The organism is Acetobacter persici, from assembly GCF_018256955.1.
GTDB classification, from domain to species: Bacteria; Pseudomonadota; Alphaproteobacteria; order Acetobacterales; family Acetobacteraceae; genus Acetobacter; species Acetobacter persici.
This window is the reverse complement of sequence record NZ_JAERKU010000003.1, coordinates 285037-342248: the sequence shown is the minus strand read 5'-3', so window position 1 is coordinate 342248 and position 57212 is coordinate 285037. Positions and strand designations below refer to the sequence as shown.

Here is a 57212-nt window from a genome sequence, read left to right as displayed (position 1 = left end):
TTAGGAAAAAACCATGCAACAGCGTTGCTTTCTGGGGTCGCTGGCTTTCGGGCCGGCGGCCTCCCGCACGACCACCTATCTGTCTGATACCGGGTATGTGGATACCACGGCGCATATTCCGTATCCGCCGTATTTATCGGCGTGTCCGGACATGGACCGGGAGCTGGATATCACCCTGTCCGGCACTGGCCTGACCCAGACATTCGGGCAACTGACCGTTAATCTGGCGCCGGGGGTAGCGGATGCGTGTAATGTCAAAAACCACACGGCCGACATTGCACTGCGTACGGGCCTGCGCACGTATGATCCGGGCCGGGGCTGGTGGATGGACCCGGATGCCTCTGCCTGTGTGCCGCTGTTTTCCGGCAGCGCCGCCTCATGGCGGACAGGGGCAACACAGGGCACCCTGACGCTCTCCGGCCCGGCAGCGCTGAGCCGGGCACTGCCTCTGAAAACCTATGCCGGCACAGGCGGGGTGGAAGGGGGCACAACGCTAACGGGGAAGGCCAAGCCAAAGCTGCGGGGCTTTGCCGCCGGCATGACGCCGGTCTGTGTGGATAGCGTCAACCAGATCTATCAGATTTCTGATGCGCCTGTTCAGATTTCCAATGTTTCCGGTACCTCAATCCCCAATCTAACCGTATTTGAAGGCGGCGTGCCGGGGGCGTGGTCCGGCAGTTCCACGGCAGGCAGCTGGTCCTATGGCGGGATGGTCTCGGACATCACCAGCACAGATCCGGCGGCCGGGCATTATGTGGTCGAGACGGGGAGCCGGGGCACGTTCATCCGGCTGGGTGGCACGCCGGTCTATACCATAACCATCAGCGCCACCGGGCTGTTTCCGGATGGCACGCATGTTTCCCGCCTGCATGATCTGGTGCGGCAGATGCTGGTGCAGGATATCGGCATCCCGGCCGCCACAATCGCCTCGGACTGGGCAGACCCATTTGATGCAGCGGCAGGCAGCGCCGTGGCGAGTGATGCCGGGGCCTACTGGGATGGCAGCAGCAGCTACACCGGGGCCGATATGATCACGACGCTGTTGCAGGGCACCCTGCGCAAGCTGACCTATGACCGGGACGGCACGCTGCGGCTGATTGGCATCACGCCAACCTTCCTGACGCTGGTTCCCTCGCTCTGGGGCAAGCTGGCTGTGCGGCCGGATGAGGTGATTGAGATCCGGCAGACGGATCTGCCATCTGAACTGGCTCTGCCATTTACCTGCGGGCGCTGCACCTATGCCCGCAATTATACCGTGCTGAGCGGCAACAATGTGAGCCCCAAAGCTATCAGCGCGACGCTCGGATCTGAACGGTCTGCCGTTACGGTCGGTACGGATGCGCCGACACTGGAGGTTGTCAGCCCACCGGATGTGCTGACGGCCTTCCAGACTGCTGCAGCGGCGCAGGTGGTCGCGGATGCCATCAATAAGCTCTGGACGTATCCGGACAGGCGGCTGTTTTACGTGACCATCCCGTTCGCCCGGATCTCTGATTACAGGATAGGCTCCGAGATGATGCTGTTTGCCAATGTGGATGGTCTGCGCAACGGCATCGGCGGACTGGTGGTAGGCGAATCCTATCGCGGCTCAAGCCCGGGTGAAATTACCTTTACGGTGCTGGTCTGATGGCAAACTGTGCATTTGGCCTGAGCAACCTGCTCAAAACGGCCAGCCTGACAGGATCTGCATCCTACTATGGGCTGCCACAGTTTGCTGTCAGTCAGGTGGCGACAGATCAGGGCAACAACACGGCCGCGTTCTGGTCCGTGGGGGATACCAATAAAACCGCGTGGTTTCAGGCGACGTGGTCAGCCCCCCAGTCTGTGCAGGCGTTTTTTGTTGGCCGCACCAATATGGGTCAGGGCGCAACCGTACAGATCTCGGCCAAACTGGCAGGCAATACCGTTCACTGGTGGGAGGGGAGCCTGACCACCCTGAGCGGGATTGGTCCCGCGCAGGCGGTGCATGTGGCTCCGGCTCCAGTCATGGCGGATACGGTGCTGATTGCGGTCAACGCAAACGGCACAGTGGCGGAGAGCTATATTGCCATTGCACTGGCCTATGTCGGTCCGATCTGGCAGCCGGTGCGCAATATGAGCACCAAATCCACCACCGGGATGGACACCGGGCAGACGGTCAATACCGGCATGGCCGGGGCTGAGTTTGTCTCCCCCGGCTGGATGCGACGCAAGGCTGTGGTGGATCATGAGTCTCTGGATCTGGCTGACATCCCGGTTCTGGAGCAGATCGCCTATATGGCCGCTACCGGCACCAACGTCCTGTTTATCCCGGACCCGGATGCGGACCCACCCACGCTGAACATGCGGACCCTGTATGGCCGCATCCAGCGCGGAGACCTCAGCAATCCCTACGGGGCTGCGCTGCGGCAGCAGACAACGTTCACAATCACCGAGCGGCTCTGAGCCGCTTTTTTATGCCGAAGGACAGCGAGTATGTCTGACTCTAACATGATCACCCGCCCGGAATTTCTCGCCTATCAGGCGGATGTTGATGGGCAGTTTGACGGGCTGCGGAAAGGGATTTCTGACCTGACTGCGCTGGTCAGACGGCTCAGCACCACACGGGCCGTCGTCAATGGGGGCCTGACCATTCTGGGGAGCGCGCTTGGCAGCGGGATTGTGACGGCCCTGCATAGTCTGGGACACTGACAACCTGAAAAACTCGTCCACCCACGGCCGCGCATGACGCGGCCTTTTTTGTATCTGGAAAACTGAATGGATGATCCGATCCTTATCGCCGCCAGTCTGGCCCGGCGGTTTGAAGGGCTGTGCCTTCGGCCTTACGTATGCCCGGCCGGTTACTGGACCATCGGCTATGGCAGCCGCTGGCTGGCCAACGGGGCCGCCGTATGTGGCCGCACAGCCCCCATTACGGCGGCTGAGGCAGACAATCTGCTTCTGACGGCACTCCGGGGGCTCCAGCCTGAAATACGCAAGCTGGCGCGTGTGAGCCTGACCACCGGACAGGAAGCGGCATTGCTGGATTTTGCTTTCAATCTGGGGTTGTCGGCGCTGGCCGAGTCCACCCTGCTGGTGAAGCTGAATGCAGGGCAGGGGGCTGTGGCCCGGAACCAGCTCCTGCTCTGGAACCACATGCACAAAGACGGCGAACTGGTCACCTCTCCGGGCCTGACCAAGAGGCGACATGCTGAATGGCTGGTGTGGGCCGGTCTGCCTGTGCCCTGACGCCATCAACTCTCTACTGAAAAAGGAAATGCCATGGACTGGCAATCTCTTCTGGCATCGGTTCTGCCGATGCTGCCCGCGCAGTATGCGGGCGACCTTGTGACTGTTGGCACCTTTCTGGTGGCGCTGTGCGCTCTGCTGGCCCGGTTCTGGCCGCGTCCGGCTGAAGGTTCCCGCTGGATGAAGCTGTATGCGCTGGTCAACAGCGTGGCGCAGAACAAGGGCCACGCGACCAACGCTTCCGATGCTGACGGCAAGCCCGCCTGATTTTTCAGCTTTTAGGGGGGCGGAATAGTAGTCCGCTCCTTTCTCTTGCCGCCCTCTGAGGCGGCTTTTTTATTGGGATATGACCATGAAGCTTTCTTTCCTGCGGCACAAAGCCGCTGCCCTGATGCTTGCCCTGCTCCTGCCGCTGGCCCTGACCGCCTGTGGCACAGGCCAGACCGTGCAACGCCAGCAGGCTGTTTATGGCCTCAGCCTTTCCTTTGCCGCGGCAGCCCAGCTTGCAGCGGCCTATGAAAAGAACCCGGCAGCAGACCCGGCTGTGGTGGCGAAGCTGAAGCCCGCCTTCCAGAAGGCCTATGAGCAAATCAAACCGCTGGATGAAGCCGCCCGCAAAGGTGACCCTCTAGGGGAGGCCGCTGTGGAAGCGGCGCAGGACGCACTGAACGCGGCGCGGACGCTGGTACCTGCATCCTGACCCCACCCATCACCCAAACTGCAACACACTGAGGAAAACTGACCGATGAACTATACCCAGATTGCCATTTCCGCCGTGGAAGCGCTGATCCAGAATGGCCCGATGATTGTGGCCGATATTAAAGCGCTGCTGGCCCCGATTAAGGAGAGGCGCGCTCCGACAGATGCTGAGTGGACGTTCGCGGAGCGGCAGTTGGATGCCGCGAATGCCGCAATTAAGGCTGACTAATTTTTTGGGCTGCTACTGCGCGGCCCGCACCATGCAATATTGGACTGATGACAATTTCTCTCGTACGCTCACTTCTGCTCAAATAATTTTGGGATGATGTAGCTTCTTCCAAGCCTCTGCTTCTGAAGCAAGTTTTGGAAGAAGGCAAAAATTAGCATTGGGAGCCCGTTTCAATAGCCAATCAGTGTCGTTGGGACTCGAGTAACAAAGCAGGATATTGCCAGTGAAGCTTTTTGCCGGAAGAGAACCACAGGCTTCCGCTCCATTTCCAAAACAAAGATTCATAGTCGTTTTTCTATAAGTATATGTATTTGTTTTTAGCATAGCTTTAAGCAAAGTGGCAGACGGCAAAACATCTTTTGCCATATTTTCAGCGATTTCTCTGGTTGGCGTGTAAATATACAAACTCGATGATTGAAGTGCCCATGAAAAACCTCGTTCACGAGCGTCATATTCTGCGCCGTCATAAACTTTCACAATGATAAATTTTGCCATGCTATCTTTCCAGTAAGTAATTAAGTCAGGAGTTATTCCTAAAAATTGCAGTCCATTCCCGGAACGACAAGAGAGTATGTCCAAATTGTGAAAAAATCCGGGACCCGTTTTTATATTTTTTGCAGGCAGCATATACAAGAAGAGAAAACTTTTAATCTCAATCTCCCAAAATCATAACCTCAAATAAAATAATCTACGCTCTATTGGGAATTAATAATGTATATAATTTATATATTATTTGTATGTTTTCATTAATTTCTGTATCATAACGCAAACAAAGCGATCTAATTTCTGAGTAATTTTCGCTCCTTGGATTCTTAGCTTCGTTATTTAAAAAACTTTCTATAGACGTGTATAATTCAATATTTTGATCCACGGCCAACTTAGCGCCAACTGCGTTTATTATGGCAGTATCGGGTAGTTTCGAAAGGTCGTCTGACCGATTCAAAGCGAGAGCATCACGCATAGCTCTGTGGAAGCGTAGATCTAAAAAAGTCTGATTAATTAAAACTCCGTTTGTATCTCTTAATTCTCCTTGCTGAGACAATTCCTGAAGAAATCTGACAAGCCCTTTGGCTTCTTCTAGAACATTAAAAATTAAAGCATGTAGTGCGATAACATATGCTTTGCTTATGATTGCGCGATTTTTTTCGACCCGTTTCGACTCTGCGCTAGCGATTTTGTAGGTTAACAACGTGGCTACTATAGAAGCTAAAAAAGCGAGAGTGCCGGCGAACAGAGTTTCGAGGCCCGCACTCCTAGCGGCTTTTGCTTGAATTTCTGCCGCCCGTATGGTCGCACGTGCTGCTGTACATGCATCTACGCTAACTACTTGCATCTGAGGCATATGGATCACCGAGAAGCAGTTTATAAGATCATTCATAGTATTATTTTCATAATAAATACTCTTCTCCGAGTTTTCAGTCGGTTCAAAGGTAAATATCAAAATATTATAAACTATCATAAAAATACAGAAAAAATTTTCAAATATTTCTAGAAGTTCAAGATATTCCGCTATAGAAAAAATAATATTAAGAAATATTATTTTTTTCTATATTCCTGCTCCAACCCCAACTTAATAAGCCGCCGGATAGCTTCAGATTCCGTCTTAATACGGTTCTCGAAGCGATAATCTTCAATCTCTTTTGCTACCTCTTTGGGCAACGAGACTAATTTACGCACGGTGGTTTCTGGGTTCACTGCCATGCAGATCACATACACCAAAAATAGCATTGCAGACAATAGTGATGCAGTGATACACCATTGCGACCGAGGCTGAAGATTTGGCCCTTCTTCCTCGGTCTAACCTCAAGCAGGGAGTGAACCCCATGCCCAAGGCTAATGCCTTATCTACCACACAACGCCGTTGTGTGCTTACCGGAATCATGGCTGCACCTTTGCTGGCTGTCACGCCAGCCGTAGCCGCTGCCCAGCTGGATGATGCGCGGCTGTTTGCCAGTCATCAGCGGTTTCAGGCTGCGTATTCGGCTGTGCGCACAATGAGCAACCAGCCTGAGCCAGCCTGCAACACGCCGGAAGCCGATGCTTACGAGGCCTGCTTTGATGCGTTGGTGCTGGAAGAATGTGACCGTCTGGAAGAACTGGCGGCCATTCCCGCCCTCACTCCACAAGGTCAGCGCCTGAAGGCCGAAATCATACTCGCACTTTTGCCTGAGCATCTGCGCCATAGCGAAATGGACGGAGAGACGCAGCTTGTCCTCTCGTTAGCCCGAGACCTGGTGCGGGAGAAAGCAGCATGAGCACCGTAATCCCATTCAGCTTTGAAGAGCACGCCGTGCGGGTGCTGACCCGTGAGGGAGAGCCGTGGTTTGTGCTGGCCGATGTGTGTGACGTGTTGGAAATTGGAAATCCGACGATGGCGGCCAGACGGCTCGATAATGATGAAAAGGGGGTCAATACTATTGAGACCCTTGGCGGTCAGCAGGATGCAAGCATCATCAACGAAAGCGGCCTTTACACCCTCATTCTCACCAGCCGAAAGGCCGAGGCTAAACGCTTCCGCAAGTGGGTTACAGCGGAAGTCCTGCCCTCCATCCGCAAAACGGGCAGCTATGCACTGCCCACCAGCAAGGCAGAATGGTTCAGCCGCTTCGCCCGCGTGCTGTGCCTGTGGGATGCAGTAGGGGAGGCCGCAGCGTATCAGGAATGGCAGAACTGCGGCCTGCCATTCCCCATGCCCCGCAAGCAGGGCGTGCGGATTCTGATGGAAGCCACGCTGGACATGCCGGTTCTGGACCCCGGCCCAGACCGGCCACCCTCAACAGCCAAAATCATCGCCTCCCGGCATAATGGCGCGTTGGGAGGCCGCCCACGCAAAGGGGAAACCCCGATAGAGGCCCGCCGCCGCAAACTGCATATGGTGGATTCAGAGGTCATCCCGGCCCCGGACGGGCAGAACGCCACCGTTATCACCTACGCCACACACCCGGAGCAACAGGAGCGATTCTCCGGCGTGTGAGAGCAGGGCAGGGCAGGGCAGGGGGCAAACTGGCTGATTTTGCCCCCTGCAAGGCAGCCCATAGCGCGACCTTCTATACTGAGAGCAAAAAGGCAGGGCCTCCTTCCGCTAGTCAAACCTGTCTTTTGGCGGAATGCTCCAATCCAGATGGCCCGCAATAAAATCCAGCGCAGATGATATTTCTGATAGCAACGAATCTAAATATTCGTTTAGGAAGGAACTCTCGTCGCTTCGCTTTATCACAATGCTTCTCGGTTGCTCTGGCAGAACAACGGTGCCGTACCAAAACCCATTGCAGTAAACCACGGAAAGAGGTCGTTCTAAAATTATTGGCTCCTTCATTTTGAAAGAAATCTTTAAGTTTCCAGCACGGGAAAGGGGAGTTTCTTCCTGATCCAGAGACAGGCTTATATGTAAATTTTCAATATCGTAATGGTCTTTGACGTGATTTTTTATGAGGCTCTCTAAACCGGCAACAAAACCATCCAAGCTCCGGGTATCGCTCTGTGGAATAATATGGACGCTTCTGGAACGCATTTTATGCCTCAGCCCTGATGAATAATTTACCGAAAATTAACACTTAATGGGCCGGCCACACAAATTTATATCAATTTCAATATAGCAATCCTCATAGGGTGCGCCCGCTGCCATGTGCAGATACATTTTTCGTTCCAGGAAAGGTGTGTGCTCATGGAAAACATAGATGTAATTATTAGCAAACAAATAATAAGAATAGCTGTAATAATTAAGTCTATTTTGGGGGATGATATCGATAATAACCTCGGAAAAATATACAATACAGAGGCCGCCATCTGTCGTGATAGAGAACGATACAGATGCTATCTGATTGAGGAGTTAAGCTATAACTCTCATTACGCTGCACTCCTCGGAAACGATGCAACAAAAACCTTGTTAAAGATCCTGAGGACTGAAGAGCGTCTGCATTTTTCAGATCTGTTCAGAGTGCTGGCATACTGTGCGGGAATGGCAGGCTTAAAAAAGACCGAGACGACTATAGCGCCCGCGCTACCCAGCATGCCCACGCTGGAAAATGGACCAGAAGCCTGCCTTGGTTATGCGCTGGCAGGCCTGATTTACGATACAGGGGTAGGGGCGGCCCTGCTCGATATCTATGATCCGGAGCCGCATATCTGTGGTGTGAAAATCCTCAATATAGGCAGTTTTCTGGAGTTTTCTCACACAACCGGCGGACTGAACATCGTGGAGATAAAGGAGCGCATGCTTGATTATCTGAACGAGAACATCGAGCGGCTTGCCCTATATAACACCCAGCCTTATGGCCCGGGCGACGGCACCGCACGTCGTTTGCGTCTGTAACTTAAAGCGTGCTGAAGTCAGATACAGGCGCACAGCCGCCTCAGATACGCCCAGCTTTTCCGCCACCTTCACTCCCATATGTCCGTCAGCATAAAGCGCCAGACACTGCTTTTCCCGGAACGACAGACTGGGAGCGGAGATCTCGTCACGCAAACCGGCCTGTCTGGAAAACCATTCGTGAATGTAGGTACCTACCTGAGAAAACAGCCGGGAGTAGTTTGCCTTGTTCTCTATCAGATGAGCCTCCTGAGCCGTGATCGTCAGGATTCCCAACTCTCCCCTCAAACCTCTCAATGGCAATGTGATGCCGGAACTGGAAGGCTCGTATTCCCGAAAGAGGTTCATCACCTGCTTTTCTTTAGCAGATTTGCATTCCAGGTCTTTCCAGTTCACCGGCAGGATACTGTTGAAAGCGGCCTTCACCGCCGGGTCATGCTGCACAAAATTCTGCTCATAGTAAAATTTTTGCCATGCAGTACTATGAGTGCTGATAAATGAATCTTCTGCTTTGATATTTGGATGCGCCGAAAGAAATACGTATGAAATATTCCGTATAGGGAACACTTCCCTGATCTTGTCGAACGTGGATAAGAAACTTTCTTTTCGGGAAAAAGTCTCTATTTCTTGTAGGATAGCGCTATCCATCGAATATGGCCTGTTTTCTTCATAGTCCATACTCAAGGCCTCCGTTCCGGTGCTTGCCCAGCCATAACAGGCGAGAAGCACCTTAACCGTGTTGAAAATATTTTACGCGAACGGAGAGGTTAGATTAGAAAATACAATTCGGAAACCCATTCAGGCACGTGCAGCGTTCTCCAGAGCATAGCGCCGCGCTATGTCATGCATCCGGCGTTCAGAGATCTCAGAGGTTCCGAGCGTAATCGGCGCACCCTCATATTCTGAGGTCATAACAGGTGTCGGCGCCCAGCCGGATTTATTGAGCACACGCAGCATTGGATTGAAAAAAACGCCGGTCACGATATCGATACCTGACCCAAGGCAGATTTCTGAGAGCCTGACAAAAAGCTCACCCGTGTATGCCAGGCTATCGCCTTTTTTGAACGTCGCGCAGTAGCGCGTCGCTTCCCAAATGTTGGAGGCGTAGATATCCGGACAGCCGGGAAAAAATTTGTAAAATATGTCTCTGAGCATTGTCGGCCCGGTAGTGGGCAGCAGCCTCATTGACGTAACGTGTGACCCATCCGGCCTTTCGGCCACGATGTAGAGCGGATTGTGCTCCCTGTCATAATCGTCTTCCTCCCGCTCACGCTCGACCACCACATCCCAGTTCATGCGCTTATGGAAAATATTTGCACGAGCATGCACCATATTTTCATAAGAACGATAATTCCTCATTTTTTCTGAGTAAGTGAATACTTTCAACATGCTGGCTCTCCCTAAGTTGGCAGAGCTAGAAATCTTATTTTTTTAAGATTTTATAAATATATCGAAATCAATATAGAATCTTATGGTTGTGCTTCGTCACTTCGCGACAAATACTTAAAAATTTAGACTGTGTGCATCAGGCAAGCGATTACGACCGCACTCTGTCATGGCACGCAATGCAGCCACGTAGCCTCCACCAATACCTTCACCAACAACATGAGACACCGGAAGCCATGAAGGCTCTTCAGCTCGGCAAAAACGTCTCAGCAACGGCAAAATCATTGCACGGATTTTGCACGTGCAAGACAGCCCAAAGGGGGTGCAATCCGTACAATTTTGACGAAATCTGAAAAAGGGGAAAGAACCGGAAACCACGCAAAACCCGCAGAAAACTGCTGTTTATCGTGGTGGGTGCGACAGGGATTGAACCTGTGACCCCCGCCGTGTGAAGGCGATGCTCTACCGCTGAGCTACGCACCCGGTTTGTGGGTTCCTATTAGCCGAGCCCTGCGGGCTTGGCAAGACGGGAAAAGAATTAATTTTCTCCGGCTGCCAGACTTTCCCGCTTCATCTCCAGCTCAAGCCATTTTTCTTCAGATTCAACGAGTTTCTCCTCAATCTTCTGAAGGTCAGCACTGTATTTCTGGAACAGTTTTGGATCGCGGCTGTAGAGACCGGAATCTGCCAGTCTGGTGCGCAGGGTTTCAGCCTCACGCTCCAGCTTTTCCATCTCTTTTGGAAGATTATCCAGTGCAAACTGGTCTTTATAACTCAGCTTTTTCGCGTTTGAGCGGTTCGTACCCGCTGTTTCCTTGGACGGTGAAACACGCACAACGGGCTTTTCGGAAGACAGGGCTTCTTCCACTGCGCCGTTCTTCTGGATCAGCATGTCACTGTAGCCACCGGCATAATCGGTCCAGATGCCGTCGCCGTCCGTGGTCAGGACAGAGGTCGCAACACGGTCCAGAAAATCACGATCATGGCTAACCAGAAGCACTGTGCCATCATAGCTTGCCAGCATTTCCTGAAGCAGGTCGAGCGTTTCCAGATCCAGATCGTTTGTTGGTTCATCCAGAACCAGAAGGTTGGAGGGCTGCGCCAGCGCACAGGCCAGCATCAGCCGTCCGCGCTCTCCACCAGACAGAACACCAACAGGGGTCCGAGCCTGTTCCGGCTTGAAAAGGAAATCCTTCATATAGCCGATGACATGGCGCTTCTCAGTGCCAACCTGAACCATGTCACCACCACCGCCGGTCAGGGTGTCGGCAAGCGTTTTATCAGGGTCCAGGGTACGGCGCTGCTGGTCCAGTGTGACCATTGAAAGGGATGGCCCAAGAGCAATTGTGCCACTGTCCGGCTGATCCTGCCCGACCAGAAGACGCAGCAAGGTAGTTTTGCCTGCGCCATTCGCGCCGACAATGGCAAGCCTGTCTCCCCGGAGCACACGCAGGTCCAGATCCCGGACAATGCAGCGCTCCCCCCATGATTTGCTGATATTTTCTGCAACAGCAACAAGCCGGCTGGAGGTCGAGGCACTCTGTGCCGTAAGCGTGACGCTCCCCTGTACACGCACGGCGTCTCGTCGGGCTGCCCGCAGCGCCGCCAGTTCCCCTACACGGCGCACATTCCGCTTCCGGCGGGCTGTTACGCCATACCGCATCCAGTCTTCTTCCCGCGCGATCTGGCGGTCGAGTTTATGGGCGTCGCGCTCTTCCTGCTCGAGCACTTCTTCTCGCCATGCTTCAAAACGACTGAAGCCCTGATCAAGACGCCGGGTCATGCCGCGATCTAGCCAGACAACTGAGCGGGAGAGGGTGGAAAGCAGCCGCCTGTCATGGCTGATAATAACCATGGCACAGTTCAGGCTGAGAAGTTCGCGCTCCAGCCACTCAATGGTGGGCATGTCCAGATGGTTGGTCGGCTCATCCAGCAGCAGAATATCTGGCGCAGAGGCCAGTGCTCCGGCAATCGCACAACGCCGCGCTTCCCCACCGGAGACTGTGGCCGGATTTTCTTTTCCGGTCAGCCCAAGCGCATCCAGCATGGCCGCAGCGCGCCATTCTGAAGATGGGTCCGTAATCTGCGCCAGTACATAGTCTGCCGTTGTAGCATAGCCGGAAAGATCCGGCTCCTGCGGCAGATAACGCAGACTGGCACCGGGCTGTAGAAACAGTGTCCCGGAATCAGGCTGAATAACGCCTGCTGCAATTTTCAGAAGGGTTGATTTGCCGGACCCGTTACGGCCGACCAGACAAAGCCTCTCTCCGGCTGATACGGAAAAACCTGCCTTATCAAGCAGAGGATTTCCACCAAGCGTGAGAGTAATGTCCTGAAGGAGAAGGAGAGGGGGAGCCATTCCCTGTTTCTGTGGCAGAGTGGGTGCGGGCGCAAGAGGCTATCTTACGCAACAGTTCCCTTTGCGCGGGAAAGAGCCTGATTGCTGACAGCCTGATAGGTCGCAACAGCGAGTGTGAGGGGTTCAAAAGGCTTGGTAATGACGAAGCTCGGCTCGGACGTCTCTCCCGTCAGCAGGCGCTCAGGATACGCCGTAACGTAAATAACCGGCGCGGAATGGGTTTTGGTGATTTCCGCCACGGCGCGCATGCCATCCCCACCTGCACCAAGATTGATATCCGCCAGAATCAGACCGGGGCGTGTTTCCTGCGCCAGACGAATGGCATCAGCCTGTGTATGGGCCACTCCGGCAATCCTGTGCCCGCATTGCAGAACAAGATCTTCAATATCCATGGCGATAATCGGCTCGTCCTCAATAATCAGCACGGATGTCTGAATACCGGTCTTGAGGTAGGCGTGGGCCTTTTCAAGCTCTTCAGAGGCATCCTGAGCCGGGAGTTCGACAATTCTGGCCGCCATATCGAGTGAGACTTCTTCCAGCGTCGTCAGCAGAAGAAGCTGGCGCTGCTTTACAGAAAGTCCGTGCTCCGGGCCATCATTCTCAGGCTGCGCCGCGAAATGTCTGGAAATCGCCTGATAAAGCCTGCAAAGAGAAGGCAGGTCATCTGTGGGGCGGCTTGTTGTGAGCGTCCGCAGACTTTCCGCGACAAGAAGATCTCCACGGGGCTGGCTCCCTGTCAGTGCGCGGGCATAACGCCTGCCGTAGGGTAACGCCTGAATTAAAGCGCTGCGCAGCGACTCTGGCATGACAAGGCTCCTTCGCATGGAGTAGGGCTTAGATAAAGCACGACCGTAACGATGACATGTGTCATTGTTTGCAGAAAAGGGGAAGTGTTCTGATTGGCAACCGACAACATTCTGACAATGTTGCCACGACATCGTTCTCTCGCACAGAGCTGTTAGCGTTAGTTCCGTCGCTGCGTGCATTTTCTCGTTTTCTGGCAAGAGATACCGCTCTGGCGGATGATCTGGTGCAAGAAACCCTCGTGCGTGCGCTTAGCAAGGCCGAGCAGTTTGAGCCCGGCACCAACCTGAGGGCGTGGCTTTTCTCCATTCTGAGAAATTTTTTTCTGGAGCAGACACGCCGGAACACGCGGGAAAAAGAAATCCTGAATGATTATGCCTCCAGCCCCGACAGAGTAACACAAAGCCGCTCCCCCACGCAGGAACGCGAGACCATCCGGGAGCTGGATCATTTTTTGTGGACACTCTCCCCCTTGCTACGTGAAGCGCTGGTGCTGATTGGCGCACAGGAAATGTCCTACGAGGATGCGGCCATGGTGTGCGGCGTGACGGTTGGCACGATGAAAGTACGCGTCTCCCGCGCACGGGCACAGCTTCAGGTCCTGCTGGAAGCCCCGGATGCGCCTGAAGAGCCTTCCGCCGCCTGCTAAAAAACGATTGACGAAATTTTTTTCAAAAAAACATGTAACCTTTTCCTGCTGCCGTTCATTCACCCTGCAAGATAAGCAAAAAGGCAGGGACAAAGATCATGACACAGTCATTCCACGATCAGGTTATCGCTATCCTCCCTAAACTGCGCGTTCAGGCTCTCGCACTCACGCGCAATCGCGCAGCAGCGGAAGATCTGGTGCAGGACGCCGTTTGCAACGCTCTGGCCGCTCAGAACAGCTTTGCGCCGGGTACTAATTTTGCCGCATGGATGCATCGTATTCTGCGGAACCGCTTTATTTCCGATCTCCGCAAAAAGCGTGACACGACAGATATTGATGATATGCCCGCATCCTTTCTGGCGACCAACGCGCCTCATGAGGACCGGATTGTTCTGAAAGATCTGGATGCAGCCCTTGCACGGCTGCCAGACGACCAGCGGGAAGCTCTTGTTCTGGGTGTGCTCGAAGGAATGAGCTATCAGGAACTGGCTGAGGTTGCGGGATGCGCTGTCGGGACCGCCAAAAGTCGTGTATTCCGTGCAAGACGCCAGCTTGAAGCCTGGATGCTGGGTGAAGAGCATGTGGGGAATGAACGCCTTAAAGCGCAGGCCGCGACATTGCGCCGCAAGCTGAGCCAGCAGGACAGCCAGGACTCTTCCAGAGCTGTCTGACAACAGGATAATGTGGGTCTGACCCCACAGAGAGAAGTGGAAGAGACTGAGCGGGCTTGGGCATGTCAGATGATGATTTACGCGGACGATGTGACCTTACCATCCGGCCGGGTGTTACAATGCCGCCAGATGGGCAAGACCATGGATAAAAAGCCACGAGAAAAACCAGAGAAAACGTCTGATCAGGCGTTTGATCTCTGGTTGAAACGCGGGCTGCATCAGCTTTTTGATGACGTGGCGAATGAGCCCATCCCTGAAGAATTGCTGAGGCTGATTGAAGAAGATCGCGGAGAATAACTCTGAGCAGCAGCGCAGGGGAGGGCGACGATGGCACTCACTCCGTTACGCCTTTCTCTCGCTGCTCTCAGGGTTCGGCCATATTTTCGCAACCACCAGCGCGCGGATGCGCGTACTGATCTGCCTTTCGGGTATCCCGGTTCTGGCGGTCAGCACCATTCTGGCCCTTCATAATTATAACGAGCTGATGGTTGGCAGCGCACAGCGCGCCGCTATAGCCATTGCACGTCTTGATCTCCAGTTTCGCCATGATACGGACCGTCTGCGCAGCGCGCTTGAAACAATCGGCGGGATGGGACTGACCCCTGAGCAGATTGGTCACGCTCTCCGACTGGCGGAGACCATGAGCGGCCAGCGCTATTGTTTTATGGGCGTGCTTGATAGTGACGGACGGGTGATCCAGACCATCACACCGCCGGGCAGCAGTTGCCAGAATATGGGTATTACAGAGCCGCCCCCCTCTTTTCAGGGAACGCTTCTGGAAGCAGTGCAGGAAGATGGAAACCCGGATTCCAAAGGATCCTTCCTCCGCATTACCGTTCCGGCCATCTTTCTTTCAATTCCCGAAACCCGAGGCTATCTGGTTGGCATATTACAGCTTTCCCGAAAAGCCGCTTATCTGGCCAACAGTGCCGGGTGGCAGGCTTTCTCCGATGAAAGCAACCCCTTACAGGCCTGGCTGATCAATCAGGACGGATCGCTGTCTTCTGTCTGCACGGACTGCCGATGGGCTCCACCGGCACCGGCTATGGTGCATCAGCTACAACGGAAACTTGATGCCAGCGAAGGGTCAATAGTTTCCATGCCCACGTCTGAGGGGGGATATGCTTTAGGGGCCATTGCGGGCGGAGCGGACATCCTGGTTGTCACGCAGCGAACACCGCGGGAGGCAGATGCCCTGCGGACTATGGTGCTGGAAATCTCGGCGCTGATGATTCTTCTGGTGGCTGGCCTGATCGGGGTCACACTGGCTGCAAATATTGTTCTGGTTATGCCCCTGCGCCGCCTGACCTATTCCGTGCAGAAATGGCAGATGGAAGGGGTCTTTGACGCCCGCATTACCCGCTCCATGCCGCTGGAACTGCAACGCCTCGGGCAGGCTTTTACCCGCGCGACACGCAGACTGAGCCGACACGAGGCACGCCTGAACAAGGCCATGGCACATCAGGAACTTCTGATGCGCGAAATTCATCATCGTGTGAAAAACAACCTCCAGATTGTGGCCTCGTTGCTCAATTTGCAGGCCAGCCGGATTTCTCACCCCGAAGTGCGGGCGGAATTTGCTCTTGCGCGAGACAGGGTCCGGGCTTTGGCGACCCTGCATAAAACACTCTACGCGGAAGACCGGCTTGATAGTCTGGATATGGCCAGCTTTCTGAGAGAACTGTGTGAACAGACGCTGCATGTGGCCGGAGAGGGAGAGACTGACCGGATTACCCTCAGAGTTGAATCGGATGATTTCCGGATGAACCCGGATCAGGCCGTGCCTCTGGCGCTGATCATGACCGAAATTGTCACAAACTCCATAAAATATGCTTTCCCGGACGGGCGACGCGGGACCATTTCGGTTGAACTCCGCCTGATGGACGGCATTGTCACCCTCACAATCGCGGATAATGGAATCGGATGTGATTTTGAGGATGAGACACCGGGCGAACGGCAGGGGATTGGCAGAAAACTGATCCGCGGCTTTGCAAGGCAGCTTAACGCCCAGCTCTTCAGAAACGGGGAAAACGGGACCATCTATAGATTTGTGTTTCCGTTGATCAGCGAGTGAAAAAATCAATTTTCAACGAAAAAACAGAGCAGGTCCCTACACCCCGGTATGGGCGCTATGCTCTGCCCGCAGTAGGGAGCGGCGTCGTTAGGTGTTTGCGTGATCGCCCGTCCGGTATAAATGCCTGTCTATGAGTGGTGACAAAGCAGCGATACGCGGCTGGACGCGGACACAGTCGCGTCTGGGGCGTCAGGCAGCGCGGCCTGTGATAATTTTTGGGCTGCTATCCAGTCTGCTGGGTGTCGGGCAGGCATGGTGTGTGGCAACCGTTCTCGGGCACGCCCTCATGGGTCTTGTTCCGGGGGTGCCTGCGTCAAACCTGCCTGTATGGCCTGTTTTCGCCTTTGCCGGGCTAGCGCTCCTTCGTGCCCTTATTATGGCATTGAGTGACACATCTGCCGCAAAAGCCGGAATAGACGCCCGCCGCAGATTGCGCGGGGAGGTTCTGACCTCAATCCTGACAGGAGGTCCGGCGCTGCTCCGTAAGACTCATAGCGGAGAACTGGCGACGATCGCCGTGGATCGTGTGGAAGCACTGGATGGTTTTTTTGCCCGCTGGGTTCCGGCGTCCGCCCTCTGGATTGCTGCGCCTATCCTGATTTTGCTGCCTGTCGCGTTTATTCAGCCGCGCGCCGCTCTGGTGCTCGGGCTGTGTGGCGCAACAGTCCCGTTTGGGCAGGCTGTGTTTGGCATTGGGGCCGCCGTTGCGTCCCGCAATCAGTTTCTGGCTATGACGCGCCTTCAGGCCCGCTTTCTGGACCGCGTGAAGGGCATTGCCACCATTGTTCTGGCAGGCCGTGCCGAGGATGAAACGCAACGACTGGGGCAGGCCGCCGAAGAGCTTCGACAGCGCACCATGAAGATTCTTCGCGTCGCATTTCTGTCCTCCGCCTCCATTGACTGCGCCATGGTCGTCGCTCTGGTTCTGGTCGCTGTCATGGATGGCAGGCAGGCGCTGCTGCTTGCTAACGGAGCGTCTCCTGCTCTGACATACACGCTGACAAGCGGCCTGTTTGTTTTGCTGCTCATTCCGGAATTTTTTGCGCCTCTGCGTGCGCTGGCTCTGGCGTATCAGGACCGTGCGCATGCGCAGGGGGCTGCAACGGCCATTCTGGACCTGCCTGAAGCTCTGCCGCGCCCCTCACCAGACGGTGCCCGGACGGTCAATGCCTCAGGTGTCATGATTTCTCTCGAAGACGTCAGCTTCACCTGGGACCCGGCACGCGGGCCTGCGCTGGACCATGTGAGCTTTACCGTGCCCGCCGGAGAAACGCTTATTCTCGCTGGTCCGTCTGGTTCCGGCAAATCGACGATCATGGAACTCCTGCTGGGCTTTATTCAGCCTGATAGCGGAAGCGTGCGCCTGAACGGAGCGCCGCTGGACAGCATTGTTCCGGATGCCTTGTCCCGGATGATTTCATGGATCGGTCAGAAACCTGTTCTGTTTGCAGGCACGCTGAAAGAGAACATTCTGTTCGCCCGCCCTGATGCGGATGACGCTGATCTTATGGCTGCGGTCAAAGCCGCGGCGGTTGACCAGTTCCTGCCGTCTCTGCCGGATGGTCTGGAAACGCGGATTGGAGAAGGGGGCTTTGGTCTGTCCGGTGGGCAGGCGCAGCGGATTGCAATTGCACGCGCCTATCTGAAAAACGCCCCCATCCTGCTGCTGGATGAACCAACGGCCCATCTGGACCCCGCAACAGAAAAAAGCGTTTTTGAAAGCCTGCAACGTCTGGCCTTGCGCCGGACTGTTGTACTCGCCACACATTCCGCTGCTGTGCATATGTTTAACGGTCGGCGTGTGGACCTTAATCTGGGGCGGGTTGTGACACGGCAGGGAGCTGCGTGAGATGAACATATCCGACCAGAAAGAAGCCAGCACGCCCGCTCTGACTGATTGTCAGGCCGTTCTGCGTATTCTGGGCCTCTGGCGCAGACAGGCTCCACGGCTAATTATTGGCGTCATGCTGGCTCTGATTGCCCTTTGTCTGGGCCTTGTGCTGATGCAGGCTTCGGGGCTCCGTCTGGCCAGCAGCGTTCTGGGTGAGGTGGTGATCACTACTGCTCTGTTGCGCTGGGTCGGCGGTGGCCGGGTTGTTCTGCGCTATGCAGAACGGCTTTTTGCGCATGATGCCATGTTCCGTGCGCTGGCGGACCTGCGTGTCTGGTTTTTCCATTCTCTGGCACAGGGCGCGGCAGCGGGTCTCGGGTTCCGGCGGGCAGGCGATATGCTCTCACGCCTTGTGTCGGACATTGGTACGCTGGATGGGCTGTATCTGCGTATTTTTGTTCCCTTTGCCTGTGCGTGCCTGACGCTGCCCATTCTGGTCGTTCAACTGGGCCGCCAGAACATTGTGCTGGGCGTGGCGGTAGGTGTGCTCTTTGCCTGTTCGGCGTTTGGGGTACCTTACCTGATTGCCCGCTCCGGCCGGGCAGAAGGGGAGCGTCTGGGGAAAAACCTCGCGGCCCTGCGTATTGGCGTACTGGATCTGGTAGGTGGCTTACGGGAAATCCGTGCTTTTGGTGCAGAAGGGCGTATTCTCTCGCATGTGCAGGCTGATGACGCCGCTCTGCTCGCTGGCCAGATGCGACTTGCGCGACGGGCCGCGTATGCCAACGCCTCCGCTTTTCTGTGCGGGCAGGCAGCAATCTTTCTGGTGCTTCTTGCTGCTGCCGGTGTGTTTGCTCTCCATCTTTCCCCGCTGGCCGTAGTCGGCAGTCTCTTCCTGACGGTTGCGTCTTTTGAGAGTGCCGCAACACTGACGCGGGCAGGCTTGCAGGCAGGCGTGATGGGGGCTGCGGCGCAGCGCGTGGTGGAAGTCGCTGCCCATACCCCGGACAGCAAACAGAGCGAGGCGCAGACTGAGGCTCCGGCGGGAACCGATATTCGTCTTGACGGTGTAAAGTTTCGCTGGGCGCCCGATCGTCCGCTCGTGTTTGATGGGTTAACGCTAGATATTCCCGCGGGCGCACGTATTGCCATCCTTGGCCCGTCAGGGGTTGGCAAATCCAGCCTTGCGGCTCTCCTGCTCAAGGCTGCCACGCCGGAAGCAGGCAGTATCACGCTTGGCGGAGAAGATATTTCCCATATCCGCGCGGACTCCCTGCGGCGGCGCATGGCGTGGTTATCTCAGGCTACGCATCTGTTTGACGACAGCATCCGGGCCAATCTGCTTCTTGGTCGCCCCGATGCGACAGAAGACGATCTGTGGAAAGCACTTGAAGACGCTGCTGTAGCGGACGTGGTGAAGACGCTGCCGGACGGGCTGGACACGTGGCTTGGTGAAGGCGGCATCAAGCTGTCTGGCGGGCAGGGGCGACGCATCGCACTCGCCCGCACCCTTCTGACGCAGGCTCCGATTCTGATTCTGGACGAGCCAGCTACCGGACTGGATGCGCAGACAGAGCAGGAGTTCCTTCGTACGCTCAATACCGTCACAGAAGGCCGCACAGTCATTCTGATCGCGCACCGGCTGACCGGCGTGGAAACTCTGGACCGGATCTGGCGTCTTTCGGGCGGTCTCGCGACAGCTGCTGCCGCCTGAGCCATAGATTATGCGGCCATAGCCTGAGCGGGGCGCGAAAAAAGTTGGCGTCCGCACTGTTTTGCAGGCAGATTTAAAAAATTACTGTGAGCATTTTTTTGCTCTATTGGAGATACATCTATGCGCCGTCTGCTGCCTCTTCTCGGCCTTTCCGTCCTTGCTGCGTGCGCGTCCCAGCCTGCACGCAAATATGTTGTCTTCTTTTCCAATCAGTCCGTGGAACTGAATGACACAGCCCGCAACGTCATTGCGGAAGCCGCGCGCAAAGCCCAGAACCATCCCGGCAGCATTGTGCAGGTTGAAGGCTACGCGGCCGCTGGCGGGGACCTGTCCGCCGATGCCCTGATTGCTATCCAGCGCGCGAAGCTGGTGGCGGAAACCCTGCATGAAGACGGTGTCTCTGGTGACCGCATTCGCCAGACCCCGCGCGCACCAAGCAGCGGAGAAGGCATGACAGTGGGCGCGCGTCGCGTGGAAATTGAGCTGGTCAGCCCCTGATTTTCTATGAGTGAAACGCAGACCGACAGAATACCTCCGGCTCCTGCTCTGTTGCGGGATACCGGGGGGCGTGACCGGTTTGTAGGAACCAGCCCGAAAGACGTCCTGCACGCCGTTTTTGGTTTTCCTGATTTTCGGAGCTTGCAGGGGCAGGCCGTCGCGTGCGTCATGAAGGGCCGTGACGCACTGGTCCTGATGCCCACAGGCGGCGGTAAAAGCATTTGTTATCAGGTGCCAGCTCTGTGCCGACCGGGGATGGGGCTGGTCATTTCTCCGCTGATTGCCCTGATGGATGATCAGGTCGCGGGCTTGCGGCAGGTCGGCATCAACGCCGCCGCCCTTCATTCTGAACTGGAAGGCGATGAAGCCGCAAAAATCCGGTCTGATCTGGCTGCCGGGCGCGTTGATCTGTTATATGTGTCGCCCGAACGGCTGCTTTCCCCCGGCACGCTGGAACGGCTGACACGGCAGCCTGTTTCTATTATTGCAATTGATGAAGCGCATTGTATTTCTGCGTGGGGCCATGAGTTCCGCCCGGAATATCGTGCGCTGGCGTCTCTCCCCAAACACTTTCCGAACGTCCCCCGGATCGCTCTGACCGCCACAGCGGATGAGCGCACCCGCGAAGATATTCTTACCGCACTGGACATGCCGGACGCTGAAGTTCTGGTCTCCAGCTTCCACCGTTCCAACCTCAATATCGCGGCTTTGCCCAAAGCCTCGGAAATGCGGCAACTCACATCCGTTCTTGAACGGCACAGAGACGAAGCCTGCATTGTCTATTGTGGTAGCCGCGCCCGGACAGAGCGGATTGCTGCGGCGCTGCGGGATAAAGGCTGGACAGCTCTGGCATTTCACGCAGGGCTTTCCCCGATTGAAAAACGAGCAGCTTTGCTGCGGTTCCGGTCCGGGGAGCCAATCGTTATTGTCGCCACCGTCGCGTTCGGGATGGGGATTGACCGCCCCGACGTTCGCGCAGTCATTCACCTTGATATGCCGGGCTCACCAGAGGCCTATTATCAGCAGATCGGGCGGGCAGGGCGGGATGGCCTGCCGTCTGAAACAGTGCTGCTCTATGGCGGGGAAGATATGGCGCGGGCGCGTTACTGGCTTGATCAGTCCAGCGCGCCGGACAGCGAAAAACGTATTATGCGTAGCCGTCTGGAAGCAATGATCGCGCTAACCGAGACAACTGGCTGCCGCACACGCGCTCTGCTGCACTGTTTTGGGGAAACGCTGGAAGGGCCGTGTGGCCATTGCGATAACTGCCGTTATCCCGTCGTGACGTTTGATGGCACGGATGCAGCCAGAAAATTTCTCTCCACAGTTTATCGCACAGGACAGAAATTCGGCGCACTGCATATCATTGCCGTTTTGCGTGGCAAAACGAACGAGGCTGTTGAGCGTAATCATCACGAGACCCTCTCTGTCTGGGGGATCGGGAAAGACAAGAGCGAACAGTTCTGGCGTGGGGTCGGACGGCAGCTTATTGCGCGCGGCGCTTTGCGGAGTGAAGGGCAGTATAGCGGGCTTGCGCTTAATCAGGACGTCGCGCGGCCCATTCTGCGCGGGGAAGAGACTGTCAGTCTGCGGGCGGATGCCACGCAGGAGCTGGAAAAAGCGGCTGGCCGGGCACGGCCCCCGGAAACGCTGGCTGATTTACCGGAAGAGAAGCAGGCTTTGTTTGCGGCTCTGCGCCGCTGGCGACTGGAAGAAGCACGGGAACAGGAAATTCCGCCTTATGTGATTTTCCATGATTCTGCCCTGCGCGACATCGCTCAGCAAACACCGGCATCTCTTGCGGAACTCGGAGAAGTAAAAGGCGTTGGGCGCTCGAAGCTGGAACGTTATGGAGAAGCGGTTCTGGCGGTGCTGAAAACCGCGCAGGGAGTCTGACATGGCCTCCGTAGAGGAAAGACGCGCCCTGATTCTGCAATTTGTGCAGCAGCAGGGGTATGTCGCCAATGAGGATCTGGCAAAAACCCTGCATGTGACCGTGCAGACCGTCCGGCGCGACGTCAACAGCATGGCGGCCGAAGGGATTGTGGCACGGCATCATGGGGGGGCCAGTGCCCTCACATTTGCAGAAAATATTGCCTATTCAGACCGCCAGATTCTGAACCTCTCCCAGAAAGACGCCATTGGGGAACGGGCTGCGGCGGCCATTCCGGATGGCGCATCTCTGTTTATCAATATCGGCACGACGACTGAAGCCTTTGCCCGCTCTCTGAGGACGCACAGAGCGTTGCGGGTCATTACCAATAATATTCACGTCGCGACTTTGCTGACCCCGGCACCGGAATGTAGCCTTGTGATTACAGGCGGCACCGTCAGACTGCGGGATGGCGGGATTGTGGGGCCAGCCGCTGCCGCGATGATTGAGCAGTACCGCGCTGATTTTGGGGTAATCGGCATCAGCGGCATTGATGAAGACGGCACATTGCTTGATTTTGATGCGGATGAAATTGCCGCGGCGCAGGCGATTATCAGGAACTCACGCACCGTATTCCTGCTGGCTGATCATACAAAATTTATGCGCAGACCCATGGCGCGGGTAGGGCATATTTCTGAAGTCAGCGCGTTCTATACAGATCAGGCTCCTCCTTCAGGCATCCGTACTATTCTGAAAGACGCAGGGGTTAGTTTGCACATCGCAAACGAAACAGGATTTTCGGAAAGGAAAACGAAAAAGAGCTTATGAGGCTGTTTCCGTCACATTAAAGCCATTGTTTTTGGTTTACGTTTTCGGATACGAATAAGGTCAGTATTCCTTCTTGGTGTCATTGGAAGAAAAAATGTCAGATTCCGCTCCCTCTTCTGCACAGCCCTATGATCTCCTGATCGTCGGTGGTGGCGTTAACGGCGCAGGGATCGCGCGTGACGCGGTTGGCCGGGGCGCGTCGGTTCTGCTTGTCGAGCAGGATGATCTGGCAAGCTATACGTCCTCTTCCAGCACCAAGCTGATTCACGGCGGGTTGCGCTATCTGGAATATTATGAATTCCGGCTGGTGCGCGAGGCGCTGACGGAACGGGAGCGCCTTCTGGCCATGGCGCCGCATATTATGTGGCCCATGCGTTTTGTGCTGCCTCATTCCAAGCTGGTGCGTCCGGCATGGATGCTGCGCGCAGGCCTGTTCCTGTATGACCACCTTGCCTCCAACATGACGCTCCCCAAATCCCGCGCTGTTGATTTCCGCACCCATTCTTCCGGTCGCCCGCTTAAACCGGAATATACGAAAGGCTTCGTCTATTCAGACGGCTGGGTGCAGGATAGCCGCCTTGTCGTGCTGAATGCGCTTGATGCGGCGGAGCGGGGCGCTGAAATCCGCACCCGGACGCGCCTGATCAAAGCGAACCGGGTCAATGGCCTGTGGGAGGCTGTTCTGGAAGACCGCGTCACCGGCAAAACCAGTTCGGTGCGTGCGCGTGCGCTGGTCAACGCAGCCGGACCGTGGGTGGCCAGACTGTTGTCTGAAACCCTGAATATTCCCAATTCCAAATCCGTCCGTCTGGTGAAGGGCAGCCACATTATTGTCCCGCGCGTGTTTGAGGGGCCGCAGGCGTATATCTTCCAGAACCCCGACAAACGTATTGTGTTCGCCATCCCGTATGAACAGAATTACACGCTGATCGGCACCACGGATATTCCGTGGAAGGAAGCGCCCGGCACCGTTGGCATCGCCCCGGATGAGGTGAGCTATCTGTGTGAAAGCGTAAACCGCTACTTCCAGACGCAGGTGCGGGAAAGCGATGTGGTCTGGAGCTATGCTGGCCTCCGTCCGCTTTATGACGATGCGTCGGCTAACGCCTCGGCCGTCACCCGTGATTATGTGCTTGATCTGGACACCACTGACGGCGCACCTCTGCTCTCCATCTTCGGCGGCAAGATCACTACGTACCGCAAGCTCGCAGAGCACGCTCTGGAAAAACTGGCCCCTGTGCTGCCCGCGGTTGCAGGCGCAAGCTGGACCGCCAGCGAAGTTCTGCCCGGTGGTGACATCGGTGAGGGTGGTTTTGAAGGGGCACTGGCACGCCTGCGTCGCGCAGCGCCCTGGCTTTCAGAACAGCTTGCATGGCGCCTGATGCGCAACTATGGCAGTCGGGCTTACGAGATTCTTGGTGAATCCGGCTCCATGCAGGACATGGGCGAAATTCTGGGAGGCGATCTGACAACGCGTGAAGTTGATTACCTGATCACCAGAGAATGGGCCCGCGCACCAGAAGATGTCTTGTGGCGGCGTAGCAAGCTCGGCCTGCATCTGAACGAGGTCGAAAAAAGTGCAGTTGCCGACTATGTCAGGAAGAAGGTAGGCTGATTTTTTAACTCCCAGAAAACTCTTTCCAAATAAAAAAATAAAAAGAGGAAAGTATGACAACCACACAACGCGCCTTTCTTGGCGAGCTGATCGCTGAATGCATCGCGGTCTTTATCATTATCGTTTTCGGGGATTCCGTAGCAGCGATGTATTCGCTCTACGACCCCAGCCCCTATAAAATGGCATACTGGGGCGTGTGCATTGTCTGGGGGCTGGGCGTTACCGTGGCGATTTACGTCACCGGCGCTGTCTCCGGCACGCATGCCAACCCCGCAGTCACGCTGGCGCTGGCCTGTTACCGCGGATTTTCATGGAAAAAAGTAGTGCCTTACTGGGTCGCTCAGGTTCTGGGTGGTTTTCTGGGGGCCGTGATTGTTTACACGCTTTTTTCACCCGTTATCGAACATTATGCCGCCGTCAATCATCTGGACTGGCGGCATGACGGCGCAGCTGCTGGCGTCTTCTTCACCCATCCGGGCGATTTTGTAACCCCGATGCATGCGTTTGTTGATGAAGTTATTCTGACAGCAATGCTGCTGCTCGGGATTTTTGCGATAACGTGTGAATATAATACGCAGGCCCCGCAGGCCAATTCAGGCGCTCTGATTATTGGTCTGCTTGTGGCAACGATCGGCGCATCTGCCGGTTATCTGGAGGCGTGGGCCATTAATCCGGCGCGCGATTTCGGCCCTCGCCTGTTTTGTTTCCTTGCCGGGTGGGGGGAAGCAGCCCTTCCGTCTCCCGGAAATTACTGGTGGGTGCCGGTTGCCGGGCCGCTTGTTGGCGGTGTCGTGGGAGCCGGGTTCTATCAGTGGGTTGTAAAACCCTTCATGCCAGCGATCGTCCGGGCACGGCAGCCTGACATTGCTCAAGATTAATTACTCCAGCAATAAGGATTCCGTGCGATGAGCAAGCAAGATTACGTATTGGCGATTGATCAGGGCACAACCTCTACACGCAGTATTGTGTTCGATCGAAATGCTCAGGAAATTTCAAGCGCTCGTCAGGAGTTCGCTCAACATTACCCTCAGGCGGGCTGGGTAGAACATTGTCCGGAAGATATCTGGAATGATGCCAAGGCCACCGCAACGGCCGCACTGGAAAAAGCCGGTGGCACCAGCCGTATTGCCGGTATTGGCATCACGAACCAGCGCGAAACCATTGTGGTCTGGGACCGTGCGACCGGTAAGCCTATCCACCGCGCTATTGTCTGGCAGGATCGTCGCACGGCTTCTGTCTGCCAGAAACTGCGCGAAGAAGGCGCGGAAGCCCTTGTGCGGGAGCGTACCGGCCTCCTGCTTGACCCGTATTTTTCTGCAACGAAGCTGGCCTGGCTGCTGGATAATGTTGCAGATGCACGGTCACGGGCAGAAAACGGTGAACTCGCGTTCGGAACGATTGACTCCTTCCTGCTCTGGCGCCTGACCGGCGGCAAAGTGCACGCGACGGACATCACCAACGCCGCCCGCACGCTTCTGTTTGATATCCATAAGCAGAAATGGGATGAGGACCTGCTGCGTCTGTTCCGTATCCCTGAGGCTCTGCTTCCTGAAGTGAAAGATAACAGCACAATCTTTGGTGAGACGGACCCGGCTCTGTTTGGTCGCGCCATCCCGATCGCCGGTATGGCCGGGGACCAGCAGGCAGCCGTTGTCGGGCAGGCCTGCTTTTCTCAGGGCATGGCGAAAGCGACCTATGGCACAGGCTGCTTCGTGCTGCTGAACACCGGGGAAAAACCGGTTGCGTCCAAAAACCGGATGCTGACGACAATTGCCTATCGCATTAACGGGAAAACATCTTACGCGCTGGAAGGCTCCATCTTCGTTGCGGGGGCGGCCATCAAGTGGCTGCGGGATGGGCTGCATCTGATCACGCATGCTTCTCAGACTGATGATATGGCAACCCGCGTACCGCACAGCCACGGCGTGTATATGGTGCCGGGATTTGTTGGGCTCGGCGCTCCGCACTGGGACCCGGATGCACGCGGCCTGATCTGCGGTCTGACGCTGGACGCAACAGCGGCACATATCGCCCGCGCCGCTCTGGAATCCGTTGCCTATCAGACGCTGGATCTGGTGACAGCCATGACGCAGGATGGGGCAGGGACGACAGAAGCTCTGCGCGTTGATGGCGGGATGGCTGCTAATGACTGGTTCTGTCAGTTTCTGGCAGATATGTTGCAGGTTAATGTTGAGCGTCCCCGCAACATTGAAACAACAGCTCTGGGCGCAGGCTTCCTCGCCGGGCTGGCAACAGGTGTCTGGGAAGATGAGAAGACGCTGGCATCCGAATGGGCCAGAGGCGCGCTCTTCAAGCCCTCCATGGCCAATGAGCAGCGCAAGACAATGATTGCTGGCTGGCACAACGCCGTGAAGCGGACTCTAACCAACCCGACCGCGGCCTAAAGGCCGGGGCGCTTTTCTCGCCCGGTCTGGCCTTTCTAAAACGGGAGGTCAGCCCGGGGAGAAAAATCCTTTTCTCAGTGCGTTGCCTGCGGCTGAGACAGCTTGATTTTTATGGTTTTGGACGAACCACCAAGGAAGCTGAAGGTAAAAGACACGTCCTGCCCCGGCTGAAGTGAGCTGTCCGGGTCCAGACAGAGAAGATGATACCCTCCGTACGGAAAGACCAGCGTCGTGCGTGCGGGCAGGGAGAGATGCGTAAACAGGGACAAAGTGCCCGGTGTGCTTTCCTGATCAGAATGGTGCCCCACCAGCGTGCGGCAGGCAGAAGAGCGGACATCGGTAATCAGATGCGCGTTGGCCCCATCGTTTCTTATGGTAAAATAAACACCGGCCATGCGGTTTTCTGCGTTGATGAGTTGCATGCTGGTGTCTGTAATGGTGATGTCTTTCTGGGCATCGTCCTGCCCCGGCAGAGATTTGTCAGGGTCCCTGTCTTCCGCAACAGCAGGGCCTGCAAGCATCAGGCCAGCCACCATGACAGCGACATAACCGGCACCAAAACGCATTTTCATCGCAACTCCAGTTTTTAATAACCCGTGACCGGTATAAGCTGGCCGGACAGAAGAACTTTGTTGCGGGCACTATACCGCATTATCGCACCAGAAGGCCAAGCTTGAAGAAAGCCCGGGCTCTTTCTGTGCCAGAGCGAGAAAGGCTCACGTCACGATGCGCTGCCCTTTTTGTGGGAACCCTGATAGTCAGGTCAAGGATAGCCGACCCAACGAGGAAGGCTCCGCCATCCGGCGGCGCCGGGCCTGCCTTTCCTGCGGCCAGCGTTTTACGACCGTTGAGCGTGTGCAGCTGCGCGACCTGATTGTTGTAAAGGCTGACGGACGCCGTGCACCGTTTGAGCGCGAGAAGATTACGCGCTCAATCCGGATCGCCCTGCGCAAACGGCCCGTGCCTGAAAGCAGAATCGAGCAGATTGTCACGGGTCTGGTGCGTCAGCTTGAAGCCGCAGGAGAGACGGAAGTACCCTCCGCGCGGATTGGAGAGCTGGCGATGGATGGGCTGCGGGAAGTGGATACTGTGGGCTATGTGCGCTTTGCCAGCGTCTACAGAGACTTCACGGAAGCGAGGGATTTTTCGGAAATTCTGACGTCCATGGATTCGTCTGAGCCTGATTCGCAGGAAAAGACTGGACCTCGTGGCATAAAAAAGTCATGAAACCCCGCTCCCTCATACGGGCAGGCAGGAGATAGGGATGACAGAGCTGCAGGATCACTCAGAACTTAAAGGCGCGCAACGGCCACGCACGGCGGCGCGCGTTGCAGCCATTCAGGCTCTTTTTCAGATTGAGCAGAACGAAGACAAGTCAGAAAGCGTTATTCAGCAGTTTCTGGTGCATCGTTTTGGCACCACGCTGGAGAATGACTCGTATGAGGAAGGCTACATCCCGGAGGCTGATACGCGCCTGTTCTGCGCTATTGTCAGGCAGGCCGTGGCAGAACGTGGCCCCATCCTCGAACAGCTGACGCAGACGCTGCCGGCCACATGGCCCGTAGCGCGTCTGGACCCTGTGCTGCGCGCTCTGTTTCTCGCAGCGCTTGGCGAAGCTCTTGAAGCCGAAGTACCCGCACGTGTTCTGATTAACGAATATATGGATATCGCACACGGCTTCTTCTCAGGCGACGAACCCAAGCTGGTAAACGGCGTGCTGGATACCATCATGAAGCGCCTTACAAACGCTCCGGCTGATGATGAAAAAGAAGGTGGCACCGCTGACTGACCTGCCGCAGGAATTCAGCTTCATCCATCGGCATTTTGCCGGGCTTGCAGGCCCGGCAGCGCTGGGACTGAAGGATGACGCGGCGGTGTTCACGCCTCCGGCAGGCAAAGAGCTTGTAATCGCTGCGGATGCCATGGTGGAAAATGTTCATTTTCTGCCAGACGACCCCCCGGAAACAATCGGGCGCAAGCTTCTGCGCTGCAATCTGTCCGACCTTGCTGCCATGGGAGCAACCCCTGAAGGATGGCTGCTCACGCTGGCCCGCCCTCCGGGCCTTGATGACGACTGGTTTGAAGCCTTTTGCGGCGGCCTGAAGGCTGATCAGGAATATTTTGGCCTCAGTCTGCTGGGCGGAGACACAACCTCCACCCGCGGGCCTCTGGTGCTCTCTCTGACCATTCTTGGGTCTGTTATGCAGGGGCAGGCCATCAGGCGCAGCGGAGCGCGGGCAGGGGACGGGCTCTGGGTCACAGGAACAATTGGTGACGGTGCGCTGGGTCTGCGCGCCCTGCAAGGCACACTCAACGACCCGTCAGGCTATCTGGCAAGCCGCTACAGGCTCCCTCAGCCCCGTATAGGGCTGTCTCTCTACGGGCTTGCCTCGGCCGCCATGGATGTTTCAGACGGCCTCCTGCAGGACGCCGGGCACCTTGCGCGTGAGAACGGGCTGACCGTAACAATCACCGCCAGCATGGTACCACGCTCTGAGGCTGCTATGGCCTGCGGGCCGGAATGGCTGGAAACATGCCTCACGGGCGGCGATGATTACGAAATTTTGTTTGCTGTTCCGCCAACACATGAAGAAACACTGGAACGGGCAGGGATTCTCGAAACGCCTCATGGCGCGGTTCCGGTCTCCCGGATTGGCCGCTTTGAGGAAGGCAATGCAGGTGTGACAGTGCTTGATGGTCAGGGAGAACGTCTGTCATTCGCGAAAGGCGGCTGGAGCCACCTTTAAGCGCCTGACTGTCAGGAAAGCAGCTTTTCATACATACGATGCCGCTTGTAGGGCACAGGCACAATCCGTTCAATCAGATTGCGGATGGCCATATTGGTCTCCAGAACCCAGCCGAGCTCAATCGTACGATAGGGAAGTTCCCGGCCACGCTTCATCAGTTCATCAATCAGCAGACCGGGGATAATGGCGCTCAGAGCAGTCCCAGCCAGCTTTTTCTTCACACCCAGCAAAATCACACGGGCAGAATAAAAATCGTGCATGACCAGACGCGACGCCAGCTTGACCCAACCGACCGGGGAGGGAGCGCCACCAAGGTCGCCATTCAGGTCAAAAATATTCGGGATCACCAATGCAATCGCAACAGGTTCACCCTTAAATTCAACCAGAACATATTGTTCTGGTCTCAGCACAGGTTTGAGCGCCTTGAGCAGGGATCGCATTTCAATTTCCGTGATAGGGACGTTGCCCCATGTGCCTTCCCATGCGTCGTTATAAATCGAACGCAGGATATCCGTATCTTCATCAAGATGGTCTCTGCGTAGCCCCCGGACTGTAATACCGCCCAGCCTTTCCCGCAGATTGGTGGGAATCCGGTTCGCCTGCTCTGCAGCCAGACTGGTTTCCATCCGGTAAGACAACAGATCCATCGCTTTGGAAAAGCCAGCCTCTTCAATAGATGGCCCCAGCGTGGCCGGATGCCAGCCCGTCCCAATCATGGGCGGCTCCATCTGCCCTTCGATCATGGTGCCCGACTCACCATGAGGATTCAGAGTCCAGGGTCCTCTTATCCGTTCAATTCCCTGCGCCTTCAGCCAAGCGGTGGCAGCCTCCAGCAGAGGTTTGACGCAGTCTGTCTCCAGAGCATCCAGCGCGCCGAAAAAGCCCGTTCTGGGGCCCGGTTGCTCAAGGGCAAGTGTATCAATCTGAGCGGATATTCGCCCGATGGGCTTCCCATCACGCCAGGCCAGAAAGTAACATGCGGTCCCATGACTGAAGAACGGCGACCGGCGCGGATGGAGCATATCTCTCTGCTCCATATCCAGCGGCGGAACATAGCTGGGCTGGTCGTTGTAAAGAAGGCGCGGAAGCTTGATAAAGAGCGAAAGCTGACGAGCGCCCGAGACGGCGGAAACGACGATCTGGTTCGGGGTAGTCATCGGTACTCCATCAAACTGGGCCTTGGAAACCGCAAGGTGATGCATCATTCCGACGGAATGGAAAAGGGGGAAGTGTGAACAAGGTCTCAACCAGCAGGCAGGAACTAAGGTCTATACTGATTACAGGTGCGACCGGCGGCATCGGAATGGAGCTTGCAAAACGCTATGCCAGACCGGGCCGGGTTCTCATACTCTGGGGGCGCAACAAGCAACGGCTGGATGAGATTGCAAAGCTGTGCTGCGCCCGTGGCGCTCAGGTTTCCCCGAGGCAGATTGATCTTTCCGATGGTGAGACCGCTCTCGCCGCCCTGAGGGAAGATCAGGCAAAACATGGTCTTGACCTTATTATTCTTGGGGCAGGACTCTCCGATATCAAATCCCCGGATCGGCAGACAGAGGACCCTGCCGCCGTTCTGAAGCTTGCGCTGGTCAATTATGCAACACCGGTAACGCTTGCCACGGCTGCCGCACAGAGCATGGTGACGCAGGGATACGGTAAGATTGTGCTCATTGGATCGGTGGCCGGGTTTTATGAACTGCCGTTTGCGGCGTCCTATAGCAGTTCCAAGGCAGGACTTGCCTGTTTTGCTCAGGCGGCCAATCTGGCCTGGCGGCCCAAAAATATTCAGTTAACTCTTGTGGTGCCGGGTTTTGTGGACACCCCAATGAGCCAGAGACTGGAAGGGCCACGTCCGTTTCTGGTTTCAGCCGGAAGCGCTGCCCGCAAAATCATGAAAGCGGTTAAGATGGGGCAGGCGGAGCTTGTTTTCCCATGGCAGTTCCGGGTTTTGCGGATTGCCGAACGTCTGCTCCCATCCGTCCTGCGTCAATATATTCTGCAAAGTCTGGATGTTGGGCAAAAAAAACATGCGGGGGAACAAGGCTGAGCGCATAGGTACACGCTCAGCCAGACGCGATGTCAGAAGCAATTTTTTCCTAAACTATTTCTGGAACTGAAAAACGCGACATGAGAGACCGACTGGCAAAACAGCTTTAAAAATCATGCAGACAATGACTTGACCAGAGCCGCGTTAAGAGAGATAAGACCTACACACCACACCGGGGTCCGGTGGCAGAATGGTGATGTAGCGGACTGCAAATCCGCGTACGTGGGTTCGATTCCCGCCCGGACCTCCAATTTAATCCCATCAAATTAAAATAGCGCGTATTATAACGCGACAATAAGATTTGTGGTGAATCGATTTTTAGAAACCCCCTCCCACTTATATTTATTGTGCCATAAAAAAGATTGTCGGAATTAAAATCAGGCAATCCTTGAAAGCAACCAGAAGAACTTATCTTTGTAAGTGCATGGTCGCGTGCAGAGAGTAAGTCCATCAAACGCGGTGAACCGAGTTTTTAATTGATATAAAGAGTAGGAATGCGTCCTTCATCGTGGCATGAAGTGGCAACTACTTATTTGTGCTCTAAATTCAGGCAGGAGAAACAAATGCGGCGTATTTACGGGGTTGGGATAGGCATGGCGGCCATGCTTTGCAGTTCCACTGCCTGGGCCCAGAAATATGACGGGAGTGGTTCGCCGACCTTCATCCCGCATACGCTGCAGGAAGCTCTTGCCTCTGCCTATTTGACAAACCCTACTCTGCAACAGGCACGAGCGACATTACGGGCGACAGATGAGCAGGTTCCAACGGCTCTTGCTGGCTGGCGTCCTACCGTGACCGGCACCGTCGGGCTTAGTTATTATAAGGGAGCAAACGATTATCAAGGCACGGCGGACCAGCCAGGCTATCTGCGTGTCTATGATACACCAGGATACACGGCTGGTGTCACCATCCAACAACCAATTTATAGCGGCGGAAAAACGACCGCGTCCACGCATCAGGCTGTCAACAAGGTCATGGCGGCACGCGCCAATCTGATTTCAGTGGAGCAGCAGGTTTTTAAAAACGTCGTGAACGCTTATGTCAGCGTAATTGAAGACGAGCAGCTTCTACAACTCAACATCAATAATGAACGTGTTCTGCAACAACAGTTGCGCGCGACAAATGAGCGCTTCAAAGTCGGTGAAATTACGCGGACCGACGTAGCACAGGCTGAGTCGGCTTACGCTTCCGCTAAGGCAACAAGACAGCAATCTGAAGGGACGCTTCAGACTGCGCAGGCAACCTACATGCAGATCGTAGGTATGGCTCCCCCGCCTAACCTTGTCCCGCCCCAGCCGCTAGTTCTTCCTGTTAAAAACGAGCAAACGGCAGCAGCTATGGCCGTCAAAAATAACCCTGACGTCATTAATGCACTTTTTACTGAATCCTCCCAAAAAGATGCCGTTGCCGTCGCAATGGCAGCGATCATGCCAAAAATTTCAGCGACCGCAGCATATAGCCGGCAGGTTAACCAGAGTCTGAACCATCAGCTTGATGAAAATAAGTATGCTATGCTGAACTTCAATATTCCAGTCTATCAGGGTGGCTCAGAATATGCCGCTGTCCGGCAGGCAAAACAGCAGGCGCAGGTGGCACATCGTGCTGTCGATATTCAGCGCAGGACAGTCGCGCAGGATGCTGTTTCAAACTGGCAGAAACTTGTTTCCTATCAGGCAGCGATTTCCAGTAACCGTGCTGCGATTAAAGCCGGGACGGTTGCTCTTGATGGTGTCGAACGGCAGGCCATTGTGGGGACCAGCACAACACTAGAAGTTTTGCAGCAGCAGGAAACATTGCTTCAGGCACAGGTGGCACTCGTGCAAAGCCTGAGCAATATGGTGCTTGCATCCTATAATGTGGCCTCTGCCATTGGACGCCTGACTGCTGCAGATCTGCAACTGAATGTGCCACTCTATGACGACAAAGCCTACTACAAAGCCGTGAAAGACCGGCTGTGGGGGCTGAATGACTATGCTGTGAATCAGCCTGGGCGTTAGCCGCTGAGATCTATTTTTTAGCAAACCCAGCCCTCATGAGGCTGGCATCTACTCTGAATGGCTGTTTTTTCCGCGCCCGGTAAAAACAGGAATCTAAGATGTTTCCTGCAACGGACACCGGGACTATAACCTGTCAAAGGCGGGGGCTGCACAGGCCTTCCGCCTTTTTACGTTTTCTGGTTGGATATCATGCTGAACAAGACTTTTGAGCCTGCTGAGACAGAGAAGAAACTTTACGAACTGTGGGAAAGTGAAAAGGCATTTTCGGCTGACCCGCAGAGCGGAAAAAAGTCATTCACCATCATGATTCCACCACCAAATGTGACGGGCACCCTGCATATGGGCCACGCTCTGACCATGACGTTGCAGGATACCCTGATCCGCTGGAAACGCATGCAGGGATTTGACACGCTATGGCAGCCCGGCACCGACCACGCCGGCATTGCGACCCAGATGGTTGTGGAGCGCGCTCTGGCTGCTGAAAAGACGACGCGTCAGGAATTGGGGCGTGAGGCTTTTGTGCAGCGCGTCTGGCAATGGAAAGAAGAATCTGGCGGCGAAATTACTCGTCAGCTTCGTCGGCTGGGAGCCTCTCTGGACTGGCCGCGTGAGCGCTTCACGATGGATGAAGGCCTCTCCCGTGCCGTAAAAGAAGTCTTTGTCACCCTTTACAACGAAGGACTGATTTACCGTGACAGACGTCTGGTCAACTGGGACCCCGTCTTCCGTTCCGCGATTTCTGATCTTGAAGTCGAAAGCAAGGATGTTGCGGGTAAACTTTGGTACATCCGATATCCTGTTGAAGGCAAATCGGGGGAAACCATTACCGTTGCGACCACCCGCCCAGAAACACTACTGGGGGATGCCGCCGTTGCCGTGCATCCGGATGATGAGCGCTATGCTGGTCTGGTCGGCCAGTCTGTCCGTCTGCCGCTAACAGGCCGCCTGATCCCTATTGTGGCTGATCTGCATTCTGACCCGGAAAAGGGAACGGGTGCAGTCAAAATCACCCCGGCTCATGACTTTAACGATTTTGAAGTCGGTCGCCGCCATAATCTGCCAATGCTTTCTGTTCTTGATGATCAGGCCCGGGTGGTGCTGGACGAGATTGAAGAGGAACTTACCACTGTCGATGGTCTTGCGGACCCGGCCTTTGTGAAGAGCCTTTCGGGCCTCTCCCGTGAAGACGCACGGAAAGCAATTGTCGAAGAACTGGAAAGGCTTGAGTGGCTTGAAAAAATCGAGCCACACCGTAACCAGGTGCCGCATGCGGAGCGGGGAGGGGCCGTGATTGAGCCACGCCTGACAACGCAATGGTACTGCGATGCCGGGAAGCTGGCTGGTCCTGCGATTGATGCCGTCACCAGTGGCAAAATCTCTTTTGTCCCCAAACAGTGGGAAAACACATTCTTTGCCTGGATGCGCGATATTCAGCCATGGTGCATTTCGCGGCAACTCTGGTGGGGGCACCGTATTCCCGCATGGTACGGCCCCGACGGGCATGTTTTTGTGGCGCGCGATGAAGCCGATGCGCGGACGCAGGCTGATGCCCATTATGGCCAGACCGAAGCCCTGACGCAGGACGCAGACGTTCTGGACACATGGTTCTCATCCGGGCTGTGGCCGTTTTCCACTCTGGGCTGGCCGGACAAAACGCCGGAACTGGCGCATTATTATCCGACGGATGTGCTGGTCACGGGTTTTGATATTATTTTCTTCTGGGTTGCCCGGATGATTATGATGGGCCAGCATTTTATGCATGACGTACCCTTCCGCGATATTTTCATTCATGGTCTGGTCCGGGATGAACGCGGCCAGAAAATGTCTAAAAGCAAGGGCAACGGGATTGATCCGCTTGAGCTGATTGATGCTTACGGGGCCGATGCGCTGCGCTTTACCATCTGTGCGCTGACCGGTATTGGGCGCGACGTCAAACTCGGCCGGAAAAAGGTCGAGGACTACCGCGCTTTTGTTACCAAAATCTGGAATGCCGCTCGCTTCTGCGAAATGAACGGGGTTAAAGCGCAGGACGGGTTTGATCCGCATAGCGTGACGTCTCCTCTTGGCAAATGGATTATCGCAGAAGCCTCACTCGCCATTCAGGACGCCACAAAAGCTCTGGAAGCCTATCGCTTTGATGACTATGCGCTGAGTTGCTACCGCTTTGTCTGGAACCGTTTCTGTGACTGGTTCCTTGAATTTGCCAAACCCGTTTTTGCTTCCGATGATGCCGCGGAAGCAGCCGAAATCCGTGCCGTTGCCGCTTATGTTCTCGGGACTATTCTGCGTCTGTTGCAGCCAGTCATGCCGTTTGTCACAGATGAACTCTGGACCGAATTCGGCTTTGGCAAGCAGGGCAGCCTGATCTCTCAGGCATGGCCGGAACCGGTTGTGCTGACTGGCGCAGAGGCAGCGCAGGCAGAGTGCGACCACATCATCCGGCTGATTTCTGAAATCCGGACAGTCCGTGCGGAGATGAATGTGCCGCCGTCCCAAAAAGCACCGGTCTTCCTTCAGGGTGCCGCTCCGGAAACCGTTCAGCGCGCTGAACGGTGGCAAGAAGCCATCGGACGTATGGCCCGTGTCTCACATGTTGCGCCGCAGCAAGGGGATGTGCCGCGGGGGTCCGCGCAGGCGGTTGTAGATGAAGCAACGCTGATTATCCCGCTGGAAGGGCTGATTGACATCTCAGCCGAGCAGGAACGCCTCAAAAAAGAACTCGCCAAGGTGGAAGATGAAATTGGCAAAACCGAGAAAAAACTCGGGAACGAAAATTTCGTCTCACGTGCTAAACCTGAAATCGTTCAGGAAATGCGGGACCGTCTGGAAGCCCAGCAGGGTGAAAGCATTCGGCTGAAGGCTGCACTCGCCCGTATTGCCTGAATCTGATGGTTTTCGAGGCCTGCTGCCTTCCCTGAAAAGGTCTGCGCAGGCCTCGTGCTACAAGATCGCGTAAGGAGAAACCATGTCTCAGTCTATCGTTCTTGGTGGTGGGTGCTTCTGGTGCATGGAAGCCGTTTTCCGGGATATGGCGGGAATTCTTTCCATAACGCCGGGCTATGCCGGGGGCCATTCCGCCAACCCTACCTATCAGGAAGTCTGCACCGGTCGCACCGGGCACGCAGAAGTCATCAGGCTGGAGTTTGATCCGGAAATCATCGGATATGACGATGTTCTGAGGATTTTCTTCACCTTGCATAACCCCACCACGCTGAACCGGCAGGGTGACGATATCGGCACACAATATCGTTCCGCCGTTTTCTATGCGGATGAGCCCCAGAAACAGGCGGCGCTGTCTGTCAAAGCAGAAATTGAAAACGCCAATCTCTGGGACGCACCGATTGTGACCGAGATCGTGCCGCTGGAAACGTTCTGGCCTGCGGAAGCCATGCATTTCGATTATTATGAACGCAACCCGAACACAGGCTATTGTCAGGCTGTCATCGCTCCCAAAGTCTCCAAGGCCCGCAAACTCTATGCGGCGCGCTTTAAAAACGCAGGCCCCTGAGCTACAGGCTTATTCAGAGATCGCTTCTTCAAGATAGAAGCGGTCTCCTTCTTCATCAAAATCAAACAGCTCAGCGAAACGTGCCCAGCCCACGACGGTCTGGAGCGTCTGGCGCGCGTAGTCCGGGGACATTGCTTCTTCCAGCGCATCGCGGAATCGGTCTGCATTTGTGCTGTGAGAAGGACGCTCATCCAGCACCGTGCAGATCATTTTTACCAGCGGCACATGATGAAGCAGCGCATGACTCATGATGGCTTTGCGCTCCTCAAGGTCACTCAGCACAAAATGCACACCTTCATTGGTCAGCAGGATGTCGCCATCTTCAAGTTCCGCAAGACCGAGCAGTTCCAGAGATTCGCCTAACGGGAATAGATCATCCAGTTCCAGCTGCAGTTTTTCCGCAAGCATCGGCAGATCCGCGCGACCATTGAGCGGCGGAGCCGCCAGAGCCTCCATCATCCCGATCATCATCGTGATGGAGACCAGCGGTAATGCGATGAAAGAGGGGGCTGCCTGTACCGTCTGTTTTACGCCAACAGCCAGATCGGCCTCAGAGATAATCGGGGCCCGTTGCGTCATCAGGGCATAGATGTGGTCCACAAACTGACGGAACGCAGGATCTTCCCTGTCTCGCGGGTGGGCAAAAGGAACAGCCAGCACATGCGCAATGCGACCCGGATTGGAGGAAAAAATCATAATCCGGTCACAGATCAGAACGGCTTCTTCGATATTATGTGTTACCACCAGCATGGCCTGCACCGGCAGCTTTTTTTCTGACCAGAGTTCCACGAGGTCTGTACGCAGATTTTCGGCTGTCAGAACATCCAAAGCGGAAAAAGGCTCGTCCATCAGCAGCAGATCCGGCTGCACAACCAGCGCCCTCGCAAGCCCTACGCGCTGCTGCATTCCACCGGACAGCTCTTTTGGCCAGGCATTTTCATACCCTCCAAGGCCAATCAGCTCGATGGCATTCTCCACAAGTCTGTCGCGCTCTTCCCCTGTAATGCCTTTGGCTTCCAGCCCGAGTGCAACATTTTCCTCCACCGTCATCCACGGGAAGAGAGCAAAGGACTGAAAGACCATAGCCACGCCATCAGCTGGCCCCGTCAGCGGCTCATTTTTCCAGAACACCTCGCCAGATGAAGGGGCCAGCAATCCGGCCAGAATACGCAGAAGGGTTGATTTGCCGGAGCCTGAGCGCCCCAGCAATCCAACGATTTCTCCGGAATTCAATGTCAGATTGACATCATCCAGCACCAGCAGATCGACCGCACTGTCTTTATGGTAGGACTGACTGACATGCCGTGCCTCAACCAGAACGGAGGCATGTCTGGCCGTGGAGGGAACATCAAGGGAAGGGGACGTCATGCTTCGGTCCTGTGTCAGCTCAGTTTCAGTCTGCGGTAAGCGTAGTCAGAAAGCGGGCGCCAGACCAGCCAGTTGAGGATCAGCACAAACAAAGCCATCACAACAACACCCAGTGCGACCTCGCTAATATCTCCCTCACTCGTAGCCTGCGCAATATAGGCACCAAGACCATGCGCTCTCACCGTCTCATTCCCCCATTGCGCGACTTCTGAGGCAATAGCGGCGTTCCATGCGCCACCCGCTGCCGCAAGGGCTCCCGCCAGATAGGACGGGGTGATACCCGGCAGGATGATTCTCCGCCACCAGAGCAAACCTTTAACCTCAAAATTCTGCCCGACTTCCAGCAGATTCGACGGAAAAGAGGATGCACCGCTGATCACATTGAACAGAATATACCACTGGGCGCCAAGCATCATTAAAGGCGTCAGCCAGATATCCGGCGTGAGATGGAAATAAACGATCCCCCCCACAAAAATGGGGAAAAACAGATTAGCTGGGAAAGCGGCACAATACTGCACAATCAACTGCGCCCGCTGAGCCCGTATCGGGCGCAGCCCCAGCCAGACGCCGACAGGCACCCAGATCAGTGAGGCTAGGCAGAGCATACTGATAACACGCAGCAGCGTATAAAAACCCAGAACGACGACGTGCCCGATTTGCCCGGGCGTATAAGCCGCTCTGCCGTAAACCCATGCCTGCTCAAGCGCGCACAGAAAAACCAGCCCCACCACGCCCCACCAGAGACCATCAGAAAGGCGCTGTGAAAGAACTGTCTGACTGGGCCGAAACCGTCCCTGCCTGCGGCCGAGCGGAAGAGAGCCAATTTTACGGACAAACGAGAGGAGGAGATTGATACTGCTTCTCAGAACACGAGTGCGGCGCAGCAACCGCAAGACCCAGGGTTCTGGCAGTGCTTCATCCTGCACTGCCGTCTCCAGCCGGAAGCGAGACGCCCAGACCGTCAGCGGACGAAACAACAGCTGATCGTACACAAGAATTACAGCCATCATGGCAAGAATGGCCGCCAGTATGGCGCCTATATTTTTCTGGCTGATGGCCACGCCGACATAAGAGCCGATCCCCGGCAGGAGAATTCTGGTTTGCCCTACGGTAATGACCTCTGAATACACCACCATGAACCAGCCCCCGGCCATGGACATCATGGAATTCCAGACCAGAGAGGGGACGGCGCAGGGCACTTCCAGCCGCCAGAATTTTTGCCAGCCTGTCAGACCAAAGCATCGGGCTGCTTCTTCAAGCTCTGTTGGAACACTGCGTAGAGACTGATACATGCCAAACGCCATATTCCACGCCTGAGACGTAAAAATGGTGAAAATCGCCGCCAGTTCGGCCCCCAAAACCTGCCCCGGAAACAGTCCTAGGAAAAAGGTCACCGTAAAACTCAGGAAGCCCAGAATGGGAACAGACTGGAGGATATCCAGCAAGGGCAGCAAAATCTGCGCGGCACGGCGGCTTTTGGCGGCCAAGGTGGCGTAGAGAAACGTGAAAACCAGCGCTATCCCGAGGGCTACAAACATCCTCAGGGTTGTTCGCAAAGCGTAGCCGGGAAGGCTCAGGATATCGAGATGAATGGGCACCTGTGCTGGAGCCGTAAGCGGCACCAGCATGTGGCGCACACTATTTCCGGCGAGTACGGCCAGCCCGACAACACCGATCAGGAGAACGGCATCCGCCAGATTCATATGCCGCAGCGGCAGGCCCGCTGACGGAGCGTGAGAGGAACGAGAGAAATCCGGTCGTCCTGCCGTCATGGCAGGCCGGTTCCTGTGCTGCCAAAGCCGCCGGCACCGCGGGCGGTTTCATCCAGACTTTCGCACTCAGCCCAGGAAACGCGCTCGACCGGAGCAATCACAGCCTGCGCAATGCGCATCCCGTGCTCCACTGTAAAAGGCGTCTCACCTGCATTCAGTACAATGACACCCACCTCACCACGATAATCTTCATCAATGGTTCCCGGGGAATTGGGCAGGACAATTCCGTGTTTCAGGGCAAGGCCTGACCGGGGCCGGACCTGCAGCTCATATCCGGGGGGAAGGGCAATGCATAGCCCGGTCGGAATAACCGTGCGCCCGCCGGGCTGGAGCGTGACGGGCTCCGCCACTGCGGCCAGCAGGTCCATCCCCGCGGCCCCTGCTGTGGCGTAAGATGGCAAAGGCAGATCCTGCCCATGGGGCAGGCGCTGCACCCGCACTGTCAGGCCGGCTTTCCGGGATTCAGATGCGGGCATCAGGCACTCCATATCTTATAGCGTATGTCACGAATTGTGCGGCTTAGAAAACCAGTCTGCAACCGTTATGGCAAGCCTGCGGGCCACGTCTTCCTTGCTCAGCCGTGGCCAGGACTCCACTGTCTCCTGTGTCATGAGAACGACCTCGTTTTCGGGGCCTCCCATGATGTCAGAGCCAGCACCGACGTTATTAGCAACAATCCAGTCACATCCCTTACGGGCAAGTTTGGCGCGTGCGTGTGCTTCAACCTTCTCGGTCTCGGCGGCAAAGCCGATCACCAGCCGGGGCCGCAACGGGGAGGGGGCAGAAAGACCCGCCAGAATGTCCGGATTAGGCACCAGTTCCAGCGGCGCAGGCACATCGTCCTTGCCTGCTTTTTTTATTTTCTGGTCCTGAACAGACGCGGGTCGCCAGTCTGCAACGGCTGCGGAGCAGATGGCGACATCAAATGACGTAGCCTCTGCGGCTTCCACAACGAGCGCGTTCATCTGCCGGGCCGTTTCACAAAAAGAGGCATTCACACCAGCCGGAGCACGCAAGGCCGTCGGGCCGCTGATAAGCCTGACCTTCGCGCCAAGATCCGCCAGTGCCTCGGCCAGAGCATAGCCCTGCTTGCCGGAAGAGCGGTTTGCAAGATAACGCACAGGGTCCAGCGGCTCATGCGTCGGCCCGGCCGTGACCAGACAGGTCCGGCCTGCCAGTGGGCCGCTTTTCTGCGCCTGGGTGCGAAAAAACGCCAGAATGGCATCCCGCACGTCAAGCGGTTCAACCATACGGCCCGGCCCATATTCTCCACAGGCCATCTCACCGGAAACAGGTCCCAGAAAGGTCACACCGCGCTCTTTAAGAATTTGGACGTTGGACCGGGTTGCCGGATGATCCCACATCCGCACGTTCATGCCGGGCGCGACCATTACCGGGGTATCCGTCGCCAGCAGGATTGTGCTGGCCAGATCATCTGACAGCCCTGCTGCCATGCGGGCAAGCATATTGGCAGACGCCGGGCAGACAACAATCAGGTCAGCGGAGCGGGACAGGGCGATATGCCCCATTTCCTGCTCCGCCGTCAGAGAAAATAAGTCCGTGTGCACCGACTGACCACTGAGAGCCTGCAATGTCAGCGGTGTTACAAATTCGCTCCCACCTCGCGTCAGCACACACCGCACCTGTATGCCCTCGGCCCGTAAGGACCGGATAAGCTCAGGGGCTTTGAACGCCGCAATGCTTCCGCTGACAATCAGAAGAACAGACCGAGGGGGGAGGGAAAACGTCATGAAAAATCAGAGACGCCAGCCAGAGTGAATGGCTGCAATCCCGCCGGAAAGGGACTGATAGCGCACGTGAGACAGGCCAGCCTCACGGAACATCTCGGCCAGTGTTTCCTGATCGGGGAAAGTGCGGATACTTTCTGCCAGATACTGATAGCTCTCCCGGTCACCTGCCACCATGCTGCCCATGGTCGGCAGGACCTTGAAAGACCATGCATCATAAACCGGCGCCAGCGCTGCGACCTGCACGCGGGAGAATTCCAGGCACATGAAGCGCCCGCCGGGACGCAGCACACGTCGGGCCTCACGGATAACGGCCATCTTGTCAGTGCAGTTTCTCAGGCCGAATGCGATGGAAACACGATCAACCGACATATCTTTGAGCGGAATCGCCTCAGCATCCACCACGGCAAAAGACAGGTCAGAAACAAAACCCCGGCTCAGCGCACGGTCCCGCCCGACAGACAGCATGCTGCTGTTGATATCGGTCATGATTGTGGGACCACCACCGCCCTGAAGCCAGCCAAAACTGATATCACCCGTGCCGCCTGCCAGATCCAGCAGGGACAGGCCGGGCTGCGGGCCAAGCTCGGTGACAAAAATACGTTTCCAGATCCGGTGAATCCCCAGAGACATCAGATCGTTCATGACGTCATACTTGCCCGCAACGCTGTCAAACACAGCACGGACGAGGGGTTTCTTCTCGTCCTTCCGGACAGAGCGGAAGCCGAAATCGGTTTCTTCCGCCTGCGGCGCAGCGGAAGAGGAGGGGGAGGGCGCAAAGCTATTGTCGGTCATGGTGTTACCCTATACCCTGCTTTGCACTCATGCCGGAACTCCCTGAAGTCGAAACCGTGATGCGTGGTATGCAGATCGCTCTGCAAGGCCATGAAATCAGCGATGTCATTCTCCGCCGCCCTGATCTGCGATGGCAGATTCCTGCGGCTTTTCGTGCCTCTGTCGCCGGGCAGACCATCACCGGCTTCCGGCGCCGCGGGAAATATATTCTTATGCGGCTGTCGAATAATCTTTCTGTCGTGCTGCATCTGGGCATGTCCGGGCGCATTCTTCTCGATTCTCCAGAAGCCCCGGCGCTGCATGAGCACGTGACCTTCATTATAGCAGATGGCCGCCGCTGCGGCTTTGTAGACCCGCGCCGCTTCGGGATGCTCGACCTCGTGCCAACAGGGCAGGAGGAACAGTATAAATTTCTGGTCAGCATGGGACCGGAGCCTCTGGACGCTAGTTTTACGGGCACCGTGCTCCACGCCGCCCTGAAAGACCGGAAATCCCCCGTTAAAACGGCACTGCTGGACCAGAAAATTGTATCCGGGCTGGGCAATATTTATGTGTGCGAAGCGCTATACCGGACGGGTATTCACCCCCAGACCCCTGCATGCACTTTAACGCTGCCAGAGACAAAGCGGCTGGTCCGGGCAATCAAGGATGTTCTGAACGAAGCCATCGCAGCCGGTGGCTCCAGCCTGAAGGATTACGTGCGTCCGGAAGGCGGGCTGGGTTACTTCCAGCATGCCTGGCGTGTTTATGGGCGAAAGGGGCAACCTTGTCCGGACTGCCCGGGACTGCCGGACTGCGCGGGCGTTGAGCAGATAACACAAGCCGGACGTTCCAGCTTTTTCTGCCCGCTGCGGCAGAAATTAAGCTAAAATTACCCTGATAAGGGGTGAAGCGGCTTGACTGTGGATACCGCTGTGGATTACAGCACCGCTACATCTTTGCAGCCACCCTGGCATTGCCGGGCTGCTACCATTTCTTTTGTGCTGGATAAAATAGAAACTCATGGCGAATATCGCTTCAGCGCGTAAGCGCATCCGGCAGACCGCAAAGCGGACTGCTCGTAACACAGCCCGCAAGTCTCGCATGCGCACCTTCATCAAGAAGGTTGAAACTGCAATTGCTGCTGGCAACCATGAAGAAGCACGTGAAGCTCTCCGCGTTGCTCAGCCGGAACTGCAGCGCGGCGTGATTAAAGGCGTTGTGCATGCAAACACGGTTGCACGCAAAATCTCCCGCCTGTCTGCTCGCGTAAAGTCTCTGGCAACCGCCTGAGGCCTTCGGGCTGTTTCAGCAGCCTTTTGAAGCATGCGTTTTGTAAAGCCGAATCATCCTGGGGTGGTTCGGCTTTATTTTTTGTGTAGCCCTCGGCATGGCATGGCAGAAATGAGGACAAGGGCACAGAGATTTTCGTTGCTCCTCCCTCGGTCGTGCTTTAATTCTAGTCGCTAGTCTCCACACCATCAGGGAAGCGTTTTTCGCTCTCCTGCGCCGCTTTTCCTGCGGCAGCGAGGCCTGCCGGAAGCCCGGCTTTCTGGTGGCCGCGCAAGCGGTCCCTTATTCGAAATTTACGCGCGGCTGGCCGCGTTAATGACCGCTCGGGAGCGTAGATGACAATCGGAGTGGACGATGACGAAAGGGCTTTCCCTCAGCTTGAGGATGGCAAGGCACTTGAGGAATCGTGGTTACAGATCTGTTCAAGGCTGAAGGGCGAAGTCGGGGAGGTTGAATACCGCACCTGGCTGACCAAAATTGCGCTGGGGCCTGTGGATGGTGATGAGATTACACTCCTCCTGCCCACCCGCTTCCTGCGTGACTGGGTGCGGAGCCAGTATGGCGACCGTCTGAGCGAACTCTGGAATCAGGTGATGCCGGCCATTCGCCGGGTGGAACTTCAGGTTGCGCGCCCCGGAGACCCGGTGGCTCCGCCGCTTGCGCTGAGCGAAGATCCCTCTGATGCGGTATCCATCGCTGAACCGGAAGAGGCTCCCCGGAGCGCGCCGGAAGTTCGTAGCGATCTTGTGACGGCACTGGATACCCGCTTCACGTTTGATACGTTTGTCGTCGGCAAACCCAACGAATTCGCTTATGCCTGCGCGCGGCGCGTGGCCGAGAAACCCTCCAGCGTCGGCTTTAACCCGCTCTTCCTGTATGGCGGTGTGGGTCTGGGTAAAACACATCTGATGCATGCCATCGGGGCAGAACTGGTGCAGCGCGGTAACGTCTCCGTTGCCTATATGTCTGCCGAAAAGTTCATGTATCGCTTTATTGCCGCCATCCGCTCTCAATCCACCATGGAGTTCAAGGAACAACTCCGGTCCGTTGATGTGCTGATGATTGATGATCTCCAGTTCCTGATCGGCAAAGACAACACGCAGGAAGAATTCTTCCATACCTTTAACGCTCTGGTTGATGCTGGTCGGCAGATTGTGGTGTCAGCCGATAAATCCCCGTCCGATCTCTCGGGGCTGGAAGATCGCCTGCGGACACGGCTGGGCTGCGGCATGGTGGCTGACATTCACGCCACCACGTTTGAACTGCGCATTTCCATTCTGGAATCAAAAGCCGCTGCGTCCGGTGTGGTCGTGCCCGCCAAGGTGCTGGAATTTCTTGCGCATAAGATCACATCCAACGTGCGTGAGCTTGAAGGCGCTCTCAACCGCCTGATCGCCCATGCCAACCTGTTTGGCCGGCCCGTTACGCTGGAAGCGACACAGGATGTCCTGCACGACATCCTCAAGGCGCACGACCGGCGCGTGACGATTGAGGAAATTCAGAAGCGGGTAGCGGAACACTGGAATATCCGCCTGACGGATATGTCTTCCGCCCGCCGCGCCAGAGCCGTCGCACGGCCCCGGCAGGTCGCCATGTATCTGGCCAAGCAGTTGACCAGCCGCTCCCTGCCGGAAATCGGCCGGAAATTCGGGAACCGTGACCATACAACCGTGATGCACGCCGTCTCCCGCGTGGCGGAACTTATGGAACGGGACCCTGCGTTTGCAGAGGATGTCGAACTGATGCGCCGGATGCTGGAAAGCTAGACCGGAGCCGCCCGTATTCCGCCGCAGGAATACGGGCATTCAGAGATTGACTGCACCGTCATGGCTGTTAGTTTTCAACAGGATAGAACCCGGCCCGCCTGAATTCCTGCGTGGGGCCGGTCATGCAGGAAAGAGGCAGAGATGAAGTTTTCAGCTGAGCGCGCAATACTGCTCAAAGCTTTGGCACACATCCAGAGTGTTGCTGAAAAGCGTAATACAATCCCCATCCTTGCGAATGTTCTGATTCAGGCCGCAGGCGGCAAGCTCAGCCTGAAGGCAACCGATATGGAAATTGAAGTGGTGGAAGAAATTCCCGCCACGATCAAACGTGACGGTGCCACCACGGTCCCGGCGTCCGTGCTGTATGAAATTGTCCGCAAACTGCCCGATAGCGTGGAAGTCGAACTGGATCAGGCGGATAGCGAAGGCCCGTTGCTGCTCCGCGCTGACCGCTATTCCACTCGCCTGAACGTGCTGAGCGTTGATGATTTCCCCTCCATGGGCACGGGTGATCTGCCGTGCCACTTCAAGGTCGGGTCCGGCGTTCTGCGCTCCCTGATCGACCGTACACGCTTCGCGATTTCCACTGAGGAAACCCGCTACTATCTGAACGGCATTTTCTTCCACGCAGCCGAGACCGAGAGCGGCAAGCTGTTACGCGCTGTTGCAACCGACGGGCATCGTCTGGCCCGCGTGGAAACAGAACTGCCTGCCGGGGCTGAGAGCATGCCGGGCGTGATCATCCCGCGTAAAACCGTCGCAGAACTGCGTAAGCTGATTGATGAAGCGCCGGAAGAAATTGAAGTCGCGCTCTCAGAAACCCGCGTGCAGTTTACAGCCGGTCCTGTGATGCTGACATCCAAGCTGATTGACGGCACATTCCCGGAATATGACCGTGTTATTCCGCTCAACAACACGCGTATCCTGCGGGTTGGCAAAAAGGATTTCTCCGATGCCGTGGCCCGTGTGGCGGCCATTAGTCAGGAGCGCTCCCGTCCGGTCAAACTCGCGCTGGAGCCCGGTCTGCTCACCTTGTCCGCCAGCAGCCCGGAGCAGGGTATGGCGACGGAAGAACTGGATAAAAGCCGGATTTCCTACGACGCGGAATCTCTGGAAATTGGCTTTCAGGCCCGTTACCTGAACGATATTACCGATCAGGTTGAAAAAGACGTCGAATTTGCATTTTCTGACAGCGCTGCACCCACCATCGTCCGCGACGTCGACAGTCCCTCGGCACTCTACGTACTGATGCCGATGCGCGTTTAAAACCCCGGCTCTTTCTCCCCCGGTGCAAACTGACAACTACGCCGGGGAGGGACGGATGCGTCTGGCAGGCTCAGCGCATGATGCTTCATGGGCCGGGCGTTTTATCGGATAGAATGTGGCGCAGCTTCTTAAACTGACCCTTTCCGAATTTCGTAATTATGAGCGTCTGGTGTGGTCACCGGATGCGTCCCTTGTTGTCATCACCGGAGAGAACGGGAGCGGCAAGACCAACCTACTGGAATCCCTCTCTCTCTTAACGCCGGGCCGCGGCTTACGGGGCGCGCCGCTGGCACAGCTAGGCCGGGACAACGCGACCAGTTGGGGCATTTCCGCGCGATTTTCCTTTGGCGAGGAGAGGCTTGAGCTTGGCACAGGCATGGCCGGAGCGGGTGACGCTGCCCGCCGTGTCTATCTGCTCAACGGCCAGCAGGTCCGTAATCGCGATGCGCTGGAGGAAACCCTCTCCGCCGTCTGGATTACACCGCAAATGGACCGGCTGTTCAGTGAGGGCGCATCGGGCAGACGGCGTTTTCTGGACCGGCTGGTCATGGCGGTAACCCCCCACCATGCCCGCGAACTTCTGGCCTATGATCGAGCCATGACGCAGCGCAACAGACTGCTTCAGACACGCTTTTCCGAAGCCTCATGGCTGGGCGGGCTGGAAGCCTCCATGGCCCGCCACGGCGCGGCAGTCGCGGCGGCCCGGCGTGAGATGGTGCAACAGCTCTGCCTGTTCGCGCAGTCCAGCCTTGGTGCCTTTCCCGCCGTGAATGTGAGGTTGCTCTGTGAGATTGCAGAACAACTGGACCATGCTCCGGCACTCGCGGTGGAAGACTGGCTGCGGGAGCAGTTTGCCGCAAACCGCCAGCAGGACAGGGAGCGTGGGCGGGCAACATTTGGTGTGCATCGCACAGATTTCAGGCTTTCTGATTTACAGACAGGTTTAGCGGCGGCGACAGCCAGCACGGGGCAGCAGAAAGCGCTTCTTATGGGCACAGTGCTCGCCCATGCCCGACTGGTAGAAGATTATCGCGGCACGCCGCCCGTGTTACTTCTGGATGAACCTCTGGTGCATCTGGACCAGAACCGGCGCGGCTCTCTGCTTGAAATCGTGAAAGATTTCCGCACGACGGTGATCCTGACGGGAACAGACGAAGCACCTTTTGAGGACTTGCGGGCACAGGCAAGCTTTGTTGCACTAAAACAGGGTAAATTTCCCGGATAAATCGGGCGACTATCCCATAAAAGAGAGCTTCCAATCTGGTCGGACTGCGCTGGCCGGAGTATAAGACAACATCAGGTCCTATTCTTCTTTTCCGGAGTACCGTTACCATTATGACAGACCTTTCTCAGCCCACACCATCCACCGGAATGGAAGAGTATGACGCCGCGTCGATCTCTGTGCTGAAAGGGCTGGATGCCGTCCGTAAGCGGCCGGGCATGTATATCGGGGATACCGATGACGGCTCGGGCCTGCACCACATGGCGTTTGAAATTATTGATAACGCTGTTGACGAAGCACAGGCAGGTTTTGCAACCCGCTGCGTTCTGACGCTTAATGCTGATGGCAGCGTGACCGTGCGGGATAATGGACGCGGCATCCCGACGGACATGCATGCAGAAGAGGGGATCAGCGCAGCGGAAGTCGTGCTGACGCGCCTGCATGCTGGCGGCAAGTTCAATCAGAACTCCTACAAGGTTTCTGGCGGCCTGCATGGCGTGGGCGCCGCTGTGGTGAACGCGCTCTCCGAAAGCATGGAAGTGCGCATCTGGCGGAACGGGCAGGAGCATATGATCCGCTTTCGGCATGGTGAGCGCGAAGGGCCACTGGAAGTTGTCGGCCCGTCTGATGCCGAACGTGGCACGCAGGTCACCTTCAAACCGAGCGGCGAAACCTTCCCGAAAACGGTTTTTGACTTTGCCATTCTGGAACGCCGCCTGCGTGAACTGGCATTTCTGAACTCCGGGCTGGAAATTGTTCTGCGCGACGCGCGCATGGAAGAACTGCGGGAAGAGGTTTTCCATTATGAAGGCGGACTTGAAGCCTTTGTGGAATGGCTGGACCGCTCCCGCACCCCCATTGTCACCCCGCCCATTACCGGCAGCATGGAAAACCCGGATAACGGCATCAAGGTTGAATTCGCGCTGAGCTGGAATGACAGCTTTCACGAGACGATGCTGTGCTTCACCAATAACATCCCCCAGCGAGACGGCGGCGCGCATCTGGCTGGGTTCCGGCAGGCGCTGACACGTATTGTCGGCAAATATGCCGAAAGCATTGCAAAGAAAGATTCCCAGTCTCTTGTGGGGGAAGATATGCGAGAGGGCCTGACGGCTGTTCTGTCCGTCAAAGTGCCTGACCCGAAATTTTCTTCACAGACCAAAGACAAACTGGTTTCTTCTGAAGTCCAGCCTGTCGTGCATGCAGCGGCTGCTGACATGATCGGCCACTGGTTTGAAACGCACCCCAAAGAAGCCAAGCTTGTTGTTGGCAAGGTGCTGGATGCTGCCTCCGCGCGTGAAGCCGCCCGTAAGGCGCGTGAACTGACCCGCCGTAAAGGGGTGCTGGATATTTCCTCGCTACCCGGCAAGCTGGCGGACTGTCAGGAACGCGATCCCTCCAAAGCTGAAATTTTCATCGTTGAGGGTGACTCCGCAGGGGGAACCGCAAAGCAGGGTAGGGACCGCCGCTTTCAGGCAATTCTTCCGCTTAAAGGCAAAATTCTCAACGTGGAACGCGCCCGTTTTGACCGTATGCTTGGCTCGGCTGAAATCGGCACACTGATTACCGCGCTCGGTACCGGCATTGGCAGGGGTGAAGCGGAGCAGGGCGGCTTCTCCGTCGAAAAACTGCGCTATCATCGCATCGTCATCATGACTGACGCTGACGTGGACGGCTCTCATATCCGCACGTTGCTGCTGACCTTCTTCTTCCGTCAGATGCCGGAACTGATTGAACGGGGCTATCTCTACATCGCTCAGCCGCCGCTTTATCGCGCCAAACGCGGCAATGAAGAACGCTATCTGAAGGACGATGCCGCACTTGAGCAGTATCTGCTGGACAAAGCTCTGAATAATGCAGCCTTTGTGTATGCCGATAGTCGGGTGGTTTCTGGCGCGGAACTGGAGGCTGATCTGCCATTTATCCGGCAGGCAGCTCAGGCTGTCTCCCGCCTGTCCAACCGGGTGCCGAACTGGATTATTGAGCAGGCAGCACTCGCTGGTGCGCTAACGTCTGATCTGGAGACACTCCAGTCGCGCATCCCCGAGCTTCAGAAACGTCTGGATGCCGCCTCTTCTGAAAATGAACGGGGCTGGAAAGCCGTCGCCAGCACGGATGGTCTCGAACTTGCCCGTAGCGTGCGGGGCGTGGGCGAAGTGTATCGGATTGACCCCATGATGCTGGCGGGGGGAGATGCCCGCTGGCTGACCAGCCAGCTAGACCGTCTGGTGCGTGAGTTTGGCACAGGCGTCAGCCTGCGGCTGGAAACTACTGATCTCCCGCTCAAAGGACCGTCTGAACTTTATACCCGGCTGCTTGCGCAGGGCCGGCGTGGTCTGGCCATCAACCGCTTTAAAGGTCTGGGCGAGATGAACGACGAACAGTTGTGGGAAACCACACTGGACCCGTCCATGCGCACCCTGCTTCAGGTCAAGGTTGGTGATGTGGAAGAAGCCGGACAGGTTTTCACCACTCTGATGGGTGATGTCGTGGAACCACGCCGTGACTTTATCGTCGGCAATGCTCTGAAAGTCGCCAATCTGGACGTGTAAGAACGCGAGCGTTCTACCTCTGACAAAATGAATAGGGAGCCGTTTGGCTCCCTATTCATTTTGCTTTCGGCTGCTAAATATTACCTGATTTGCAATGAATACGCGGGCTAAGCCGCGCCGCTACCATCCATATTGTCTGACTGGCTTGCTGGCTTGCTGGCTTGCTGGCTTGCTGGCTTCGACCGTGGGACAATTGTAAAACCAATTACAGATAAAAATGCAGACGGCTTCCACAAAAAAAATCGGGAAGAAGGCCTTAGACCTCTCCCCGATTTCCAAAATTTCTTAAGCCGAAGACTGTCTGAATTTTCAGGCCGCAGCTTTAATCATCTGATCAAGAGCACGAAACTGCTTCAGCAGGGCAGGGAGCGCCTTGATGGGCAACATGTTAGGGCCGTCGCTCGGAGCACGGTCCGGGTCTTCATGCGTTTCAATAAACAGAGCAGCGACACCAATCGCCAGAGCCGCACGGGAGAGAATAGGGGCGAATTCTCTCTGACCGCCTGAAGACCCACCCAGACCGCCAGGTTGCTGCACAGAATGCGTCGCATCATACACAACAGGATACCCGGTCTGCGCCATAATAGGCAGTCCACGCATGTCATTCACCAGCGTATTGTAACCAAAGCTGGTTCCGCGTTCACACAGCATAATCCGCTGGTTTCCGGTAGAGGCAATTTTGGCGGCGACATGCTGCATGTCCCACGGCGCAAGAAACTGACCTTTTTTAACATTTACCGCAGCCCCGGTCTGCCCTGCAGCCAGAAGAAGATCCGTCTGTCGGCACAGAAACGCCGGGATTTGCAGAATATCGACAGCCTCAGCAACCGGGGCGCATTGCTCCGGCGCATGAACGTCTGTCAGCACCGGAATATTCAGGCTGTTCCGGATATCGGCAAGAATAGCCAGACCCTCCGCCATACCAACGCCTCTGGCGCTGGACAGGCTGGTACGGTTGGCTTTGTCAAAAGAGCTTTTGTAAATCAGCCCGATGTTTGCCGCGGCACATAATTCTTTCAGCGCGACAGCCGTTTCCATGGCATGCGCCGCAGATTCAATCTGGCATGGGCCTGCGATCAGCACAAAAGGCTGATCATTACCAATGCTGAGGGACTGAAGCTGAAAATTATGAGCAGCAGCATGCGTCATGCGCGGCGGACCTTTTCAAGTGCTGCACCGATAAACCCGGAAAACAGCGGATGCGGCGCGAAGGGACGTGACTTGAGTTCCGGATGATACTGCACCGCGACAAACCACGGATGATCCGGGTACTCAACCACTTCCGGCAGGATGCCATCAGGAGACAGACCTGAGAATTTCAGTCCGGCTTTTTCAAGCTGATCCTTGTAGTGAATATTCACTTCATAACGATGGCGATGCCGTTCGCTAATGTGCGTCGTGCCATAAATTTCAGCAGCCCGTGAGCCTTCCACCAGCGTTGCCTGATAGGCACCGAGCCGCATCGTGCCGCCCAGTTCGCCCCCTTCGCTCCGGCGCAGGCGTTCGTCCCCACGCGCCCATTCTGTCATCAGACCAACCAGCGGTTCATCCGCTTCACCAAATTCGGTGGAGGAGGCATTCGGCATATCCGCAAGGTTGCGGGCACACTCGATCACAGCCATCTGCATCCCGAAGCAAATGCCAAGGAACGGAATGCCGTGTTCACGCGCATAGCGCACAGCGGCAATCTTGCCCTTGGAGCCACGCTCCCCAAAGCCACCCGGCACCAGAATCCCGTGCGCTGTAGAGAGACGCTCCAGAGCATCCGGAGATTCTTCAAGAGCTTCAGCTTCCACCCAGTCCAGCTTGACTTTTGCCCGGTGTGCAATGCCACCGTGGAGCAGGGCTTCGTTCAGAGATTTATAGCTGTCGAGCAGGGCCGTATATTTTCCAACCACGGCAATCCGGACATCGCCATCCGGACGCCGGATGGCATCGACAATTTTTTCCCAGCCAGACAGATCCGGCTCTTCCGTATGGGGAAGACCGAAATAGCGCAGCACCTCGGTATCCATGCCTTCAGCATGATAGGCGAGGGGGCAGGAATAAATCGTATCCACATCGCGGGCCGCAATCACGGCTTCCGGGCGCACGTTACAGAAATTGGCAATCTTGCGCCGCTCGGTATCCGGAATAGCGCGGTCACAGCGGCAGAGCAGGATCTGCGGCTGAATGCCGACATTCTGCAATTCTTTAACGGAATGCTGCGTGGGCTTGGTTTTCAGTTCTCCGGCGGACGGAATCCAGGGGAGCAGCGTAAGGTGCACCACCATGGTCTGGGCCGGGCCGAGGTCATTCCGAAGCTGACGAATAGCCTCAAGGAACGGAAGACTTTCAATATCCCCGACGGTGCCGCCAATTTCGACCAGCACAAAATCCACATCATCCGTATTGGCCACCACAATATCCTTGATGGCATCGGTAATGTGCGGGATCACCTGAACTGTTGCACCAAGGTAATCGCCACGGCGCTCCCGCGCGATAACGTCGGAATAGATCTTGCCCGTGGTGGTGTTGTCTTCCTTGGTCGCGTTCACACCCGTGAAGCGTTCATAATGGCCAAGGTCGAGGTCTGTTTCAGCCCCGTCATCGGTCACAAACACCTCCCCGTGCTGGTAGGGGCTCATGGTGCCGGGATCAACGTTCAGGTAGGGGTCAAGCTTGCGCAGACGGACCTTATAGCCGCGTGACTGCAGAAGGGCTGCAAGAGCCGCTGACGCGATGCCTTTCCCGAGAGAGGACACCACACCGCCGGTGATAAATACGAAACGGGTCATGAGCAGACTTCCTACACGGACAAAGCCGGGTGGGTAAAGATGGACATAGAAATTCCTCCGCAGCTTTGTGCAAGCGCAGAGGAACAAAGACACTTCCTCTCTCCGGCTCCGGGAAGGAGGGAGAGAGCAGGAAACATGTTACTGTTTGGACGGAGCCGGTAGAACCGGCGGTGCTGCGGGCTGGGCAGGTGCGGTCACAGCGGCGGGAGCCGGGGGCTGAGCCAGAATGTCATGCCCGGCACCCGTGGAAGACCCACGATTCAGAATAGCCAGCACCAGAGAAAGCAGCATGAACAACCCGGCAAGTACCGCAGTAGTGCGGGTCAGCAGATTGGCTGTACCCCGGCCGGACATGAAAGCCCCCATCCCCTGACTGCTGCCAATACCAAGGCCGCCGCCTTCACTGCGCTGGATCAGCACAGTGCCAATCAGGGCTATGGTCACGCAAATATGCAGAATCAGCAGGGCTGTAGTCATGTCGAGTTCCCGATAAAGTGCGGAAATCAGGCAGCAGAAGCCGCGCCGATAATGGATAGGAATGCCTCTGCATTCAGGCTGGCACCCCCTACAAGGGCCCCTGCTACATCTGTAAGGGACAGAATGGAAGCCGCATTCTTGGCATTAACGGAGCCACCATACAGAATCCTGAGCGTTTTGCCAGCCTCGCCAAACTGACGCACCAGCTCTTCACGCAGGAATTTCATGGTTTCGGCAATTTCGTCTTCCGTGGCGGCACGGCCGGTGCCAATAGCCCAGATCGGCTCATAAGCCAGAATACCGGAGAAATTGTCAGGCAGGGACCCTTTGATCTGCCAGCCCAGCGTATCGAAATGTTCGCCGCTTTCGCGCTGGTCTTCTGTCTCCCCAATACAGACAATCGGGGTCAGGCCAGCTTTTGCGGCAGCGACCGCTTTTTCCCGCACGGTTTCATCCAGTTCACCATGCTCCTGCCGACGCTCGGAATGTCCCAGAATAACATAGGACACACCAAGGTCCGTCAGCATGGCCGGAGAAATATCACCCGTATGCGCGCCGGACGTGGCTTTGTGGCAATCCTGCGCCCCCAGAGCAATCGGAGAGGCCTTCAGTTTATCGGCCAGAAGAGCCAGCTGCGTGAAAGGCGGGCAGGTGACAATATCCGGCAGAATGGCCGGGAGCCCTGCCAGCAGAGCCTCAACAAGCGCCTGCGAATCACGGCTGGTGCCGTTCATCTTCCAGTTGCCGACGATAATCTGTCTGGTCATACGCCTCGTCCTTCCGTGCTGCCGGTGTCCGCATCCTGACTGCGTCACTCTGCCATAGAAAACAGGCTAAACCATACACTCGGCCTGTCGGGCAAGATGCCGCGTGCGTGTTTAGGGCCGTCCCGGTTTGTTCCCGCTGGTCAAGTCCGGCTGCTCCGCTTATGGTGCCGCGCCCGGGTTTGCTCGTGGCATGGTCTTTGTCTTCTCCCGGATCCCACGGTTCATGATCTCCTATCTGCGTCGCGTTTTTGTTGAATCCTGGCTTGGGCGTGTCTGCGCCATCGTCATTTTCCTCGCTTTTATCGGCTGGGGGGTAGGGGATGTGCTCGGTTACATGGGCACGGAGACAGATATCGTAGCCAAGGTGGGCCAGCAGCGCATTACCTCGGCGGATCTTGCGCAGTCCCTGCAGGGAGAAATGCCGACCATCGCCAAACAGATGGGCGTGACAGACCCTGCACAGGTGCCTGCTGCCATGCGCCAGCAGATTGCCTATCAGGTTCTGCAACGGCTGATCGGGCAGGCGGAACTGCAGGAAGCCGCCCGCAAACTGAAAGTAGCCGTGCCAGATTCGGCCGTGCGGGATGAAGTTTTCTCTCTGCCTTATTTCAAAGGTGCCAACGGTCAGTTCGACAGAAATATTCTGAACGCGCGCCTGCGGGAGCGCGACATTCCAGAGCAGCGCTTTCTGACGATGATCCGCGATGATCTGACAAGCCGCACCGAATTGCAGCCGATTGGTCAGGCCGCGAGTGTGTCTGACACCCTCACCAAACGCCTGTCCGACTTCGGCCTTCAGACCCGGACGATTGACCTGATCCGTATTCCCTTTGCTGAGCAGCCAACGCCTGCCGCTCCGGATGATGCGGTTCTGCGTCGCTATTACGCAAACCATCTGAACGATTTCCGGACCGCCGAACTGCGCCATGCCCGCGTTGTTGTGCTGTCCCCCGCCACAGTGGCTGATACGATCAGCATTGATGAAAAAGATCTGAAACGCGTCTACGACGAAGAAAGCGACCGCTACCACGTGCCGGAAACGCGCGACGTGCAGGTTGTGACGATGCAGGATGAAGCACAGGCTCGCGCTGTTGCTGATGTCTGGACAAAAGGAGGAGACTGGAGTGCTGTGCAGGCGGCTGCCAAAGGCGGCGCGTCTGTTGAGATGCCCGGAGCACGCCCCTCGGCCATTCCGTCCGAAAGTCTGAGCAAAGCTGTCTTTGCTGCGCCTCTGAATGAGATTCAGGGGCCGTTTAAATCAGAAGGCGGCTGGGTTGTGCTGCGCGTTACAAAAATAACGCCGCCCAAAGACACGCCTTTTGACATCGCCAAAAAAGAAATCCTTCAGCAGTATCGTGACGCGAAAGGCCCGTCTGTTGTCGGCGAACGGAGCCGCCAGTTGCAGGATGCCATGGCAGGCAACGGTCTGGACGCCATCCCGACGGATATCGGCGCCGCGGCAGCCGCAGGCACGCTGGATGCGCAGGGCAACACACAGGACGGCACACCAGCACCGCTTCCGGCGTCCGGCAAACTGCGTGATGCCATTGTGCAGCAGATCTTTACACAGACTAAAGGCGCGAAACCGAACCTGACGGAAGGGCCTGACAATAGCTGGTATGCCGTTGAGGTCGACACGATTACCCCTGCCGCACAACTCTCTTTTAATCAGTCCAGAGCAAAGGTTCTGGCCGCATGGCAGGCGGATGCCCGCAAACATGCAGCGGATGAACAGGCAACAGCCCTCTACACCGCAGCGCAGGAAAAAGGCGGCCTCGCCAACGTCGCCGGCGCAGGTGCACCGGTTGTAAAAGGTCTTGCATTCTCACGATCCGTCCCCAACAAAGCCATTCCGGCTGAACTCATGGATTATCTGCCCCGCATGAAAGCAGGACAGTCCGTGATGGCTGAAGATGCCGGGGAGTTTCTGGTCGCAACGGTAACCTCTGTCTCAACACCCAACCCCATGGCGGATCTGGCGGG

The 57212-nt window shown here is 56.3% G+C and carries 55 protein-coding genes and 2 tRNA genes (1 of these 57 running past the window's edge); 38 read left to right on the top strand and 19 right to left on the bottom strand.

The genetic code is table 11. From position 1 onward, the window contains the following. The first annotated feature begins 13 nt into the window (after positions 1-13). The 7 genes from JK199_RS06045 to JK199_RS06015 all read left to right on the top strand — a co-directional run bounded on the left by JK199_RS06045 (position 14) and on the right by JK199_RS06015 (position 4135). Positions 14-1627, top strand: coding sequence for a hypothetical protein (locus JK199_RS06045; protein ID WP_212374515.1), 1614 nt, complete (start codon positions 14-16; stop codon positions 1625-1627). Beyond that, a complete protein-coding gene (locus tag JK199_RS06040; protein WP_212374513.1) occupies positions 1627-2424 on the top strand; it encodes a hypothetical protein in 798 nt (265 codons plus the stop codon). The genes JK199_RS06045 and JK199_RS06040 overlap by 1 nt, the downstream gene beginning before the upstream one ends. Before the next feature lie 30 nt (positions 2425-2454). Then, the gene (locus JK199_RS06035) at positions 2455-2670 is read left to right on the top strand and encodes a hypothetical protein (RefSeq protein WP_212374511.1); all 216 of its coding nucleotides are present in this window, start codon (positions 2455-2457) and stop codon (positions 2668-2670) included. 66 nt (positions 2671-2736) lie between these two features. Then, entirely contained in the window at positions 2737-3207 is a 471-nt protein-coding gene (locus JK199_RS06030) for a lysozyme (protein ID WP_212374509.1), read from the top strand. A 33-nt stretch (positions 3208-3240) separates the two neighbouring features. After that, complete coding sequence (locus JK199_RS06025) at positions 3241-3474, top strand: hypothetical protein (protein WP_212374507.1); 234 nt, start codon at positions 3241-3243, stop codon at positions 3472-3474. An 85-nt stretch (positions 3475-3559) separates the two neighbouring features. Then, complete coding sequence (locus JK199_RS06020; RefSeq protein WP_237590722.1) at positions 3560-3907, top strand: hypothetical protein; 348 nt, start codon at positions 3560-3562, stop codon at positions 3905-3907. 45 nt (positions 3908-3952) lie between these two features. Further along, positions 3953-4135, top strand: coding sequence for a hypothetical protein (locus JK199_RS06015; RefSeq protein WP_212374505.1), 183 nt, complete (start codon positions 3953-3955; stop codon positions 4133-4135). 78 nt (positions 4136-4213) lie between these two features. Here the strand turns inward: JK199_RS06015 and JK199_RS06010 are convergent, their stop codons facing one another. Then, a complete protein-coding gene (locus JK199_RS06010; RefSeq protein WP_212374503.1) occupies positions 4214-4630 on the bottom strand; it encodes a hypothetical protein in 417 nt (138 codons plus the stop codon). A gap of 193 nt (positions 4631-4823) precedes the next feature. Next, positions 4824-5594, bottom strand: coding sequence for a hypothetical protein (locus tag JK199_RS06005; RefSeq protein ID WP_212374501.1), 771 nt, complete (start codon positions 5592-5594; stop codon positions 4824-4826). 421 nt (positions 5595-6015) lie between these two features. On the opposite strand from JK199_RS06005, the gene JK199_RS06000 reads away from it, so the two are divergent. Both JK199_RS06000 and JK199_RS05995 read left to right on the top strand, forming a co-directional pair. Further along, positions 6016-6390, top strand: a complete 375-nt coding sequence (locus JK199_RS06000) for a hypothetical protein (protein WP_237590721.1) — start codon at positions 6016-6018, stop codon at positions 6388-6390. Then, on the top strand, positions 6387-7109 hold the full coding sequence (locus JK199_RS05995) for a BRO-N domain-containing protein (protein ID WP_212374499.1): 723 nt from the start codon (positions 6387-6389) through the stop codon (positions 7107-7109). The genes JK199_RS06000 and JK199_RS05995 overlap by 4 nt, the downstream gene beginning before the upstream one ends. Positions 7110-7217: 108 nt before the next feature. On the opposite strand, the gene JK199_RS05990 is transcribed toward JK199_RS05995, so the two are convergent. Continuing rightward, positions 7218-7646, bottom strand: coding sequence for a hypothetical protein (locus JK199_RS05990; protein ID WP_212374497.1), 429 nt, complete (start codon positions 7644-7646; stop codon positions 7218-7220). Positions 7647-7799: 153 nt separating this feature from the next. Between JK199_RS05990 and JK199_RS05985 the strand changes: the two genes are divergently transcribed. Continuing rightward, on the top strand, positions 7800-8447 hold the full coding sequence (locus tag JK199_RS05985) for a hypothetical protein (protein WP_212374495.1): 648 nt from the start codon (positions 7800-7802) through the stop codon (positions 8445-8447). Here the strand turns inward: JK199_RS05985 and JK199_RS05980 are convergent. From JK199_RS05980 to JK199_RS05960, 5 genes are all read right to left on the bottom strand, one after another. Continuing rightward, entirely contained in the window at positions 8388-9122 is a 735-nt protein-coding gene (locus JK199_RS05980) for a helix-turn-helix transcriptional regulator (protein ID WP_212374493.1), read from the bottom strand. The genes JK199_RS05985 and JK199_RS05980 overlap by 60 nt on opposite strands. Before the next feature lie 120 nt (positions 9123-9242). Next, a complete protein-coding gene (locus JK199_RS05975; protein WP_086655165.1) occupies positions 9243-9833 on the bottom strand; it encodes an acyl-homoserine-lactone synthase in 591 nt (196 codons plus the stop codon). Between the two features lie 405 nt (positions 9834-10238). Then, positions 10239-10313: transfer RNA gene (locus tag JK199_RS05970), tRNA-Val, on the bottom strand. Positions 10314-10368: 55 nt separating this feature from the next. After that, positions 10369-12189, bottom strand: a complete 1821-nt coding sequence (locus JK199_RS05965) for an ABC-F family ATP-binding cassette domain-containing protein (protein ID WP_212374491.1) — start codon at positions 12187-12189, stop codon at positions 10369-10371. 44 nt (positions 12190-12233) lie between these two features. After that, positions 12234-12995, bottom strand: coding sequence for a response regulator (locus JK199_RS05960; protein ID WP_212353321.1), 762 nt, complete (start codon positions 12993-12995; stop codon positions 12234-12236). Positions 12996-13084: 89 nt separating this feature from the next. Here JK199_RS05960 and JK199_RS05955 point away from each other — a divergent pair, with 89 nt between their 5' ends. The 12 genes from JK199_RS05955 to glpK all read left to right on the top strand — a co-directional run bounded on the left by JK199_RS05955 (position 13085) and on the right by glpK (position 27151). Next, positions 13085-13642: a sigma-70 family RNA polymerase sigma factor gene (locus JK199_RS05955; protein ID WP_244984951.1), complete on the top strand. Its 558-nt coding sequence runs from the start codon at positions 13085-13087 to the stop codon at positions 13640-13642. A gap of 98 nt (positions 13643-13740) precedes the next feature. After that, positions 13741-14313 (top strand): sigma-70 family RNA polymerase sigma factor, encoded by a 573-nt coding sequence (locus tag JK199_RS05950; protein WP_212374489.1) that lies wholly within the window; start codon positions 13741-13743, stop codon positions 14311-14313. Positions 14314-14454: 141 nt separating this feature from the next. Further along, on the top strand, positions 14455-14610 hold the full coding sequence (locus tag JK199_RS05945; RefSeq protein ID WP_256442288.1) for a NepR family anti-sigma factor: 156 nt from the start codon (positions 14455-14457) through the stop codon (positions 14608-14610). A gap of 106 nt (positions 14611-14716) precedes the next feature. After that, positions 14717-16387 carry a sensor histidine kinase gene (locus JK199_RS05940; protein WP_212374690.1) on the top strand — a complete coding sequence of 557 codons (1671 nt, stop codon included), beginning with the start codon at positions 14717-14719 and terminating at the stop codon, positions 16385-16387. 130 nt (positions 16388-16517) lie between these two features. After that, the gene (gene cydD / locus JK199_RS05935; RefSeq protein ID WP_212374487.1) at positions 16518-18236 is read left to right on the top strand and encodes a thiol reductant ABC exporter subunit CydD; all 1719 of its coding nucleotides are present in this window, start codon (positions 16518-16520) and stop codon (positions 18234-18236) included. A 1-nt stretch (position 18237) separates the two neighbouring features. Then, entirely contained in the window at positions 18238-19932 is a 1695-nt protein-coding gene (gene cydC, locus JK199_RS05930; protein ID WP_212374484.1) for a thiol reductant ABC exporter subunit CydC, read from the top strand. 120 nt (positions 19933-20052) lie between these two features. Continuing rightward, entirely contained in the window at positions 20053-20430 is a 378-nt protein-coding gene (locus JK199_RS05925; protein ID WP_025826929.1) for an OmpA family protein, read from the top strand. Between the two features lie 6 nt (positions 20431-20436). Then, positions 20437-22326 carry a DNA helicase RecQ gene (gene recQ, locus JK199_RS05920; RefSeq protein ID WP_212374482.1) on the top strand — a complete coding sequence of 630 codons (1890 nt, stop codon included), beginning with the start codon at positions 20437-20439 and terminating at the stop codon, positions 22324-22326. Position 22327: 1 nt separating this feature from the next. Continuing rightward, entirely contained in the window at positions 22328-23131 is an 804-nt protein-coding gene (locus tag JK199_RS05915; protein WP_212374480.1) for a DeoR/GlpR family DNA-binding transcription regulator, read from the top strand. Between the two features lie 94 nt (positions 23132-23225). After that, complete coding sequence (glpD, locus tag JK199_RS05910; protein ID WP_212374478.1) at positions 23226-24746, top strand: glycerol-3-phosphate dehydrogenase; 1521 nt, start codon at positions 23226-23228, stop codon at positions 24744-24746. Between the two features lie 53 nt (positions 24747-24799). Then, on the top strand, positions 24800-25624 hold the full coding sequence (locus JK199_RS05905; protein WP_212374475.1) for an MIP/aquaporin family protein: 825 nt from the start codon (positions 24800-24802) through the stop codon (positions 25622-25624). A 27-nt stretch (positions 25625-25651) separates the two neighbouring features. Next, positions 25652-27151, top strand: a complete 1500-nt coding sequence (gene glpK, locus JK199_RS05900) for a glycerol kinase GlpK (RefSeq protein ID WP_212374473.1) — start codon at positions 25652-25654, stop codon at positions 27149-27151. A gap of 74 nt (positions 27152-27225) precedes the next feature. Here the strand turns inward: glpK and JK199_RS05895 are convergent, their stop codons facing one another. Continuing rightward, positions 27226-27723, bottom strand: coding sequence for a copper chaperone PCu(A)C (locus JK199_RS05895; RefSeq protein ID WP_077929914.1), 498 nt, complete (start codon positions 27721-27723; stop codon positions 27226-27228). 154 nt (positions 27724-27877) lie between these two features. On the opposite strand from JK199_RS05895, the gene nrdR reads away from it, so the two are divergent. From nrdR to thiL, 3 genes are read left to right on the top strand one after another with little or no spacing between them, the layout of a single operon-like run. Further along, the gene (gene nrdR, locus JK199_RS05890) at positions 27878-28378 is read left to right on the top strand and encodes a transcriptional regulator NrdR (RefSeq protein ID WP_025826919.1); all 501 of its coding nucleotides are present in this window, start codon (positions 27878-27880) and stop codon (positions 28376-28378) included. Between the two features lie 37 nt (positions 28379-28415). Beyond that, positions 28416-28940: a transcription antitermination factor NusB gene (gene nusB / locus JK199_RS05885; protein WP_086655179.1), complete on the top strand. Its 525-nt coding sequence runs from the start codon at positions 28416-28418 to the stop codon at positions 28938-28940. Then, positions 28912-29898, top strand: a complete 987-nt coding sequence (gene thiL, locus JK199_RS05880) for a thiamine-phosphate kinase (RefSeq protein WP_408742343.1) — start codon at positions 28912-28914, stop codon at positions 29896-29898. Before nusB ends, thiL begins: the two co-directional genes overlap by 29 nt. 11 nt (positions 29899-29909) lie before the next feature. Here the strand turns inward: thiL and JK199_RS05875 are convergent, their stop codons facing one another. Then, positions 29910-31055, bottom strand: coding sequence for a hypothetical protein (locus JK199_RS05875; protein WP_212374469.1), 1146 nt, complete (start codon positions 31053-31055; stop codon positions 29910-29912). Positions 31056-31129: 74 nt separating this feature from the next. On the opposite strand from JK199_RS05875, the gene JK199_RS05870 reads away from it, so the two are divergent. The 5 genes from JK199_RS05870 (at position 31130) to msrA (ending at position 37447) form a co-directional block, all read left to right on the top strand. Beyond that, the gene (locus tag JK199_RS05870; RefSeq protein WP_212374467.1) at positions 31130-31942 is read left to right on the top strand and encodes an SDR family NAD(P)-dependent oxidoreductase; all 813 of its coding nucleotides are present in this window, start codon (positions 31130-31132) and stop codon (positions 31940-31942) included. Positions 31943-32118: 176 nt separating this feature from the next. Then, positions 32119-32192 (top strand) — tRNA-Cys (locus tag JK199_RS05865). A gap of 313 nt (positions 32193-32505) precedes the next feature. After that, on the top strand, positions 32506-33939 hold the full coding sequence (locus JK199_RS05860; protein WP_086655183.1) for a TolC family outer membrane protein: 1434 nt from the start codon (positions 32506-32508) through the stop codon (positions 33937-33939). A 189-nt stretch (positions 33940-34128) separates the two neighbouring features. After that, positions 34129-36822 (top strand): valine--tRNA ligase, encoded by a 2694-nt coding sequence (locus JK199_RS05855; RefSeq protein WP_212374465.1) that lies wholly within the window; start codon positions 34129-34131, stop codon positions 36820-36822. A gap of 82 nt (positions 36823-36904) precedes the next feature. Further along, positions 36905-37447: a peptide-methionine (S)-S-oxide reductase MsrA gene (msrA, locus tag JK199_RS05850; RefSeq protein ID WP_212374463.1), complete on the top strand. Its 543-nt coding sequence runs from the start codon at positions 36905-36907 to the stop codon at positions 37445-37447. A 9-nt stretch (positions 37448-37456) separates the two neighbouring features. Here the strand turns inward: msrA and JK199_RS05845 are convergent, their stop codons facing one another. The 5 genes from JK199_RS05845 to JK199_RS05825 all read right to left on the bottom strand — a co-directional run bounded on the left by JK199_RS05845 (position 37457) and on the right by JK199_RS05825 (position 43130). Further along, positions 37457-38815 (bottom strand): ABC transporter ATP-binding protein, encoded by a 1359-nt coding sequence (locus JK199_RS05845; protein ID WP_212359278.1) that lies wholly within the window; start codon positions 38813-38815, stop codon positions 37457-37459. A 14-nt stretch (positions 38816-38829) separates the two neighbouring features. After that, positions 38830-40518, bottom strand: coding sequence for an ABC transporter permease (locus tag JK199_RS05840; RefSeq protein ID WP_408742342.1), 1689 nt, complete (start codon positions 40516-40518; stop codon positions 38830-38832). Positions 40519-40583: 65 nt separating this feature from the next. Continuing rightward, positions 40584-41063 (bottom strand): dUTP diphosphatase, encoded by a 480-nt coding sequence (gene dut, locus JK199_RS05835; RefSeq protein ID WP_212374459.1) that lies wholly within the window; start codon positions 41061-41063, stop codon positions 40584-40586. A gap of 27 nt (positions 41064-41090) precedes the next feature. Next, entirely contained in the window at positions 41091-42338 is a 1248-nt protein-coding gene (gene coaBC, locus JK199_RS05830; RefSeq protein ID WP_212374457.1) for a bifunctional phosphopantothenoylcysteine decarboxylase/phosphopantothenate--cysteine ligase CoaBC, read from the bottom strand. Between the two features lie 6 nt (positions 42339-42344). After that, positions 42345-43130 carry a class I SAM-dependent methyltransferase gene (locus tag JK199_RS05825; RefSeq protein ID WP_212374455.1) on the bottom strand — a complete coding sequence of 262 codons (786 nt, stop codon included), beginning with the start codon at positions 43128-43130 and terminating at the stop codon, positions 42345-42347. A gap of 29 nt (positions 43131-43159) precedes the next feature. Between JK199_RS05825 and mutM the strand changes: the two genes are divergently transcribed. From mutM to gyrB, 7 genes are all read left to right on the top strand, one after another. Further along, on the top strand, positions 43160-43999 hold the full coding sequence (gene mutM / locus JK199_RS05820; protein ID WP_212374453.1) for a bifunctional DNA-formamidopyrimidine glycosylase/DNA-(apurinic or apyrimidinic site) lyase: 840 nt from the start codon (positions 43160-43162) through the stop codon (positions 43997-43999). A 27-nt stretch (positions 44000-44026) separates the two neighbouring features. Then, the gene (locus JK199_RS15955) at positions 44027-44158 is read left to right on the top strand and encodes a hypothetical protein (protein ID WP_256940007.1); all 132 of its coding nucleotides are present in this window, start codon (positions 44027-44029) and stop codon (positions 44156-44158) included. After that, complete coding sequence (rpsT, locus tag JK199_RS05815; RefSeq protein WP_025826906.1) at positions 44133-44402, top strand: 30S ribosomal protein S20; 270 nt, start codon at positions 44133-44135, stop codon at positions 44400-44402. The genes JK199_RS15955 and rpsT overlap by 26 nt, the downstream gene beginning before the upstream one ends. Before the next feature lie 335 nt (positions 44403-44737). Further along, positions 44738-46168, top strand: coding sequence for a chromosomal replication initiator protein DnaA (gene dnaA, locus JK199_RS05810; protein WP_077929927.1), 1431 nt, complete (start codon positions 44738-44740; stop codon positions 46166-46168). Positions 46169-46309: 141 nt separating this feature from the next. Next, complete coding sequence (dnaN, locus tag JK199_RS05805; RefSeq protein ID WP_025826902.1) at positions 46310-47434, top strand: DNA polymerase III subunit beta; 1125 nt, start codon at positions 46310-46312, stop codon at positions 47432-47434. 115 nt (positions 47435-47549) lie between these two features. Further along, positions 47550-48659 (top strand): DNA replication/repair protein RecF, encoded by a 1110-nt coding sequence (recF, locus tag JK199_RS05800; RefSeq protein ID WP_212374451.1) that lies wholly within the window; start codon positions 47550-47552, stop codon positions 48657-48659. Between the two features lie 110 nt (positions 48660-48769). Next, on the top strand, positions 48770-51208 hold the full coding sequence (gene gyrB, locus JK199_RS05795; protein ID WP_212374449.1) for a DNA topoisomerase (ATP-hydrolyzing) subunit B: 2439 nt from the start codon (positions 48770-48772) through the stop codon (positions 51206-51208). Positions 51209-51517: 309 nt separating this feature from the next. Here the strand turns inward: gyrB and kdsA are convergent, their stop codons facing one another. The 4 genes from kdsA to tpiA form a co-directional block, all read right to left on the bottom strand. Further along, positions 51518-52357: a 3-deoxy-8-phosphooctulonate synthase gene (gene kdsA / locus JK199_RS05790; RefSeq protein WP_212374447.1), complete on the bottom strand. Its 840-nt coding sequence runs from the start codon at positions 52355-52357 to the stop codon at positions 51518-51520. Further along, positions 52354-53985 (bottom strand): CTP synthase, encoded by a 1632-nt coding sequence (locus tag JK199_RS05785; RefSeq protein WP_212353378.1) that lies wholly within the window; start codon positions 53983-53985, stop codon positions 52354-52356. Before JK199_RS05785 ends, kdsA begins: the two co-directional genes overlap by 4 nt. Before the next feature lie 138 nt (positions 53986-54123). Further along, the gene (gene secG, locus JK199_RS05780) at positions 54124-54462 is read right to left on the bottom strand and encodes a preprotein translocase subunit SecG (RefSeq protein WP_212374445.1); all 339 of its coding nucleotides are present in this window, start codon (positions 54460-54462) and stop codon (positions 54124-54126) included. A gap of 26 nt (positions 54463-54488) precedes the next feature. Further along, entirely contained in the window at positions 54489-55229 is a 741-nt protein-coding gene (tpiA, locus tag JK199_RS05775; protein WP_212374443.1) for a triose-phosphate isomerase, read from the bottom strand. Positions 55230-55452: 223 nt separating this feature from the next. Here tpiA and JK199_RS05770 point away from each other — a divergent pair, with 223 nt between their 5' ends. Continuing rightward, positions 55453-57212, top strand: the 5' portion of a protein-coding gene (locus tag JK199_RS05770; protein WP_212374441.1) for a SurA N-terminal domain-containing protein. It continues 160 nt past the right edge of the window; only the first 1760 of its 1920 coding nucleotides appear in the window; the start codon lies at positions 55453-55455; the stop codon falls past the right edge of the window.

Excerpts from the sequence above, each read along its gene's own strand:
- JK199_RS05985 (WP_212374495.1), top strand. The coding sequence starts at position 7,800 with ATGGAAAACATAGATGTAATTATTAGCAAACAAATAATAAGAATAGCT.
- dnaN (WP_025826902.1), top strand. The coding sequence starts at position 46,310 with ATGAAGTTTTCAGCTGAGCGCGCAATACTGCTCAAAGCTTTGGCACAC.
- JK199_RS05960 (WP_212353321.1), bottom strand. The coding sequence starts at position 12,995 with ATGCCAGAGTCGCTGCGCAGCGCTTTAATTCAGGCGTTACCCTACGGC.
- JK199_RS06010 (WP_212374503.1), bottom strand. The coding sequence starts at position 4,630 with ATGGCAAAATTTATCATTGTGAAAGTTTATGACGGCGCAGAATATGAC.
- JK199_RS06025 (WP_212374507.1), top strand. The coding sequence starts at position 3,241 with ATGGACTGGCAATCTCTTCTGGCATCGGTTCTGCCGATGCTGCCCGCG.
- JK199_RS05785 (WP_212353378.1), bottom strand. The coding sequence starts at position 53,985 with ATGACCCGTTTCGTATTTATCACCGGCGGTGTGGTGTCCTCTCTCGGG.
- nusB (WP_086655179.1), top strand. The coding sequence starts at position 28,416 with ATGACAGAGCTGCAGGATCACTCAGAACTTAAAGGCGCGCAACGGCCA.
- tpiA (WP_212374443.1), bottom strand. The coding sequence starts at position 55,229 with ATGACCAGACAGATTATCGTCGGCAACTGGAAGATGAACGGCACCAGC.
- gyrB (WP_212374449.1), top strand. The coding sequence starts at position 48,770 with ATGACAGACCTTTCTCAGCCCACACCATCCACCGGAATGGAAGAGTAT.
- JK199_RS05940 (WP_212374690.1), top strand. The coding sequence starts at position 14,717 with ATGCGCGTACTGATCTGCCTTTCGGGTATCCCGGTTCTGGCGGTCAGC.
- recQ (WP_212374482.1), top strand. The coding sequence starts at position 20,437 with ATGAGTGAAACGCAGACCGACAGAATACCTCCGGCTCCTGCTCTGTTG.
- mutM (WP_212374453.1), top strand. The coding sequence starts at position 43,160 with ATGCCGGAACTCCCTGAAGTCGAAACCGTGATGCGTGGTATGCAGATC.
- JK199_RS05905 (WP_212374475.1), top strand. The coding sequence starts at position 24,800 with ATGACAACCACACAACGCGCCTTTCTTGGCGAGCTGATCGCTGAATGC.
- JK199_RS05825 (WP_212374455.1), bottom strand. The coding sequence starts at position 43,130 with ATGACCGACAATAGCTTTGCGCCCTCCCCCTCCTCTTCCGCTGCGCCG.
- kdsA (WP_212374447.1), bottom strand. The coding sequence starts at position 52,357 with ATGACGCATGCTGCTGCTCATAATTTTCAGCTTCAGTCCCTCAGCATT.
- dut (WP_212374459.1), bottom strand. The coding sequence starts at position 41,063 with ATGCCCGCATCTGAATCCCGGAAAGCCGGCCTGACAGTGCGGGTGCAG.
- msrA (WP_212374463.1), top strand. The coding sequence starts at position 36,905 with ATGTCTCAGTCTATCGTTCTTGGTGGTGGGTGCTTCTGGTGCATGGAA.
- JK199_RS05855 (WP_212374465.1), top strand. The coding sequence starts at position 34,129 with ATGCTGAACAAGACTTTTGAGCCTGCTGAGACAGAGAAGAAACTTTAC.
- nrdR (WP_025826919.1), top strand. The coding sequence starts at position 27,878 with ATGCGCTGCCCTTTTTGTGGGAACCCTGATAGTCAGGTCAAGGATAGC.
- JK199_RS05980 (WP_212374493.1), bottom strand. The coding sequence starts at position 9,122 with ATGGACTATGAAGAAAACAGGCCATATTCGATGGATAGCGCTATCCTA.
- JK199_RS05995 (WP_212374499.1), top strand. The coding sequence starts at position 6,387 with ATGAGCACCGTAATCCCATTCAGCTTTGAAGAGCACGCCGTGCGGGTG.
- coaBC (WP_212374457.1), bottom strand. The coding sequence starts at position 42,338 with ATGACGTTTTCCCTCCCCCCTCGGTCTGTTCTTCTGATTGTCAGCGGA.
- JK199_RS05895 (WP_077929914.1), bottom strand. The coding sequence starts at position 27,723 with ATGAAAATGCGTTTTGGTGCCGGTTATGTCGCTGTCATGGTGGCTGGC.
- thiL (WP_408742343.1), top strand. The coding sequence starts at position 28,912 with ATGAAAAAGAAGGTGGCACCGCTGACTGACCTGCCGCAGGAATTCAGC.
- secG (WP_212374445.1), bottom strand. The coding sequence starts at position 54,462 with ATGACTACAGCCCTGCTGATTCTGCATATTTGCGTGACCATAGCCCTG.
- JK199_RS05965 (WP_212374491.1), bottom strand. The coding sequence starts at position 12,189 with ATGGCTCCCCCTCTCCTTCTCCTTCAGGACATTACTCTCACGCTTGGT.
- rpsT (WP_025826906.1), top strand. The coding sequence starts at position 44,133 with ATGGCGAATATCGCTTCAGCGCGTAAGCGCATCCGGCAGACCGCAAAG.
- glpK (WP_212374473.1), top strand. The coding sequence starts at position 25,652 with ATGAGCAAGCAAGATTACGTATTGGCGATTGATCAGGGCACAACCTCT.
- JK199_RS05840 (WP_408742342.1), bottom strand. The coding sequence starts at position 40,518 with ATGAATCTGGCGGATGCCGTTCTCCTGATCGGTGTTGTCGGGCTGGCC.
- JK199_RS06005 (WP_212374501.1), bottom strand. The coding sequence starts at position 5,594 with ATGATAGTTTATAATATTTTGATATTTACCTTTGAACCGACTGAAAAC.
- dnaA (WP_077929927.1), top strand. The coding sequence starts at position 44,738 with ATGACAATCGGAGTGGACGATGACGAAAGGGCTTTCCCTCAGCTTGAG.
- JK199_RS05845 (WP_212359278.1), bottom strand. The coding sequence starts at position 38,815 with ATGACGTCCCCTTCCCTTGATGTTCCCTCCACGGCCAGACATGCCTCC.
- cydD (WP_212374487.1), top strand. The coding sequence starts at position 16,518 with ATGAGTGGTGACAAAGCAGCGATACGCGGCTGGACGCGGACACAGTCG.
- JK199_RS05945 (WP_256442288.1), top strand. The coding sequence starts at position 14,455 with ATGGATAAAAAGCCACGAGAAAAACCAGAGAAAACGTCTGATCAGGCG.
- JK199_RS05875 (WP_212374469.1), bottom strand. The coding sequence starts at position 31,055 with ATGACTACCCCGAACCAGATCGTCGTTTCCGCCGTCTCGGGCGCTCGT.
- JK199_RS06020 (WP_237590722.1), top strand. The coding sequence starts at position 3,560 with ATGAAGCTTTCTTTCCTGCGGCACAAAGCCGCTGCCCTGATGCTTGCC.
- JK199_RS06030 (WP_212374509.1), top strand. The coding sequence starts at position 2,737 with ATGGATGATCCGATCCTTATCGCCGCCAGTCTGGCCCGGCGGTTTGAA.
- JK199_RS05915 (WP_212374480.1), top strand. The coding sequence starts at position 22,328 with ATGGCCTCCGTAGAGGAAAGACGCGCCCTGATTCTGCAATTTGTGCAG.
- JK199_RS06015 (WP_212374505.1), top strand. The coding sequence starts at position 3,953 with ATGAACTATACCCAGATTGCCATTTCCGCCGTGGAAGCGCTGATCCAG.
- JK199_RS05860 (WP_086655183.1), top strand. The coding sequence starts at position 32,506 with ATGCGGCGTATTTACGGGGTTGGGATAGGCATGGCGGCCATGCTTTGC.
- JK199_RS06035 (WP_212374511.1), top strand. The coding sequence starts at position 2,455 with ATGTCTGACTCTAACATGATCACCCGCCCGGAATTTCTCGCCTATCAG.
- JK199_RS05975 (WP_086655165.1), bottom strand. The coding sequence starts at position 9,833 with ATGTTGAAAGTATTCACTTACTCAGAAAAAATGAGGAATTATCGTTCT.
- JK199_RS05990 (WP_212374497.1), bottom strand. The coding sequence starts at position 7,646 with ATGCGTTCCAGAAGCGTCCATATTATTCCACAGAGCGATACCCGGAGC.
- JK199_RS05925 (WP_025826929.1), top strand. The coding sequence starts at position 20,053 with ATGCGCCGTCTGCTGCCTCTTCTCGGCCTTTCCGTCCTTGCTGCGTGC.
- JK199_RS06045 (WP_212374515.1), top strand. The coding sequence starts at position 14 with ATGCAACAGCGTTGCTTTCTGGGGTCGCTGGCTTTCGGGCCGGCGGCC.
- cydC (WP_212374484.1), top strand. The coding sequence starts at position 18,238 with ATGAACATATCCGACCAGAAAGAAGCCAGCACGCCCGCTCTGACTGAT.
- JK199_RS06000 (WP_237590721.1), top strand. The coding sequence starts at position 6,016 with ATGGCTGCACCTTTGCTGGCTGTCACGCCAGCCGTAGCCGCTGCCCAG.
- JK199_RS05950 (WP_212374489.1), top strand. The coding sequence starts at position 13,741 with ATGACACAGTCATTCCACGATCAGGTTATCGCTATCCTCCCTAAACTG.
- glpD (WP_212374478.1), top strand. The coding sequence starts at position 23,226 with ATGTCAGATTCCGCTCCCTCTTCTGCACAGCCCTATGATCTCCTGATC.
- JK199_RS06040 (WP_212374513.1), top strand. The coding sequence starts at position 1,627 with ATGGCAAACTGTGCATTTGGCCTGAGCAACCTGCTCAAAACGGCCAGC.